This is a genomic window from Mycobacterium sp. IDUB_1 (assembly GCF_055419625.1).
Window position 1 is genome coordinate 711436 of the sequence record NZ_JBVAYA010000002.1, and the last position, 57671, is coordinate 769106.

The 57671-nt window shown below is 68.4% G+C and carries 50 protein-coding genes (2 of these 50 only partly in view); 18 read left to right on the forward strand and 32 right to left on the reverse strand.

Annotated elements, in window-relative coordinates:
• A protein-coding gene (locus ACZYYX_RS16475; protein ID WP_463815831.1) for a multifunctional oxoglutarate decarboxylase/oxoglutarate dehydrogenase thiamine pyrophosphate-binding subunit/dihydrolipoyllysine-residue succinyltransferase subunit crosses the window boundary here: on the reverse strand, positions 1-740 show its start. It extends 3040 nt beyond the left edge of the window; 740 of the gene's 3780 nt are visible here — the first part of the coding sequence; the start codon lies at positions 738-740; its stop codon lies beyond the left edge, outside the window.
• A 266-nt stretch (positions 741-1006) separates the two neighbouring features.
• Positions 1007-1750, reverse strand: a complete 744-nt coding sequence (locus ACZYYX_RS16480; RefSeq protein ID WP_463815607.1) for a hypothetical protein — start codon at positions 1748-1750, stop codon at positions 1007-1009.
• Between the two features lie 153 nt (positions 1751-1903).
• Here ACZYYX_RS16480 and ACZYYX_RS16485 point away from each other — a divergent pair, with 153 nt between their 5' ends.
• Together ACZYYX_RS16485 and ACZYYX_RS16490 are read left to right on the forward strand one after the other, a co-directional pair.
• The gene (locus ACZYYX_RS16485; protein WP_463815608.1) at positions 1904-3169 is read left to right on the forward strand and encodes a multidrug effflux MFS transporter; all 1266 of its coding nucleotides are present in this window, start codon (positions 1904-1906) and stop codon (positions 3167-3169) included.
• A 70-nt stretch (positions 3170-3239) separates the two neighbouring features.
• The gene (locus tag ACZYYX_RS16490) at positions 3240-4871 is read left to right on the forward strand and encodes a DHA2 family efflux MFS transporter permease subunit (protein ID WP_463815832.1); all 1632 of its coding nucleotides are present in this window, start codon (positions 3240-3242) and stop codon (positions 4869-4871) included.
• On the opposite strand, the gene ACZYYX_RS16495 is transcribed toward ACZYYX_RS16490, so the two are convergent.
• Genes ACZYYX_RS16495 through ACZYYX_RS16510 form a run of 4 tightly spaced genes read right to left on the reverse strand, consistent with a single transcriptional unit; the run spans position 4868 to position 11710 of the window.
• On the reverse strand, positions 4868-6259 hold the full coding sequence (locus tag ACZYYX_RS16495; protein ID WP_463815609.1) for an NAD(P)/FAD-dependent oxidoreductase: 1392 nt from the start codon (positions 6257-6259) through the stop codon (positions 4868-4870). The two genes, ACZYYX_RS16490 and ACZYYX_RS16495, sit on opposite strands and share 4 nt — an antisense overlap.
• A gap of 28 nt (positions 6260-6287) precedes the next feature.
• Positions 6288-7646 carry an FAD-binding oxidoreductase gene (locus ACZYYX_RS16500; RefSeq protein ID WP_463815610.1) on the reverse strand — a complete coding sequence of 453 codons (1359 nt, stop codon included), beginning with the start codon at positions 7644-7646 and terminating at the stop codon, positions 6288-6290.
• Positions 7643-11059 (reverse strand): TM0106 family RecB-like putative nuclease, encoded by a 3417-nt coding sequence (locus ACZYYX_RS16505; RefSeq protein ID WP_463815611.1) that lies wholly within the window; start codon positions 11057-11059, stop codon positions 7643-7645. Before ACZYYX_RS16505 ends, ACZYYX_RS16500 begins: the two co-directional genes overlap by 4 nt.
• Before the next feature lie 60 nt (positions 11060-11119).
• Positions 11120-11710, reverse strand: a complete 591-nt coding sequence (locus tag ACZYYX_RS16510; RefSeq protein ID WP_463815612.1) for an LppP/LprE family lipoprotein — start codon at positions 11708-11710, stop codon at positions 11120-11122.
• 49 nt (positions 11711-11759) lie between these two features.
• On the opposite strand from ACZYYX_RS16510, the gene ACZYYX_RS16515 reads away from it, so the two are divergent.
• Together ACZYYX_RS16515 and ACZYYX_RS16520 are read left to right on the forward strand one after the other, a co-directional pair.
• Positions 11760-13469 (forward strand): DEAD/DEAH box helicase, encoded by a 1710-nt coding sequence (locus ACZYYX_RS16515; RefSeq protein WP_463815613.1) that lies wholly within the window; start codon positions 11760-11762, stop codon positions 13467-13469.
• A gap of 25 nt (positions 13470-13494) precedes the next feature.
• Complete coding sequence (locus ACZYYX_RS16520) at positions 13495-14622, forward strand: acyltransferase family protein (RefSeq protein WP_463815833.1); 1128 nt, start codon at positions 13495-13497, stop codon at positions 14620-14622.
• On the opposite strand, the gene ACZYYX_RS16525 is transcribed toward ACZYYX_RS16520, so the two are convergent.
• The 9 genes from ACZYYX_RS16525 to ACZYYX_RS16565 all read right to left on the reverse strand — a co-directional run bounded on the left by ACZYYX_RS16525 (position 14609) and on the right by ACZYYX_RS16565 (position 24725).
• Complete coding sequence (locus ACZYYX_RS16525; RefSeq protein ID WP_463815615.1) at positions 14609-15187, reverse strand: TetR/AcrR family transcriptional regulator; 579 nt, start codon at positions 15185-15187, stop codon at positions 14609-14611. The two genes, ACZYYX_RS16520 and ACZYYX_RS16525, sit on opposite strands and share 14 nt — an antisense overlap.
• The gene (locus tag ACZYYX_RS16530; RefSeq protein WP_463815616.1) at positions 15184-16425 is read right to left on the reverse strand and encodes a cytochrome P450; all 1242 of its coding nucleotides are present in this window, start codon (positions 16423-16425) and stop codon (positions 15184-15186) included. Before ACZYYX_RS16530 ends, ACZYYX_RS16525 begins: the two co-directional genes overlap by 4 nt.
• Positions 16426-16589: 164 nt before the next feature.
• Positions 16590-17393, reverse strand: a complete 804-nt coding sequence (locus tag ACZYYX_RS16535) for a DUF1906 domain-containing protein (protein ID WP_463815617.1) — start codon at positions 17391-17393, stop codon at positions 16590-16592.
• 70 nt (positions 17394-17463) lie between these two features.
• Positions 17464-20364: an MMPL/RND family transporter gene (locus ACZYYX_RS16540; protein WP_463815619.1), complete on the reverse strand. Its 2901-nt coding sequence runs from the start codon at positions 20362-20364 to the stop codon at positions 17464-17466.
• Complete coding sequence (locus tag ACZYYX_RS16545; protein WP_463815620.1) at positions 20361-20795, reverse strand: MmpS family transport accessory protein; 435 nt, start codon at positions 20793-20795, stop codon at positions 20361-20363. Before ACZYYX_RS16545 ends, ACZYYX_RS16540 begins: the two co-directional genes overlap by 4 nt.
• Positions 20792-21280 (reverse strand): MarR family winged helix-turn-helix transcriptional regulator, encoded by a 489-nt coding sequence (locus tag ACZYYX_RS16550; protein WP_463815621.1) that lies wholly within the window; start codon positions 21278-21280, stop codon positions 20792-20794. Before ACZYYX_RS16550 ends, ACZYYX_RS16545 begins: the two co-directional genes overlap by 4 nt.
• A gap of 122 nt (positions 21281-21402) precedes the next feature.
• A complete protein-coding gene (locus ACZYYX_RS16555; RefSeq protein WP_463815622.1) occupies positions 21403-22770 on the reverse strand; it encodes an FAD-binding oxidoreductase in 1368 nt (455 codons plus the stop codon).
• Positions 22771-22780: 10 nt separating this feature from the next.
• Entirely contained in the window at positions 22781-24016 is a 1236-nt protein-coding gene (gene tap, locus ACZYYX_RS16560) for a multidrug efflux MFS transporter Tap (RefSeq protein ID WP_463815624.1), read from the reverse strand.
• A gap of 28 nt (positions 24017-24044) precedes the next feature.
• Positions 24045-24725, reverse strand: coding sequence for a sensor domain-containing protein (locus ACZYYX_RS16565; protein WP_463815625.1), 681 nt, complete (start codon positions 24723-24725; stop codon positions 24045-24047).
• A 128-nt stretch (positions 24726-24853) separates the two neighbouring features.
• Between ACZYYX_RS16565 and ACZYYX_RS16570 the strand changes: the two genes are divergently transcribed.
• Positions 24854-25684, forward strand: coding sequence for a uracil-DNA glycosylase (locus ACZYYX_RS16570; protein WP_463815626.1), 831 nt, complete (start codon positions 24854-24856; stop codon positions 25682-25684).
• A 79-nt stretch (positions 25685-25763) separates the two neighbouring features.
• Positions 25764-26813: an LLM class flavin-dependent oxidoreductase gene (locus ACZYYX_RS16575; protein ID WP_463815628.1), complete on the forward strand. Its 1050-nt coding sequence runs from the start codon at positions 25764-25766 to the stop codon at positions 26811-26813.
• Here the strand turns inward: ACZYYX_RS16575 and ACZYYX_RS16580 are convergent.
• From ACZYYX_RS16580 to ACZYYX_RS16590, 3 genes are read right to left on the reverse strand one after another with little or no spacing between them, the layout of a single operon-like run.
• Positions 26810-27268, reverse strand: a complete 459-nt coding sequence (locus ACZYYX_RS16580; protein WP_463815629.1) for a nitroreductase family deazaflavin-dependent oxidoreductase — start codon at positions 27266-27268, stop codon at positions 26810-26812. The two genes, ACZYYX_RS16575 and ACZYYX_RS16580, sit on opposite strands and share 4 nt — an antisense overlap.
• A gap of 4 nt (positions 27269-27272) precedes the next feature.
• Complete coding sequence (locus ACZYYX_RS16585) at positions 27273-27710, reverse strand: HIT family protein (RefSeq protein WP_463815630.1); 438 nt, start codon at positions 27708-27710, stop codon at positions 27273-27275.
• Positions 27711-27731: 21 nt separating this feature from the next.
• Complete coding sequence (locus ACZYYX_RS16590) at positions 27732-28205, reverse strand: VOC family protein (protein ID WP_463815631.1); 474 nt, start codon at positions 28203-28205, stop codon at positions 27732-27734.
• Positions 28206-28268: 63 nt separating this feature from the next.
• On the opposite strand from ACZYYX_RS16590, the gene ACZYYX_RS16595 reads away from it, so the two are divergent.
• Positions 28269-29072, forward strand: a complete 804-nt coding sequence (locus tag ACZYYX_RS16595; protein WP_463815834.1) for an AraC family transcriptional regulator — start codon at positions 28269-28271, stop codon at positions 29070-29072.
• Here the strand turns inward: ACZYYX_RS16595 and ACZYYX_RS16600 are convergent.
• The gene (locus ACZYYX_RS16600; RefSeq protein ID WP_463815632.1) at positions 29062-29553 is read right to left on the reverse strand and encodes a DNA-deoxyinosine glycosylase; all 492 of its coding nucleotides are present in this window, start codon (positions 29551-29553) and stop codon (positions 29062-29064) included. The genes ACZYYX_RS16595 and ACZYYX_RS16600 overlap by 11 nt on opposite strands.
• 32 nt (positions 29554-29585) lie before the next feature.
• On the opposite strand from ACZYYX_RS16600, the gene ACZYYX_RS16605 reads away from it, so the two are divergent.
• Positions 29586-30713, forward strand: a complete 1128-nt coding sequence (locus ACZYYX_RS16605; protein WP_463815633.1) for an adenylate cyclase regulatory domain-containing protein — start codon at positions 29586-29588, stop codon at positions 30711-30713.
• Positions 30714-30838: 125 nt separating this feature from the next.
• Here ACZYYX_RS16605 and ACZYYX_RS16610 read toward each other — a convergent pair whose 3' ends face one another.
• The 3 genes from ACZYYX_RS16610 to ACZYYX_RS16620 form a co-directional block, all read right to left on the reverse strand.
• Positions 30839-31171: a hypothetical protein gene (locus tag ACZYYX_RS16610; protein ID WP_463815634.1), complete on the reverse strand. Its 333-nt coding sequence runs from the start codon at positions 31169-31171 to the stop codon at positions 30839-30841.
• A gap of 180 nt (positions 31172-31351) precedes the next feature.
• A complete protein-coding gene (locus tag ACZYYX_RS16615; protein ID WP_463815835.1) occupies positions 31352-33562 on the reverse strand; it encodes a heavy metal translocating P-type ATPase in 2211 nt (736 codons plus the stop codon).
• 13 nt (positions 33563-33575) lie between these two features.
• Positions 33576-33782, reverse strand: a complete 207-nt coding sequence (locus tag ACZYYX_RS16620; RefSeq protein WP_463815635.1) for a heavy-metal-associated domain-containing protein — start codon at positions 33780-33782, stop codon at positions 33576-33578.
• A 92-nt stretch (positions 33783-33874) separates the two neighbouring features.
• Between ACZYYX_RS16620 and ACZYYX_RS16625 the strand changes: the two genes are divergently transcribed.
• Together ACZYYX_RS16625 and dtd are read left to right on the forward strand one after the other, a co-directional pair.
• Entirely contained in the window at positions 33875-34501 is a 627-nt protein-coding gene (locus tag ACZYYX_RS16625) for a DUF305 domain-containing protein (protein WP_463815636.1), read from the forward strand.
• Positions 34502-34933 carry a D-aminoacyl-tRNA deacylase gene (gene dtd / locus ACZYYX_RS16630; protein WP_463815638.1) on the forward strand — a complete coding sequence of 144 codons (432 nt, stop codon included), beginning with the start codon at positions 34502-34504 and terminating at the stop codon, positions 34931-34933.
• Between the two features lie 4 nt (positions 34934-34937).
• Here the strand turns inward: dtd and ACZYYX_RS16635 are convergent, their stop codons facing one another.
• A complete protein-coding gene (locus tag ACZYYX_RS16635; protein ID WP_463815640.1) occupies positions 34938-35831 on the reverse strand; it encodes an AIM24 family protein in 894 nt (297 codons plus the stop codon).
• A 71-nt stretch (positions 35832-35902) separates the two neighbouring features.
• On the opposite strand from ACZYYX_RS16635, the gene ACZYYX_RS16640 reads away from it, so the two are divergent.
• On the forward strand, positions 35903-36463 hold the full coding sequence (locus ACZYYX_RS16640) for a hypothetical protein (protein ID WP_463815836.1): 561 nt from the start codon (positions 35903-35905) through the stop codon (positions 36461-36463).
• Between the two features lie 2 nt (positions 36464-36465).
• On the opposite strand, the gene ACZYYX_RS16645 is transcribed toward ACZYYX_RS16640, so the two are convergent.
• Together ACZYYX_RS16645 and ACZYYX_RS16650 are read right to left on the reverse strand one after the other, a co-directional pair.
• Positions 36466-38367 carry an ABC transporter ATP-binding protein gene (locus tag ACZYYX_RS16645; RefSeq protein ID WP_463815641.1) on the reverse strand — a complete coding sequence of 634 codons (1902 nt, stop codon included), beginning with the start codon at positions 38365-38367 and terminating at the stop codon, positions 36466-36468.
• Entirely contained in the window at positions 38364-40091 is a 1728-nt protein-coding gene (locus tag ACZYYX_RS16650; RefSeq protein WP_463815642.1) for an ABC transporter ATP-binding protein, read from the reverse strand. The genes ACZYYX_RS16645 and ACZYYX_RS16650 overlap by 4 nt, the downstream gene beginning before the upstream one ends.
• A gap of 117 nt (positions 40092-40208) precedes the next feature.
• Here ACZYYX_RS16650 and ACZYYX_RS16655 point away from each other — a divergent pair, with 117 nt between their 5' ends.
• Both ACZYYX_RS16655 and ACZYYX_RS16660 read left to right on the forward strand, forming a co-directional pair.
• Positions 40209-40784, forward strand: coding sequence for a DUF3558 domain-containing protein (locus tag ACZYYX_RS16655; RefSeq protein WP_463815643.1), 576 nt, complete (start codon positions 40209-40211; stop codon positions 40782-40784).
• A gap of 17 nt (positions 40785-40801) precedes the next feature.
• Positions 40802-41326: a DUF3558 domain-containing protein gene (locus ACZYYX_RS16660; RefSeq protein ID WP_463815644.1), complete on the forward strand. Its 525-nt coding sequence runs from the start codon at positions 40802-40804 to the stop codon at positions 41324-41326.
• 95 nt (positions 41327-41421) lie between these two features.
• Here the strand turns inward: ACZYYX_RS16660 and ACZYYX_RS16665 are convergent, their stop codons facing one another.
• Positions 41422-41928, reverse strand: coding sequence for a SixA phosphatase family protein (locus ACZYYX_RS16665; protein ID WP_463815646.1), 507 nt, complete (start codon positions 41926-41928; stop codon positions 41422-41424).
• 116 nt (positions 41929-42044) lie between these two features.
• Between ACZYYX_RS16665 and ACZYYX_RS16670 the strand changes: the two genes are divergently transcribed.
• Both ACZYYX_RS16670 and ACZYYX_RS16675 read left to right on the forward strand, forming a co-directional pair.
• Positions 42045-43193: a metallophosphoesterase family protein gene (locus tag ACZYYX_RS16670; RefSeq protein ID WP_463815647.1), complete on the forward strand. Its 1149-nt coding sequence runs from the start codon at positions 42045-42047 to the stop codon at positions 43191-43193.
• A complete protein-coding gene (locus ACZYYX_RS16675) occupies positions 43190-45844 on the forward strand; it encodes an AAA family ATPase (protein WP_463815648.1) in 2655 nt (884 codons plus the stop codon). Before ACZYYX_RS16670 ends, ACZYYX_RS16675 begins: the two co-directional genes overlap by 4 nt.
• Positions 45845-45854: 10 nt before the next feature.
• Here the strand turns inward: ACZYYX_RS16675 and ACZYYX_RS16680 are convergent, their stop codons facing one another.
• Both ACZYYX_RS16680 and ACZYYX_RS16685 read right to left on the reverse strand, forming a co-directional pair.
• Positions 45855-47210: an LLM class flavin-dependent oxidoreductase gene (locus tag ACZYYX_RS16680; RefSeq protein ID WP_463815650.1), complete on the reverse strand. Its 1356-nt coding sequence runs from the start codon at positions 47208-47210 to the stop codon at positions 45855-45857.
• A gap of 23 nt (positions 47211-47233) precedes the next feature.
• Positions 47234-48448, reverse strand: a complete 1215-nt coding sequence (locus tag ACZYYX_RS16685; protein ID WP_463815651.1) for an acyl-CoA dehydrogenase family protein — start codon at positions 48446-48448, stop codon at positions 47234-47236.
• A 110-nt stretch (positions 48449-48558) separates the two neighbouring features.
• Here ACZYYX_RS16685 and ACZYYX_RS16690 point away from each other — a divergent pair, with 110 nt between their 5' ends.
• A complete protein-coding gene (locus ACZYYX_RS16690; protein WP_463815652.1) occupies positions 48559-49806 on the forward strand; it encodes an alpha/beta hydrolase in 1248 nt (415 codons plus the stop codon).
• A gap of 2 nt (positions 49807-49808) precedes the next feature.
• On the opposite strand, the gene ACZYYX_RS16695 is transcribed toward ACZYYX_RS16690, so the two are convergent.
• A complete protein-coding gene (locus tag ACZYYX_RS16695) occupies positions 49809-51473 on the reverse strand; it encodes an ABC transporter family substrate-binding protein (protein ID WP_463815653.1) in 1665 nt (554 codons plus the stop codon).
• A 1037-nt stretch (positions 51474-52510) separates the two neighbouring features.
• Between ACZYYX_RS16695 and ACZYYX_RS16700 the strand changes: the two genes are divergently transcribed.
• Both ACZYYX_RS16700 and ACZYYX_RS16705 read left to right on the forward strand, forming a co-directional pair.
• On the forward strand, positions 52511-53644 hold the full coding sequence (locus ACZYYX_RS16700) for a hypothetical protein (protein ID WP_463815655.1): 1134 nt from the start codon (positions 52511-52513) through the stop codon (positions 53642-53644).
• Between the two features lie 155 nt (positions 53645-53799).
• Complete coding sequence (locus ACZYYX_RS16705; RefSeq protein WP_463815657.1) at positions 53800-54114, forward strand: hypothetical protein; 315 nt, start codon at positions 53800-53802, stop codon at positions 54112-54114.
• Between the two features lie 27 nt (positions 54115-54141).
• Here ACZYYX_RS16705 and ACZYYX_RS16710 read toward each other — a convergent pair whose 3' ends face one another.
• The 3 genes in view from ACZYYX_RS16710 to ACZYYX_RS16720 are tightly spaced (each overlapping or abutting the next) and all read right to left on the reverse strand, a layout consistent with a single transcriptional unit that may run on beyond the window.
• Entirely contained in the window at positions 54142-55968 is a 1827-nt protein-coding gene (locus ACZYYX_RS16710; protein ID WP_463815659.1) for an ABC transporter ATP-binding protein, read from the reverse strand.
• Positions 55965-56861, reverse strand: a complete 897-nt coding sequence (locus ACZYYX_RS16715) for an ABC transporter permease (RefSeq protein WP_463815660.1) — start codon at positions 56859-56861, stop codon at positions 55965-55967. Before ACZYYX_RS16715 ends, ACZYYX_RS16710 begins: the two co-directional genes overlap by 4 nt.
• A protein-coding gene (locus ACZYYX_RS16720) for an ABC transporter permease (protein ID WP_463815662.1) crosses the window boundary here: on the reverse strand, positions 56858-57671 show its 3' portion. Its footprint extends 164 nt past the window's final position; the window shows 814 of its 978 coding nt (coding positions 165-978); its start codon lies off the right edge, out of view; its stop codon occupies positions 56858-56860. The genes ACZYYX_RS16715 and ACZYYX_RS16720 overlap by 4 nt, the downstream gene beginning before the upstream one ends.

Consider the following 57671-nt stretch of genomic DNA (forward strand, 5'->3'; position numbering starts at 1 on the left):
ATCGACGCGACGACCAGTTGCCGGCCCCCGTTCTTGCCCACCAGGTCGATCGCGAGGCCGAGGTTGGTGTGCGCGGGTGTGACCGAGGTGGGCTTCCCGTCGATCTCGGCGAAGTGCCGGTTCATGTTCGGGAACTTCTTGACCGCCTGCACGATCGCGTACCCCAGCAGATGGGTGAACGAGATCTTGCCGCCGCGAGTGCGCTTGAGGTGGTTGTTGATGACGATGCGGTTGTCGATCATCGCCTTGGCCGGGATGGCCCGCACGCTGGTGGCGGTCGGCACGACCAGCGACGCCGACATGTTCTTGACGACGGCCGCGGCGGCGCCGCGCAGCACCTGCGTTTCGTCGCCGCCATCGTCTGTGGCCCCTGAAGCGGCCCCTGAAGCGGCGGCCGCCGGTTCCTTCTTCTGCGGCGCCTTCTCGGGGGCTTTGGCCGCGGGTTCCTTCTTCTTTTCAGGTGCCTTTTCGGTCGCCTTCTCGGCGGGCTCGGCCTTGGGCGGGGCCGGCTTCGCCGGGGCCTTCGTGGCCGCGGCGCCGTTGCTGCTCGCGGCCTTCGGCGGCGGCGCCTTGGCGGGTTCGGGCGGGCTCATCGGACCTGACGAGCGCGCCGACGAACCGTTCGCGCGCGCCGGGGCACTGCTGGCGGCGTCGGTGGTGGGTTCGGGGGAGTAGTCGACGAGGAACTCGTGCCAACTCGGGTCCACCGACGAGGGATCCTCGCGGAACTTGCGGTACATCTCTTCGACCAACCACTCGTTCTGACCGAATGGTGAAGGTGAATTCACGGCTGCTGTTCGCCTCAATTCTTCGTTTCCGGCCAGTGCTCCGCGGCAGCCGGCCACCCCTTAATGAACCCGGTGTGCGGTCACCCGCAATTCCGCCGCATCAAGGCTAGCGCTTCCGCGACCGGGGGGACCAGGCAACGTCTGTATGGGTCGTTGTGGTCATAGAGAACACTCACGCGAACATCTGCGAACACTCACGCGAACACGCGAATGCCGTCTCAGGAGGGCGGGGCGGGGAGCAGATGCAGCTGCGACGGCCAGCGCGGCGGCGGAGCGCCGAAGGCGTCGCGGGCGTTCTGCACGATCTTCTTGGCCATCATTCGGTTACCGACCCCACCGACGACGGCGCCGATGCCGACGGGCAGCATCTTGCCGAACATCATCGCGCCCCGCTTGAGGGTGTAGCGCTTGACGAAGTACCTCAGCAGACGGTTGTTCAGTTGAGACACAGCGGGCAGCGGCAGCGAGGCTGCACCGTCGGACAGCCAACCGCCGCTGGTGCGGCCACGGCCGAGCAGGTCGGCGATCGCGCCCTTGCTGTCGTCGCCGACGAGCACGGCCAGCACGAGGGCGCGGCGCCGTTCGCGTTCTTCGGCGGGCACGCCGTGCACCTCGGCGACGGCCAGCACGAACACCGAGGTGGCCTCCAGGAACACCACGGTCTCTCCGGCAACCGCGGACAGTGCGACCAGGGTGCCGATGCCGGGGAAGGCCGCTGCGGAGCCGACCGCCGCACCACTGGCCATCACCGCCGCCATGTAGTGCTTCTCGAGCTTGGTGATGATCTCGGCCGGCGTCGCGCCCGGAGTGCTCTCCCGGAGTCGGCCGACGTAGGCGCGCACGGCGGGTGCCTGGACCCGGGCGCCGCGCTCGATGATCTGGCTGAGCGCCTTGGCGGCAGCGCTGGGATCGTCCTCGCGTACTGCGGGCTCCTTGCTCTTCGCCCGTGACCATGCACTCATCGATCGGCCTCTCATCGAGTGGATCTATTCCCAGGCTAATCCCTGTTGACACCCGGAAAACGAATGACGACCCGGTGAGGGTGCCCGAGGTGACGGCGGTCACTGTTCGCCGAGAGGGGAAGGATTTATTGGGAAGCGACGCTAACCATGTGCATGGCAGTATCCCCTGATGTGGACCTGACGCCGCTCGACACCACCCGTGGAGTGGCTCCCGAACCCCCGACCGCTTCCAGCCGCCTGCGCATGATCGTGGTGCTGGGCTTGCTGGTCGCCCTCGGTCCGCTGACGATCGACATGTACCTGCCGGCGCTACCGGGGATCGCCGACGAGTTGTCGGTGTCGTCGTCTGTGGCGCAGTTGACGCTGACGGGCACGCTGGCCGGCCTCGCGCTGGGGCAGCTGATCATCGGGCCGCTGTCGGACTCGCTCGGCCGTCGCAAGCCGTTGATCGGCGGCATCGTGCTGCACATGCTGGCGTCGGTGCTGTGTCTGTTCGCACCCAACATCGCGGTGCTGGGTGTTGCGCGCGGTCTGCAGGGTGTCGGGGCGGCCGCAGGCATGGTGGTCGCGCTCGCGGTGGTCGGTGATCTGTACAAGGACAACGTCGCCGCGACGGTGATGTCGCGGCTGATGCTGGTCCTCGGTGTGGCGCCGGTGCTGGCCCCGTCGCTGGGTGCGGCGGTGCTGCTCCACGCGTCCTGGCACTGGATCTTCGCTGCGCTGGTCGTCCTCGCCGCTGCGCTGCTGGTGATGGCTGTGCTGGCTCTCCCGGAGACGCTGCCGGTCGTGCATCGCCGGCCCTTGAAGGTGGTCGGTATCGCACGCACCTACGTCGAACTGCTGCGCGACACCCGCTTCGTGATCCTCGTCCTCGTCGCGGCGCTCGGCATGTCCGGTCTGTTCGCCTACATCGCGGGTGCCTCGTTCGTCCTGCAGGGCCGCTACGGCATCGACCAGACGGCGTTCGCGCTGGTGTTCGGCGCCGGCGCGATCGCGCTGATCGGCTCGACGCAGTTCAACGTCGTGCTGCTGCGCCGGTTCTCGCCGCAGCAGATCATGGTGTGGGCGTTGGCCGTGGCGTCGGTGTTCGGTGCTGTGTTCGTCGCGCTGGCGGCCGCTCACGTGGGCGGGCTGTTCGGATTCGTCGTCCCGGTGTGGGCGATCCTGGCGGCGATGGGCTTGGTGATCCCGAACGCACCGGCGGTCGCACTCACCCGGCATCCGGATGCCTCGGGCACAGCGGCGGCGCTGCTCGGTGCCTTCCAATTCGGCCTGGGCGCAGCCGTTGCGCCCCTGGTCGGCGTGCTGGGCAACGACGAGTTGGCGATGGCCGGGGTGATGGCCACCGGTGTGGTGGTCGCTCTGGTCGCGCTGTTGCTGACCGGCGCGCACCGGGCGCCCGCACCCGACTTGTCGTGACTCGTGCCGATCCGTAGCGTCGGCGCGGACCGTTTCCACACCTGACGTCGATGGCTGAATGTCTTCCACCATGCTCGATTTCGTGACGCCACGCTCCCGACCGGCCAATCCATGGCACGCGCTGTGGGCGCTTCTCGTGGGCTTCTTCATGATCCTGGTCGACGCGACGATCGTCGCCGTCGCGAATCCCGCGATCATGTCCGCACTCGGCGTCGGGTACGACGCCGTGATCTGGGTCACCAGCGCCTACCTGCTGGCCTACGCCGTACCGCTGCTCGTGTCCGGTCGCCTCGGTGATCGCTACGGGCCGCGCAACGTCTACCTGGTCGGCCTGTCGGTGTTCACGTTGGCCTCGCTGTGGTGCGGGCTGGCCGAGAGCATCGGCATGCTCGTCGCGGCTCGGGTCCTGCAAGGTGTCGGTGCTGCGCTGCTCACGCCGCAGACCCTGTCGGTGATCACCCGGACGTTCCCCGCCGAGCGGCGAGGTGTCGCGATGAGCGTCTGGGGCGCGACGGCGGGGGTGGCCACGCTCGTGGGCCCGCTGGCCGGTGGCGTGCTGGTCGACCACCTGGGCTGGCAGTGGATCTTCTTCGTCAACGTTCCCGTCGGCGTGCTGGGTCTGGTGCTGGCGCTGCGGCTGGTGCCCGCGCTGCCCACCCAGAGCACACGCGTCGACGTCTTGGGCGTGGCGTTGTCGGCGGTGGGCTTGTTCCTGATCGTGTTCGGTCTGCAAGAGGGGCAGGCCCACGACTGGGCGCCGTGGATCTGGGCGGCGATCGGGGTGGGGGTCGCGGTCATGGCCGTGTTCGTGATGTGGCAGTCGGTCACCCGCGGTGAGCCGCTCATCCCGCTGTCGATATTCGGTGACCGTGACTTCTCGATGTCGAACCTCGGCATCGCGACGATGGGGTTCGTCGCGACGTCGATGATCCTGCCCCTGATGTTCTATGCGCAGGCGGTGTGCGGTCTGACGCCGACGCGCGCGGCGCTGCTGACCGCGCCGATGGCAGTGGCGACGGGCGTGCTGGCGCCGATCGTCGGCAAGATCGTGGATCGCGCTCATCCCCGCCCGGTGATCGGGTTCGGGTTCTCGATGCTGGCCATCGCGCTGACCTGGTTGTCGTTCGACATGACGCCGACGACTCCGATCTGGCGGTTGGTGGTGCCGCTGACCCTGATGGGTGTGGGTATGGCGTTCATCTGGTCGCCGCTGGCCGCGACGGCCACCCGGAACCTTCCGCCGCATGTGGCCGGTGCCGGCTCCGGGGTGTACAACACCACCCGCCAGGTCGGCTCGGTGCTGGGCAGCGCGGGTATGGCCGCGTTCCTGGCGTCGCGGTTGTCAGCGGAGATGCCGGGCGCGCCCGGCGGTGCGGGAGCGTCGGAGAGCGGCGTCGGGCAGCTACCCGGCTTCCTCCACGCCCCGTTCTCGGCAGCCATGTCGCAGGCGATGCTGCTGCCGGCGTTCATCGCGCTCTTCGGGGTAGTCGCCGCGCTCTTCCTGACGGGCGGGGTGCACCGGCGCTGGGCGCCGCCGGCCGACACCGGGGCCGACGCAGACGCCGATGCCGACGACGACGGTGACTGGGTTGATGACGATGACTACGTGGAGTACGTCGTCGACTGGGAGCCCCACGAGCCCGACACCGACGTGTTGGAGCGGGTAACCGACAGCGGCGGCGGCCGGCACGCGCGGGGCTAGCCGCGTTCCATCAGCGCACTCAGTTGCGCATTGGTCTTGGTCAGCGCCGTGGTCAGGGCGCCGAACGCGCGGTCACGCACGCGGACCTTGTCGCCGAAGTCGGGGAACAGGTCGCGCAGCACGTTGAGTCGCGAGGCCTTGAGCCAGTCCATCAATTCGGGGTCCTGTAGCCATCTCACTTGAGCGGTGTTGTCGGACAGCAGGATTCGAAGCCAGTCCACCGGGGCATCGGGGTGGGTGATGGGTGCGCACAGATCGTTGCGGACGTCGTCGTCGCCGTAGGCGGCCTCCACGTGGGCGATGAACGCCGAGCTGAACACCTGCTGGCATCCCCGCACGCTCTGCAGTGTCATCCGGTCACCGTCGAACACCGGCACCGACGGCGGACGCGGCAGTCCCTGCGTCGTGCAGTCCACGTACAGCGACGGGGTGGCGGTCGCGATCTCGCCGTCGCGCAACACGATTCGGTCGTGCTCGGCGCGTTGGAGATGGCCGAGCCGCACCACGTCGTCGATCAGGCGCAGCTGCTCGAGCTCGCCGGAGGACACGATCGCGCAGTGGTACATCGTCGGGGTGACGTCGGGATCGAGCCGGAACAGGGTCGCGTCGGCCTCGAGCCGGGTCAGCAGATCGTCGACGGAGGTGGCCTCGGCGACCGCTGCCATCCGGGAGGCGATCGACTCCCGCATCGTCTTGACGAACTGCTCGCCCGGCTGGATGTTCGCCCGGTTCAGCAGCCACGAGTCGCGCGGCATGATCCACCGGAGGTTCTCGGGCAGGACGCCGGAGCGCATCAGCCACAGACAGCAGTCCATGCCGGTCTTGCCGCCGCCGACGATCGTGTAGTGCTCGCGGCCCGCTGCGCGGCGGGGCAGGTCGTTCGGGGTGACGACGTCGATGCCGTCGGCCACCGAGAACGGCGCCGAGCGCATCGACTGCACCACGGTCAGCAGGTAGGTCGCATCGACCACCCTCCGCCGCACGGTGACGTCGTGCTCGGTCCCGTCGAGGGTGCGAAACCTGTTGTCGCCCAGGTAGTGCGAGGACGGATAGTAGGACAGCCGGCCCGTGGGCAGCATCTGGTGGCGCATCACCTGGTCGTAGTAGGCGCACACCTCGTGACCGGTCGCCAGCTCGAAGAAACCCTCGTTGGGCCCCGACTCGTCGATCCAGTCCTCGTTGCCCAGCGCGCGGGAATTCACGCCGTAGTAGGCCGAGGGCTGGTGCAGCCGGACGAACGGATACACCCAGTTCCAATGCCCGCCGGGCTGGTGGTTCTCGTCGACGAGCACGATCGTGGCATCGGTTTCGGTGAGCATCGTGTCGACGAACGCCATCCCCATCGCGCCTGCGCCGATCACCAGGTAGTCGGCCTCGATGCTCGTCATCGCCGCCACGCTACGTGACGCCTGGCACTCAGCTGAACAGCACGGCGGGGTTCAGATACCCGGTGGGGTCGAACGCGGCCTTCACCGCCCGCATCGCCGCGATGTCGGCGTTGGTGCGCGACATCGCGACGTAGTCGCGTTTGCGGGTCCCGACGCCATGTTCGGAGCTGACGTTGCCGTCGTGGCGCGCGATCAGCGCCATCATCGCGGTGTAGAGGGCGTGCTCGGGCTCGCCGGTGAGCGCGCACCGCACGATGTTGAGGTGCAGGTTGCCTTCGCCGACATGTCCGAACAACACCGGGATCGCGTCGGGCGCATGGTCGGCGATCAGTGTCACCGCCTCGGCGGCGAACGGTGTGATCGACGAGAGTGGCAGTGAGACATCGAATTTCAGCGGTGGGCCGTAGACGCCGAGTACCTCGGCGACTGCCTCGCGGACCTGCCAGAGCCGCTGCTGGGCGCTTGCGTCGACACCGACGGCGGGCTCGCCGCACAGGTCGGCGTCGGCCAGCGCGTCGGCCAGCCGCTCGGTCAGGTCTGTGTCGCCGGCCAACTCGATGAGCAGCAACCAGTCACCACCGACCGGGGCGGCGACGCCGACGTGCTCGGCGGTCAGCGCGCTGGCCCGGGCGTCGATGAGCTCGAGTGCCGCGATGCCGTCGGTGTCCCGGAACACCCGGGCGGTCGCCAGCAGCGCGTCGAGGTCGGTGAACCCGCAGATCGCGGTCACGCGGTGGCGGGGCGTGGGGTGCAGTCGCAGATCCAGCCCGGTGATCACGCCCAGCGTGCCCTCGGCGCCGACGAACAGCGACGCCAGGTCGTAGCCGGTGTTGTCGCTGCGTACCTGGCTGTGCCGGTGCACGATCGACCCGTCGGGCAGTACCACGTCGAGGCCCAGCACCTGTTCGCCCATGTTGCCGTAGCTGACGGTGCGCAGCCCGCCGGCGTTGGTCGACGCCATCCCGCCGACGGTCGCCGAATCGCGGGCGGCCAGATCGACGCCGAAGACCAGGCCGGCGGCTGTCGCGGCCCGCTGCACCTCGGACAGCGTCACCCCGGCCCCGACGTGCACCCGCCGCTCCACGGCGTCGACCTCGCCGATCTCGCGCAGCCGCTCGGTGGACAGCAGCACGTCGTCGTGCTCGGGCACCGTGCCCGCCACCAACGACGTCCGGCCGCCCTGCACGGTCACGCTGACTCCCGCGTCGCGGCAGGCGGTGAGCACTGCGGCGACCTCGTCGGCGGAACCGGGGCGCACCAGGACCGCGGCCCGGCCGCGATAGCGCCCGGTGTGGTCGACGCTGCGGCCCTCGAGCACGTCTGGATCGGTGCTCACCTGCGAGGCGCCGACGATCGCCGCGAGGTGTTCGGTCAGCGCTTCGGTCATGGGCCCGGTGTATCACACGACGAGAGCGACAGGAACGCGCCCAATTCGACCAGGCGGTCAGGCGTGCTGGGCAGGTACTCGGTGAGCTGCGGTGAGCGCACGACCACCGCCAGGTACTTCGCGCGGCTGATCGCGACGTTGAGGCGATTCCTGTTGAGCAGGAACGCGATTCCGCGGGGAACCTCGTCGATCGAGGACGCCGTCATCGACACGAACACCACCGTGGCCTGCTGGCCCTGGAACTTGTCGACCGTGCCCACCCGGACGTCGGCGAACCCGGCGGCGTCGAGGTGGCCGCGCACCTGCACGACCTGCGCGTTGTACGGGGTGACCACGAGCACGTCGTCCTGCGTGAGCGGGCGGGTGCTGTCCTCGTCGGTCCAGTCCGCACCGAGCAGGTCGCGGATCGCGGCGACGATCGCCGCCGCCTCCTCCGGGCTGTCGGTGACGTTGCCGTGGTGCTCGACGGCCAGGGTGTGGATACCGGGTGCGACGCCGGCGAGCCGGCGCGCGGCGGTCACGGGTTCGTGGGACTGCAGCCGGTTGTCGTATGACAGGCGCGACACGCCGCGGCACACCTGCGGATGCATCCGGTAGGAGCAGTGCAGGAAGTAGCCGCGCTCGGGCGGCAGGGTGTGGTGGCCGTCGACCAGCCACGCCAGCGCCGAGCCGTCCACCGGTTCCGGATGGGTGCCCTGGCTGACCTGCGGCAGCTGCTGCGGGTCGCCGAGCAGCAGCAGGTTGTGCGACGCTCGGGCCACCGCGATCGTGTTGGCGAGGCTGAACTGGCCGGCTTCTTCCACGACGAGCAGGTCCAGCGATGCGGCAGGGACACGACGCTCGTTGGCGAAGTCCCACGCGGTGCCGCCGATCACGCAACCGTCGTGCTCGGCGACGAACGCCGGGTAGTCCTTCTCGTCGACCTCCTGCCACGGGGCGCCGACGGACTTCTTCTTGCCCACCCGTGCGCCGTCGACCCCGGCCGCGAGGATTCCGGCGAAGAGGTTCTCCACGACCGCGTGCGCCTGGGCGACGACCCCGACCCGCCAGCCGTGGTCGTTGACCAGCCGGGCGATGACCTGGGCGGCGGTGAACGTCTTGCCGGTGCCGGGCGGGCCGTGCACCGCGAGGTAGGACGCGTCGAGATCGAGCAGCGCGGCCGTGATGTCGTCGACGACGACGCCGGAGTCGGGCAGCGTGGCGCCGCTGCGGGTGCGTGGCGCCCGCCGCAGCAGCAGGTCGGTCATCGCGCCCGGGCGCAGCCGCGGCAGCGCATCGGCGACGTCGGCGGCGATCGCCGCGATCGAGTCGGCGAGCGGCCGGGTGCTGATCGGCGGGCCGGGTGTCAACGCGAACGGCACCTGGCTGAACACGTCGCCGTCCTTGGGTTGCCGCTCGATGACGGTCACCTCGGTGGGGGCGTCGATGTTGTCGCACTCGGCCACCGAGACGGTGGCGAAGCCGCGCCGGTCGGGGTCGTCGGCCAGGCCCGCCGGTGCGGGCGGGTCGTAGAGCGCGTACATGTCGCGGTCCAGATCACCGTTGGCAATCTCGCCGCGAAGAACCAAGCGGCGCTGTGGTTTCCGAGCCCGCGGCGGCTGGTGCCAATCCTCGGCGATGTCGTGGTCGTCGACCAGGAACACCCCGCTGCTATCCGCCCACTCCTCCACGGGGTTGTTCACCCGGTCGAAGTGTCCCCACCAGAACGGCTTGTCCTCGCGCTGGTGAAAGCCCTTGGCGGCAGCGATCATCGCGACAGCCGTCTGCTCGGGCGTGCGCGGCTCCACGCCGTCACCGGCGAACTTGAGTAACCGCCGTTCGACCGCATCCGGCTCGACCGCCGGTACCGTCGCGCCGTCGACCGGCACGGGCCCGCGGGGCGGCACCCCGGCTTCGATCGCGCGCGCCACCAGCCAGTCACGTAGGCGGCGCGTCGAGCGGCAGTCGTAGCGGTTGTACTCCTCGATCTCTTTGAGCACCGTCGCGGCGTCGTCGACGCGGCCGGCATCCCGCAGTTCGCAGTAGTGGGCGTACTCGGTGATCGACGCGGTGGCCGTGGTGACCTCACCGTCGCGCAACTCGTTGCCCATGTACAACGGTTCCAGGCTCTTGATGCTGTAGTTCTCGGTGCCGACCCGAATGCTCTTGCGCACCAACGGATACAGGTCGACCAGCACGCCCTCGCGGAGCAGCTCGTCCACGTCGCGTTCGCCGACGCCGTAGCGGCCGGCCAGCCGCAGCAGCGTGCTCTTCTCGTAGGCCGCGTAGTGGTAGATGTGCATGCGGGGGTAGCGGCGCCGCCGCTTGCGGACCAGGTCGAGAAACGCGACCAGCGCCGCGCGTTCGTCGGCGCGGGTGTGCGCCCACAGCGGGGAGAACTCGTCGGCGACGGTCAGCACACCCCACAGGTATTCGAGGCCCCACTCGCGGCCGTCGGCGGTCCACAGCGGATCACCCTCGAAGTCGAAGAAGAGGTCGCCCTTGTCGGCGTCGGGCAGCACCATCAGCGGTTGCGGGTCCACGACGCGGTAGGGCGGCTTGCCGTCGACCCGGTCGGCGATCTGCAGGCGTGCCTGTGAGGTCAGTGCGCCGACGGCGCGGGGGGACAGGTCGGGCACAGCGTTCTCGTGGGCGGCGAGCTCGCGCACGGTCGTGATGCCGGCGTCGAGCAGCCGGGCGCGCTGGCTGACCCGCATGCCCGCGACCAGTAGCAGATCGTCGTGGGCGCGGACCTGCTCCTCGCAGTCGGCGCACCGGAAACAAGCGCGCACGGACTCGTCCTCCCACGTCGCCGGAGTCCCTCCGGCTTCGTGCCGGTCGAGCAGATGCTGCAGCGCGGCGCGGCGAGGTCGGTACACCGGTAGCAGCTCGTCGACGGGGTAGCTGACGGTGGCCCCGTCGCCGAGAACGAGATCGACCTCGGGTGCGACGGGCACCCCGGCCGCGGCCAGCGTGTCGACGTAGGCGGCCAGCTGCAGCAGGGCCTCGACCTTCACCGAGCGGGCCAGCTTGGTGTCGCGCAGGCGGTAGCGGGGGCCCTTCTCGGACTGCTCGAGCAGCAGGAAGTCGGCGAACCCGACGAACCGGCCGTCGAACATCGCGGCTTGGTAGATCACCGGTGCGCGCCGCTCGATCGCCCGCAGCGTCTGCTCCGCCGCCGCGGTCAGCCCTGCGAGGGTGTAGTCGGGCCGACCGATGACGGTGATCTCGGCGTCGGCACGCAGCGCGTCGAGGTGCCTGCGCTCGTGCTCGTCGCCCAAGTGCGATGTGCGCGCGAGCATCTCGTCATCGCTGGCGATCGCCGCGCTACGGCCGAGCTTGACGTCGAACGAGCGCAGCAGCGCGTACTCGCAGCGGGCGGCCGCGGCGAGATCGGAGGCGCTGTAGACGACCCGGCCGTCGATGACGAACACGCCGCCACTGTAGGGCAGCCCACCGACGCCGCACCCCGCCGCAGACCGCGCCCGTACGCCTCAGCGCGGCGTGTTGCCGATCAGCTCGACTCCGCTGCCGTTCCAGCGGAACTTGACGATGCTGTCCAGCCCGGGCGTGCCGCCGGAGTACTTCAGCGCGACGGTGTCGCCGGTGGTGCCGGTGCTGTCGAGACCGTTGAAGCCGTAGGTGTCCGGCACCCCGGTGGGGATGAACTTGCCGCGGTGGAACAGCACGGCCCGGGTGTTGGCGTTCTGCGAGTTGGTGTTGGCCTTGACGATCACCGCGGACAGCTGCGCGCACTCGTTGTAGTTGCCGGCCACCGGTTCGGGGCTCCACGCCTGCTTGCTGCGCGGGTCGCGGGGGAGTTGGGACACCGCGTTCGCGATCTCGGGGGCGGCGAGGTCGGTGGCGCAGGGATCGGCGGCGGGCGCAGGTCCCGGCGGCGGCCCGACCGGCGCCACGGTCGGCGCAGGTGCTGCCGAGGGAGCCGCCGAGGCCGTCGGACCCGGCGTTTTCGATGCGGTCGAATCACCTGAGCCGCAGCCCGCGAGGACGAGGGCTGCGGCACCCATCACTGCTGCCCACTTCACAACAGGCGACCGTACCGGCACTGCGCCGACACCGGCCATCAGGCGCGCGGCAGGACGGAGCCGGAAAGGGCACTAGACTGCCACCACGATGACCTCCTCGGATGTGACCCCCGCCAGCACGGATCTGCCCGTCGCCCCAACCTTCGCCGACCTGCAGATCCACCCCTCCGTGCTGCAGGCGGTCAGCGACGTCGGCTACGAGTCGCCGTCGCCGATTCAGGCGGCGACGATCCCCGCGATGCTGGCCGGTTCCGACGTCGTCGGGCTGGCCCAGACCGGTACGGGCAAGACCGCCGCGTTCGCCATCCCCATCCTGAGCAAGATCGACACCTCGAGCCGCACCACCCAGGCGCTGGTGTTGGCCCCGACCCGTGAGCTGGCGCTGCAGGTCGCCGAGGCGTTCAGCCGGTACGGCGCCCATCTGAACGTCAACGTGCTGCCGGTGTACGGCGGCAGCTCCTACGGGCCCCAGCTGGCGGGCCTGAAGCGGGGCGCCCAGATCGTCGTCGGCACGCCCGGCCGTGTGATCGACCATCTGGAGAAGGGCACGCTCGACGTCAGCCACCTCGACTACATGGTGCTCGACGAGGCCGACGAGATGCTGCAGATGGGGTTCGCCGAGGACGTCGAGCGCATCCTCGCCGACACGCCCGAGTACAAGCAGGTCGCGCTGTTCTCGGCGACCATGCCGCCGGCGATCAAGAAGATCACCGCCAAGTACCTGCACGATCCGGTCGAGGTCACGGTCAAGTCGAAGACCCAGACTGCCGAGAACATCACCCAGCGCTACATCCAGGTCTCCTATCCGCGGAAGATGGACGCGCTGACCCGGCTGCTCGAGGTGGAGCAGGGCGACGCGATGATCGTGTTCGTCCGCACCAAGCAGGCCACCGAGGAGGTGGCCGAGAAGCTCAAGGCCCGCGGGTTCGCGGCGGCGGCGATCAACGGCGACATCCCGCAGGCGGTGCGTGAACGCACGATCAACGCGCTCAAGGACGGTTCGATCGACATCCTGGTCGCGACCGACGTCGCTGCACGCGGCTTGGACGTCGAGCGCATCTCCCACGTGGTTAACTTCGACATCCCACACGACCCGGAGTCCTACGTGCACCGGATCGGTCGCACGGGCCGGGCCGGACGCTCCGGGACGGCGCTGCTGTTCGTCACACCGCGCGAACGGCATCTGCTCGGTGCCATCGAGCGGGTGACGCGGCAGAAACTGGTCGAGATCGAGCTGCCGTCGGTCGAGGACGTCAACGAGCGCCGCGTGCAGAAGTTCCGCGATTCGATCACCGAGGCGCTCGCCGCGCCGGGCATCGAGTTGTTCCGCACGCTGATCGAGAACTACGAGCGTGACCACGACGTGCCGATGGCCGACATCGCCGCCGCGCTGGCGCTGCAGAGTCGCGACGGCGAAGCGTTCTTGATGACCGAGCCGCCGCCGGAGAAGCGCCGCGAGAAGAAGGACCGCGCGGATCGTCCCGACCGTGACGGCGGTGACGGTCGAGGCCCGCGTAAGCAGCGGGAGCGCCGCAGCGACCTGGCTACCTACCGCATCGCGGTCGGCAAGAAGCACAAGGCCATGCCGGGTGCGATCGTCGGCGCGATCGCCAACGAGGGCGGCCTGCATCGCAGCGACTTCGGCCACATCGCGATCAAGTTGGACTACTCGCTGGTGGAGCTGCCGGCCAACCTGTCGCGGGAGACGCTGAAGAAGCTGGAGAACACCAAGATCCAGGGCCAGCTGATCCATCTGGAACCCGATCGCGGGCCGAAGGCGCGCTACAAAGATCGATGATCGCGTCATGACCCTGTCCTCGGGGATGGCTTCGGGCACCGAGGCGCAGGGCGGGCTGGAATCCGTCACGGCGACCGGCCGGGTCGACTCACTGACCGGTATCCGGGCCGTGGCAGCACTTCTCGTGGTGCTGACGCACGCCGCCTACACCACCGGTCGCTACGGGCAGGGCTACGTCGGGCTCATGTTCTCCCGCATGGAGATCGGGGTGCCGATCTTCTTCGTGCTGTCCGGCTTCCTGCTGTTCAGCCCCTGGGTGACCGCGTGCGCCAGCGGTTCTCCCGCGCCCTCGGTGAAACGCTATGCGTGGCACCGGGTCCGGCGCATCATGCCGGCCTATGTGGTCACCGTCCTGGCGGCATATCTCGTCTACCACTTCCGCACGGCGGGTCCGAATCCCGGTCACACCTGGGAAGGGCTGGTGCGCAACCTGACGCTGACCCAGATCTACACCGACAACTATCTGTATTCCTTTCTGCACCAGGGTCTTACGCAGATGTGGAGCCTCGCCGTCGAAGCGGCCTTCTATGTGGCGTTACCGCTGATGGCCTACCTCCTGCTGGTCGTGCTGTGTCGCCGGCGCTGGCGGCCGTGGCTGCTGCTCGCCGGTCTGGTTGCGCTGGCGGCGCTGTCCCCGGCCTGGCTCACGTTGGTGCACAAGACGTCTTTTCTGCCCGACGGCGCCCGGCTGTGGTTGCCGGGTTATCTGTCATGGTTCGTCGGCGGCATGGTGCTCGCGGTACTGGCGGCAATGCGTGTTCGCGCGTACGCGCTGGCCTGCCTGCCCGTTGTGGTGATCTGCTACTTCATCGTGTCCACGCCGATCGGGGGAGAGCCGACGACGTCTCCGGCTCTGCTGTGGGAAGCGTTGGCCAAGAGCGCCTTCTACGCTGTGATCGCGACGTTGGTCGTGGCTCCGCTGGCGCTGGGTAACACCGGTCTGTACGCGAAGCTCATGGCGAGTAGACCGATGGTGTTCCTGGGTGAGATCTCCTACGAGATCTTCCTGATCCACCTCGTGACGATGGAACTGGTGATGGTCGAGGTGCTGCGGTACCCGATCTACAACGGTTCGGTGTGGCTGCTGTTCTTCGGCACGATGCTGGTGACCGTGCCGCTGGCGTGGCTACTGCACCGGTTCACCCGGGTGTGACCGCAACGATCTGCGGGACGACGAATTCGGCGAGCATGGCGGCCTCGTCGGCGTCGTCGCGACCGGGGAACATCAGCAGCGAGGTCAGGATCCGCACCAACCAGCGGGCCCGCTGTTCGACGTGGTCGGCGGCGCCGGCCTGCAGGCTCACGACGAACATCTCGGTCAGGGCGGCGATCACCGGTGACTGCTCGGCCATCTCACCGCCGATGGGTCGCGTTGACGCGGTGAACCAGGAGGCCAGCGCGGGGTTCTCGCGCACCATGCGCAGACATCCGAGCATGCCCTGCACGAGCCGCTCTCGCGGATCCTCGATCGGGACGAGCCGGTCGGTCAGCTCCCGGTAGAGCCGGTGGGTCTCCCGGTGGACGTAGGCGGTGTGCAGCGCGTCGCGGTTCTCGAAGTAGCGGTACAGCGTGGCTCTCGAACAGCCCGCCGCCGCGGCTATGTCGTTCATGCCGACGGTCGCGGCGGGCTTCTCGGCGAACAAGCCACCGGCTGCGTCCAGAATGCGTTCGGCGGCGACTTCGGTGCGGTGCGCGGCGAGCCAGTCCCTGCCGCTCACCGGGTCACCGTGATCGGCACCGTCAGCGGTCTGCGCACGTAACTGCCGCCGGCCCAGACGATTCCGGCTTCGTCGACGTCGAAGTCGGGAATGCGGGCCAGGAGTTCGGACAGTGCGACTCGGGACTGCATCCGTGCCGCGGCCGAGCCCAGGCAGAAGTGGGCGCCGTGGCTGAACGTGAGGATGTTGCGGGGGTTGCGGGTGACGTCGAGTTCGCCTGCGTCATCGCCGTATTCGCGCTCGTCGCGGTTGGCCGAACCGTAGAGGAACAGCACCTTGCGGCCGGCGGGGATCGTGCGGTCGCCGATCGTGACGTCGCGGGTCGTGGTGCGGGCCAGTCCCTGCACCGGGGAGGTGAGCCGCAGGAATTCGTCGACGGCGCCGGGGATGAGGCCGGGGTCGTCGACGAGGAGCCGGCGCTGATCGGGGCGTTGGTGCAGCAGCTGCACCGAGCCGCCGAGCATGCCGGTGGTGGTGTCGTTGCCGCCGGTGACCATCGTGAAGGTGAACGCGAGAACCGAGAGCACACCGGCGATGTCCCCGTCGGCGCCGACACCGGCGGCCACGAGATGGGAGACGGTGTCGTCACCGGGGTCGACGCGGCGGCGCTCGATCAGTGCGGTGAAGTAGGTCATCATCTCGCCGAGTGCGTCTCCGAGGGTGTCTAGCGCGCCGCCGATCCCACCGTCGGTGGTGTTGGCGGCGACGATCGCTTCGGTCCATCCGTCGAACTTGCCGCGGTCGGCCTCGGGCACGCCGAGGTAGTGCGCGACCACCATCGACGGTAGGGGTTTGAACAGTTCGCCGACGATGTCGCCGCCGCCGCGCGAACGCAACCCCTCGATGCGTTCGACGACGAACTGGCGCACCGTCGGCTCGATCGCCTCGACCTGGCGTGGTGTGAAACCCCGGGACACGAGCTTGCGGAACTCGGTGTGCGTCGGCGGATCCTGCATGACCATCGGCGGATTGTCGGCCAGGCCGATCATCTCGAGCTCGCCGTAGTTGACGGTCAGGCCCTGGGCGGAGGAGAACGTCTGGTGGTCGCGCGCCGCAGACCAGATGTCGGCGTGCCGGGACAGCACGTAGTAGTCGTGGTCGGGCCGGTCGGCAGGCACGACGTGGTGGACGTGGTCGCGGTCGCGTAGCGCGCGGTACATCGGCCACGGGTCCGGCCAGGTAGATGCGGTCGGTAGGCGAAACGCCACTGGGGAACCGTGAGACAAAACAGCCGACATGTCTCATGCATACGACATAAGCAGGCCGGTGTCAACGCACAACGCGTCAAACGACCGCTTGCTCGATGCTGCACGCGACATTGCGTGCAGGGTCGTTGCGGCAACCCTGGAGGCAATCTCGGCTACAGCATCCGGTACAGGTGCGGGTCAGAGCGCCGAGTCGCTCACTGATGCAGGTTCCACTGCCCGACGTCGCGCGCCATCACGTCGTTGACGTCCACCCGCATCCCGCCGACCAGCGGGCCCGGGTTCGACGCGGTGTCGACGATGCGCTGGTACAGCACGGCCTGCGGATGAATCTTGTTTCCCGACCACGCTTTGGTCTGCCACGCCCACCGGTAACCGGGCACGCTGGACGCGCCGACCACACCGTCGGCGATTGCCCACTGGCACGCGTCAATGCCGCCGTAGATGCCCGTGCGCTGCACGCCGATCACCGAGTTGATCCCCCGAAACCACGGCAGCGCCACGGTGTTCCAGGTGTCGCGGCTGATGTCCTCGTCGATGGTGAAGAAGATCGGTGCGCTGCGCCCACCGCCGGCGGCGGTGTGCAGACCCCAGCCGGTGCGCGCGTCGGCGACACCGCCGGCGAACCCGCGGGTGAAGTCGGACGGCGCTGTGCCGCCGGGCTTTCCGTATTGATAGTTGCTGACGATGACGAGGCCCTGGGCGTTCAGCGAGCGCGCGTACGGCAGCGTGATCGGCTTGGCGCCGAAGTTCGACCCGGGCCGCGACAGCGACACGTAGTTGACGACGCCGGAATGGCCGGCGGCGCGGATGGCCTCCGCCGGAATCTGCGCGGCCGCGAAATCGATCAGCGTGGGAGCGGCCGCCGATGCTGTGGGCGCTCCGGCGCCGAGAGCGGCAGCGCCGAGACCAGCGACGCCCGCGCCTGCGGCAGCGGCGAAGCGCAACGCGTCACGGCGGGATACCGCCCGGGTGCGCCGGGCGTCGGGCAGATCGGACACGGCGTGATGTTAACCGTGTGACTCCTGATCACGGTGGTGCCACGCGGGACGGGAGGGACTCAGCCCCTGTTCAGCCTCCGACCGGGACCGGGGCGGTGTCAGCATCCCGGGCCGGCGGCGCCGGCGGCAGGAAGTGGTTGTCCCCGCGCGGGTAGACCACCTGCGGCCACCAGAACCACCGACCGAGCAGGGTCGCGATGGACGGCATCAGGAACGACCGCACCACCAGGGTGTCGACCAGAAGGCCGATCGCGATCGTCGACCCCATCTGGGCCAGCACCGTCAGACTGCTGCCCAGCATCGCCGCCATCGTCGCGGCGAACACCAGGCCCGCCGACGTGACGACACCGCCGGTGCCGGCCATCGACCGGATGATGCCGGTCTTGAGCCCGGCGTGGATCTCCTCGCGGAAACGGTGTACCAGCAGCAGGTTGTAGTCCGCGCCGACGGCCAGCAGGATGATGACCGACATCAGCATGACCAGCCAGTGGATCTGGATGCCGAACAGATCCTGCCAGATCAGCACGGAGATGCCGAACGACGCGGCGATCGAACTGGCCGCGGTGCCGACGATCGTCGCCGCCGCCACCACGCTGCGGGTCAGGATCAGCATGATCATGAAGATCAGCGTGAGCGCTGAGACCACGGCGATCAGCAGGTCGTACTTCGCGCCGTCGGCCATGTCCTTGTAGGTGGCCGCGGTCCCGCCGATGAGGATCTTGGCATTCGACAGCGAGGTCATCTTGATCGCGTTCTGCGCGGCCTCCCGCTCGGCGTCGACGCGCGAGATGCCCTCCACCGTCGCGGGATCGCTCTGGTGGGTGACGAACATGCGCGCCGATTTCCCGTCGGGGGACATGAACATCTTCAGTCCGCGCTCGAAGTCGGGATTGCTGAACGCTTCTGGCGGCAGGAAGAACAGATCGTCGTTCTTGGCGGTGTCGAACGCCGCGCCCATGGCCAGTGCGGTGTCATTCATCGCACCCATCTGATCGAGCAGCGTCTTCTGGGAGTTGTACGACGCCCACGTCAGAGCCAGCGTCTGCTTCATCGTCGCGATGGTCTGGGGGAGCAGGGCGGTCAGTTGCGGAGCCAGGTCGGCGAGCTGATCGGTGTTGCCCTGCACCGCACCTTGGGCGTCGGTCAGCTCGTTGATACCGTCGAGCGAATCGAACAGCGACCTGATCGCCGCGCACATCGGGATGTCGTAGCAGTGCGGTTCCCAGTAGAAGTAGTTGCGCAGCGGCCGGAACTGGTCGTCGAAGTTGGCGATGTTGTCGCGGACCTGTTCGGTGATCTGCAACAGCTCCTTGGACTTCTGCGCCGAATCCTGCGTCAGCTGAGTCTGTTTGAGCGAGAGCTGATACTGCTTCTCCATGATGTCGATGTTCGCCTGGGTGGCCTCGGCCATCTTCTTCATGTCGTCGAGCTGAGCGCGCTGGAACGGCAGGTTCTGATTCTGTACCTGGCCGGACACGCTGGTCTGGAACGGAATCGAGCTGTGCTGGATGGGGATTCCCAGCGGACGGGTGATGCTCTGCACCATCGCGATGCCGCGCGCCTGCATCACGTTGCGGCCGATCGCGTTCAGCACCAACATGTCCCCGGGATTGCGCATGTCGTGGTCGGCTTCGACCATGATGATGTCCGGGTTCATCCGCGCCGGGGTGAAATGCCGGTCGGCGGCGGCGTATCCGATGTTGACAGGTGCGCTGTCGGGCAGGTAGTAGCGGTCGTTGTAGGCAGGCTTGTAGCCGGGGATCGCGACCAGCCCGATGAGCACGATGAATGCGCTCGCCACCAGGATCGGCCCCGGCCAGCGCACGACCGCAGTGCCCACGCGGCGCCAGAACCTGCTGCGCGCATCACGTTTCGACTCGAACAGGCCGATCTTGCTGCCGAGGAACAGAACGGCAGGCCCGAGTGTGACTGCGGAGGCGACGACGACGACCATGCCGATCGCCACGGGCTCTCCCATGGTCGAGAAGTAGGGCAGCCGCGCGAAGGACAGGCAGTAGGTGGCACCGGCGATCGTCAACCCGGAACCGATGATCACCGGGGTCACCGAGCGGAACGTGGTGTGGTACGCGGTTTCTCGGTCTTCACCCGCGCTGCGCGCTTCGCGATAGCGGCCGAAGATGAAGATGCCGTAGTCGGTGGCCGCGGCGATCGCGAGCATCGTGAGGATGTTGCCCGCGAAGGTCGTCAACCCGAAGGCGCCGTTGTCGGCGAGCACCGAGACCACGCCGCGGGCGGTCAGCAGCCCGATCGCGGTGAGGAAGAGCTGCACCAGCGTCGTCACGAACGACCGGTACACCACAAGCAGCATGAAGAAGATCGCGAGCAGGGTGTAGGCGGTGATCTGACCGAGGCTGGCGTTGCCGATGACGTGCATGTCGTCGGTCAGTGCCGCAGGGCCGGCGACATAGGCCTTTACCCCCGGGGGTGCGGGGGTGTTCGCGATCGCCTCCCGCACGTGCTCGACACCGGTGTTGGACAACGTCTGGCCCTGCTCGCCGGCCAGGTTGAGCATCACGTAGGCGGCTTTGCCGTCCGAGCTCTGCGCGCCGGCCGCGGTCAGCGTGTCGCCCCAGAAGTCCTGGATGTGCTGAATGTGTTCCGGATCGTCGCGCAGCTTCGTGATGATCTCGTCGTAGTACTTGTGCGCGTCCGGTCCGAGCGGCTCTTGGCCCTCGACGATCACCATGACGGTGCTGTTGGAGTCGAACTCCGTGAAGTTCGCTCCCATCTCCTTCATGGCCTGCACCGACGGCGCGTCGTTGGGCGTCATCGGAGCGGAGTGTTCTTCGCCGACGACCTCGAGTTGCGGGGCGACGACGTTCACCACCACGGCAATGGCGATCCACGCCAGGATGACCGGGACGGACAGGATCCGCAGAAGGTGGGCCACGGGGTGGCCCTTGGCGTGCTTTTCCGGGCGGTGCGCGAAGCGCTTTGTGTGGGTGCTCATGCGGACTTCACCAGGCAGTAGGTCTGGGCGTCGACGCCGTCGGCCTGACGTTCGTCGCGAACGGTGCCGTTGACCGTGACGCGGCAGCCGATCGAGTCGGCGTCAGCGCGGGCCATCAGGTTCGCGCTGACCGTCGGCAGCGTCGTCGACAGCGAGACGGTCCAGGGCAACGGCGCGGTCAGCGTGTGCACGTTGGCGTCGGGATCGAAGTAGCTGATCTCGGCGGTCGAGCCGGGTGCACCCCACACCTCGTAGACCATGACCTTCGGGTTGAACTGCACGATCTCGATGCCCGCCCCCGCATTCGCGTTGAGATCGGTGGACGCGAACTGGCGGTGCAGCCGCGAGACGACCAAGGCCGACACGGACAGCACCACGATCAGCACGAGCGGAATCCACACCTTCTTCAGTCCTCTCCGGACGACCCTCATGCCAGTCCCCGTTCATCGGTTGCGGCGCCCAGAGTGTCGTCGGCAGTGGTCGCCAGCGACTGCAGCACGGGCAACGCGACGCGGGCGGCCAAGGCCAGCGCATCGCGCTCGTCGTCGCCGAGTGTGTCGAGCAGCGTGCCGAGCCGTTCGCGGCGTGCGGCCGCCCGCTGTTCCATCAGCGCGAGCCCGTCGTCGGTGACACCGATCAGCGCGGCGCGGCCGTCGCCGGGATCGGCGACCTTGGCCACGAGACCGCGGCGTTCGAGGCGCTGGATCAGCTGTGTCATCGACGGTTGGCTGACGCCTTCCTTGGCGGCGAGCGTGGTCAGCCGAGTGGGACCTTCACGGTGCAGCCGGTTCATCACGAAGCCGGCGGACGCGGTCATGTCGGCACGGTCGCTGAGGTGGCGGACGAGAAGGTCGGCGGCATGGTCGACGAGAGAACCGATGCTGTCGACTGCGGCGGGAGCGGCGCGGTCAGGCACGGGCTATATATATCACTGCCGTTATGTAGTCGCGAGCCGTGGGTTGCCCAGCGGGATCTAATTTTCGTTGACGGTGATATCTACATAGCGGGTGTGATGTAACTGCAGTTATGCAAGCTGCGTCAGAAGGCGGCTCCGGGGTTGAGGATGCCGTCGGGATCGAGCGCGGACTTGATCCGCCGATTGAGTTCCATCACCTCAGGCCCGAGCTGACCCGCCAGCCACGGTCGCTTGAGTCGCCCCACCCCGTGCTCACCGGTGATCGTGCCGCCCAGCGAGACGGCGAGGTCCATGATCTCGCCGAACGCCTGCTGCGCACGCTGCTCCATCGCCGCGTCGGCGGGATCGAAGACGATCAGCGGGTGGGTGTTGCCGTCGCCGGCGTGGGCGATCACCGAGATCATCAGGTCGTGATTGGCGGCGATCTTCTCCACGCCGCCGACCAGATCGGCCAGGGCGGGCAGCGGCACGCCGACATCTTCGAGCAGCAGCGACCCCCGGGCCTCGACCGCGGGGATCGCGTACCGCCGGGCGGCGACGAAGGCTTCGCCCTCCTCGGGGTCGGAGGTCGAGAACACTTCTGTGGCACCGTGTTCGGTGAACACCTCGGCCATGTACTCGGCATCGCGCGCACCCGCGGGTCCGCGGTCGTCGCTGGCGGCGACCATCATGGCGGCAGCGTTGCGGTCCAGACCCATCCGGAGTTTGTCCTCGACGGCGTTGATCGCCACGGCGTCCATGAACTCGAGCATGGACGGCCGGATCTTGCCGGTGATCGTGACGACGGCGCGCGCGGCCGCCTCGACCGAATCGAAGGACGCCACCACCGTGCAGGCACCGTGCTGTGCCGGCAGCAGCTTCAGCGTCACCTCGGTGACCACTCCTAGGGTGCCCTCGCTGCCCACGAAGAGCTTCGTCAACGACAGTCCCGCAACGTCTTTCAAGCGGGGCCCGCCGAGACGCACGGCGGTGCCGTCGGCGAGCACCACCTGCATGCCGAGGACGTAGTCGGTGGTGACCCCGTACTTGATGCAGCACAGGCCGCCCGCGTTGGTGGCGATGTTGCCGCCGATGCTGCAGATCTCGAAGGACGACGGGTCGGGGGGATACCACAGTCCGTGCTCGGCGACGGCTTTCTTCACCTCGGCGTTGAGCAGGCCGGGTTGGACGACGGCCGTGCGCGTGACCGGGTCGACCGAGATGTCGCGCATCTTCTCGGTCGACAGCACGATGCCGCCGTCGAGAGCTGTTGCGCCGCCGGACAATCCGGTACCCATACCGCGCGGGACGACGGCGATCCGGTGGGAACTCGCCCAGCGCATCACCGTCTGCACCTCGTCGGTACGTCGGGGCCGCACCACGGCCATCGGTGTTCCTGCGCTCGGATCGGCGGCGCGGTCCTGCCGATACGACGCCACGACGTCGGGATCGGTGACAACGGTGCCCTCGGGCAGCGCGGCGGTCAGTTCGTCGAGCACATCGGAAGCCACACGATCGATGCTACGAGCTTTGTGCGGCCTGCGGCCCGCGATCGAGCTCGCGCAACGGCCGAAGGAACACCGTGGCCACCCCGAGCGCCAACATCGGCAGCGACAACGCCAGGAACGTCGCGTGCAGTCCAGCCGAATCGGCCAGCGGCCCGGCCACGATCAGACCGAGCGGGCCTGCCGCGTAGGCCAGCGATCCCATCACGCCCACCACACGGCCGCGAAGATGTGGCGGAGCCTGGGTCTGCATGACGTAGTTGTAAATCGGTGCGATCGGGCCGTAGACGAAACCCACGACCGCGCACAGCACGAGGATCAGCGGCAGCGGCGGCAGGAACGCGATGATCGTCATCGCCACCCCGAGCGTCAGCACCGCGGTCATCATCACGGTGCGGCGCCGGGTGACGCGGGACAGCACCGCATAGCCCAGGGCTCCGATGAGCCCGCCGATGCTGAGCGCCATCAAAACCCAACCCAGCTGCGCGGGCTCGTTGCGGTCGGTGAAGTACTTCGGGAACAGCACGCTTTCCATCGGCATGTAGAGCCCCGTCGCGGTGAGGTCGACGAACGCCAACGTGCGCAGCACCCGGTGGTGCCACACGAATCGCAAGCCCTCGACGATGCCGGCCCACACGCCGCCGGCGCGCGCCGACGGCTCCGGTGTCCCCGCGCCTTCGAGGCGCAGCACCGCGATCGCGACGATCGACAACACGAAGGCGCCCGCGGTCACCCACATCGTGTTGATCCCGCCCAGGGTGGCGATCAGCAGACCGCCGATTCCTGGCCCGACGATGTAGGCCAGGTTGAACACCGCCTCGTAGAACGAGTTGGCGTGATCGAGAGTCCAGCCGGCGCGCTGTGCTGCCTCGGGCAGCATGGTCTCGCGCGCCGTCATGCCGGCCGGGTCGAAAAGCGCTCCGAGAGCTGACAATCCGGCCAGCACCGCGACGTTGATCGCGTGCGCGCCGAAGAGCAGGGCGATCACCGGGACCGCCGCCACCGACAGTGCGGACAGCGCGTCGGAGATCATCGACACGCGTCGGCGGCCGAGGAAGTCGACGGCGGCGCCGGCGATCAGCGTCGCGGCCAGCAGCGGCAGTGTCCCGGCCATGGCGACCACCGAGGCGTCCAGCGCCGACCCGGTGCGCTGCAGCACCAGCCAGGGGAAGGCGACCATCGAGATGCCGTTCCCAGCGCCCGCCATCAACGCGGCGAACAGGATCAGCAGCAGGGGCCTGCGCCGGCTCATCGCCGCAGGTTAGCAAGCCTGTGGTCGGCTACCACGTCGCCGCGACGTTGGCGGCGATCTGCCGGGCGATCGTGGCTGCGGTGTCGGCCGGATTCGCACTGCAGGTGTTGACGTCGACGATCACGTTGTTGGCCTGGGCCAGCGCCCGTCCGCAGCCCCAACCCGGGGCTGCGGCCTCGTTGAGGGTCGACACCGTGCTCAGGACGTGGTCGGCGGCTGTGATCTCGCCGACCGTCCACTGCGTTCCGCTCTGTGTGTGCGTGTACTGGTGGCAGGCCGGCCACTGCTGAACTGAGGCGTCGAAGAACGCGGTGGCCTTCTCGAGGTACGGGAACAGCACCACGGCCTGTTTGGAGTAGTGCTTGAACGCATCGCCGTCGTTGAGGCTCTGGTCCCGTTCGGCGGTGAAACCGCTGGCCGAATAGACGGCCGCCTCGGCGGCACCGTCGAGGGCGAGGCATTCCGGGGGTGCCATGATCGCGCTGTTGTCGGACATCGCCGACTGCGATTCGGTCACGGTCATCGGCGGTGACCCCATGGCCTGCGCCACCTGTTCAGGGGTCAGCAGCAGCTTGGGGAGTTCCCGCTCGGTCAGCGGACGCGGGATCATCGTTCTGGTGGGTACGGGGGATTCAGCGTTGCTGACGGTCGCGCCGCACCCCGTCACCACAACGCACAGACCGATGACGGCAGCTTTCGCTCGTCGCATGATTCTCCCCACCTCGCTCGGGTTCCCAGGCGATCCATGGTGAGCCGTTCCGCCGGTCACACGGGTGAGGTACACGGTGTTTCGTGGTAACGATGAACCGTGCTTTCTGGTAACGAACTGGTCGACCGGTGAGTTTGCCTCACCCTCGCATCGGCGGCCGGTTCTCCTCGCCGGTACGCCCGGGGTCGGGATGGCCGGGAGACCCGGCGACGACGCGCACCCCGGTGGCCGGCTCACCGGCGGAAGTGGCTGCGCTCGCGTCTGCCGCCGCGACGGTGGAGCAGCTGGACGCCGAGGTGTCGGTGTGCCGGGCGTGCCCGCGTCTGGTCGCGTGGCGCGAAGAGGTGGCGGTGGTCAAGCGGAAGTCGTACGCCGACGAACCGTACTGGGGGAGGCCCGCACCCGGTTTCGGCTCACCGCGGCCGGCCATCCTGATCGTCGGCCTCGCCCCCGCTGCCAACGGCGCCAACCGCACAGGCCGGGTCTTCACCGGTGACCGGTCGGGTGACTTCCTGTTCGGGTCGCTGCACCGCGCCGGTCTGGCTAATCAGCCGGACGCCGTCGACAGCGGAGACGGACTGTCGCTCAAGGATGTTCGCGTCGCGGCTGCGGTGCGGTGCGCCCCGCCGGGCAACAAGCCCACGCCGGTCGAGCGCAGCGTGTGCGCGCCGTGGCTGGACGCCGAGTGGCGCCTGGTCGGCCCCCACGTCCGGGTGATCGTCGCGCTCGGTGGCTTCGCATGGCAGGCCGCGCTGGCCATGATCCGTCGCGCGGGTGGCGTCGTCGGCACGCCTGCCCCCACCTTCGGCCACGGTGTGACGGCGCGGCTGGACACCCCGCCGGGTGAGGTCGTGCTGATGGGCTGCTATCACCCCAGCCAGCAGAACACCTTCACCGGCCGGCTGATCCCGGCCATGATGGACGACATTTTCACCCGCGCCCGCGCGATTTCGGCGTGATTGCCGTCGCTGACCGACGATCATCACACCGAAATCGCACAAAGGGAACGTCCCGCGGCGCTGATGCGTTGCACGTTCAATGCGTCTCTCTGTCCTCGACCTCGTTCCCGTGCGCTCCGACCAGACGACCTCGGATGCGCTGGCCGCGACGACGCGCCTGGCCCAGACCGCCGACCGGCTCGGTTACACCCGGTACTGGGTGGCCGAGCACCACAACATGCCGTCGGTCGCGGCCACCAGCCCGCCGGTCCTGCTTGCCCACCTGGCGGCCCACACCTCGGCGCTGCGACTGGGCTCGGGCGGGGTGATGCTGCCCAACCACGCCCCGCTGGCGGTGGCCGAGCAGTTCGCGCTGCTCGAAGCCGCTCATCCCGGCCGCATCGATCTGGGTATCGGCCGCGCGCCCGGGTCCGACCCGGTCACCTCGATGGCGCTGCGGGGCGCGGCCGGCCGCGACGACCGCGACATCGAGGCGTTCCCCGAATACCTCGACGACGTCGTCGCACTGATGGGACGCAAGGGCGTGCGCGTCGCGCTGCCCCGCGACCTGATGCGGGACAACTACATCCTCAAGGCGACGCCGGCCGCCGCGTCCGAACCGAGGTTGTGGCTGCTCGGCTCGTCGATGTACTCGGCGCATCTGGCGGCAGCCAAGGGCCTGCCGTATGTGTTCGCCCACCACTTCTCCGGACAGGGCACGGCGGAGGCTCTGCAGACCTACCGCGACGAGTTCCGGCCCAGCGAGCTGACCCCCGAGCCCGTCACGTTCCTCACCGTCAACGCAGTGGTCGCCGAAACCCGCGACGAGGCACTGCGTTTGGTGCTGCCGAATCTGCAGATGATGGCGCGGCTGCGCACGGGAGCGCCGATGGCGGCCGTCGACCTGGTCGAGGATGCCGAAGCGTTGGACATGGGTCCGAGGGCCCAATCGGTCATCGACCACGGCCTGCGCCAGGCTGTGGTGGGCAGCCCGTCGGAAGCGGCCGAGCAGGTCCGCGAGCTGGCGGCCGAATTCGACGTCGACGAGGTGATGATCCACCCGGTCGCCTCCGCCCACCGCGGTGTGGTCCCGGCGACCTCCCCGGCGCGCGAAGCCACGCTGGAACTGCTGGCCAAAGAGCTGTTCTAAGCCTTCGGGGTGAGCCGGACGAGCGGGATCTTACGGCTCGTGCGGCGCTGATAGCCGTTGTATCGGTTGCTGTTGTCGCGGTTGACGAGTTCCCACAGCCGCGGGTAGTCGGGATCGTCGGCGAGCACCGGCGTCGCCGTGACCGCCACTCTGCGCGGCCCGATGTTGATCTCGATGTCCGGATTCGCCTTGAGGTTGTGATACCAGCCGGGTGCGCGTGGATCACCGCCTTTGGAGGCGACGACGTAGTAGTGCCCGCCGTCGGGGAAGTACGACAGCGTGTTGGTGCGCTGTGCGCCGGTTTTGGCGCCCACGGTGTGCAGAAGCAGGCTCGGCGGCACACCGGGCAACGGAATGCGATGGCCAACGCGACCATTCGTGCGCTTGTAGAGGGAATCGTGCAGCATCAGTAACCGGACACCGACGTTCTGCTCGACCCACTGGGCGATGTTCATCTGCTCAATCCAACTCGGCCGTGTCGATCTGCGCCAGTGCCTCGCGCAGCAGCCGTCCCGTCTGCTCCCGGTCGGCGTCCCGGCGCACCAGCATGCCCTTGGCGAACGACAGTTTGTCGCCGTCGCGGCGCGGCACCACATGCAGGTGGATGTGGAACACCGTCTGGAAGGCGGCCTTGCCGTCGTTGATCGCGATGTTGTTGCCGTCGGCGTGCAGGCCCGAGGCCCGCGCCGCCTTGGCGATGCGCTGGCCCAGCCGCATCATCGAGGCCACGGTGGCGGGCGGGGTGTCGGTCAGGTCGACGGTGTGGCGCTTGGGGATCACCAGCGTGTGACCGCGGGTGAACGGGCGGATGTCGAGAATCGCGAGGTGGTCGTCGTCGTCGTGGATCGTGATGGCCGGGGCCTCGCCCGCGACGATGGCGCAGAAAACGCAGGACATCTACGTCACGGTAGCCGCATCTCAGGTGGCGTTATTCGCCGCCCATTCACCCAGCCGGCGCTCGCGCTCCTCGGCGGAGACGTCCTCGACGCGCGTCATCACGGTCCACCGCACTCCGAACGGATCCCGTAGGGAGGCGAACCGGTCGCCGGTGGCGAAATCCTGGGGTTCCTCGCGTATCGTCGCGCCGGCCTGCCGGGCCCGCTCGACCACGTCGTCGACATCGGCGCAGTAGAGCGCCACCGAGTGGGTTGCGACGTCGTCGTCGGTGGACGGTGCTGTGATGCCGTACGCGTCGGCGGGGTCGCCGAGTTGCAGCCGGCCGCTACCGAAGTCGAGCTCGGCATGCGCGATCGTCCCGTCGGGTCCGTCCATCTTCTCGACCAGGGCTGCGCCGAAGACGGTGCCGTAGAACTCGATCGCTGCTGCTGCTCCGTCGACGCACAGGAACGGAGTCAGGGAGGTGTATCCGGGTGGGATGGGGGATGTGGACATGCGCCTCAGTTTCGTAGCCTCGACAGGGTGGGGGCTTGGAAAAAGGCGACAGTGGATGAGCCGATGCGCGGCATCGTGGGCCGGCCCGCGAGCTCGTCGGCGTTCGACCTGCAGCGACGGGCGCCGAGCCCGGCGACGGCTCGGTTCGTCGAACACTTCTGGTCGGTCACGTGGGACCTCCGCGACCAGCCGTCGTTCGACAGCACCGTCCTGACGTTCCCGTCGATGCACCTCACCCGCGAGTGGGGCACCGACCGGCAGCGCCACGGGATGGTGCTACCGAACACGCTCGTGCACGGGGTCGTCGAGCAGGTGTTCCGCACGACGCTGCGTGGACGCGGCGCGGTCGTCGGCGCCCGGTTCGTACCCGGCGGATTCGTCGCACGCTTCGGCGGTGACGCAGCCTCGCTGACAGGCCGGGTCGTCGTCGCCACCTCCGACATCATCGGCGACACAGTGGATTTCGACGACGACGTAGATACGGCGACCGCGCAGCTCGACCGGTTGATCAGCTACTGCCCGACAGTTGATCCGGTTCTGTCGCCCCTGACGCAGTTGCTGGACCGCATGCGTGACGATCCGGAACTGCAGCGCGTCGAACAGGTGATGGCGTACTCGCCGTGGAGCGTGCGGACCACGCAGCGGGTGTTCCGCCGTTACGTCGGTGTGCCGGTGAAGTGGGTGCTGTGCCGGTTCCGGTTGCAGAACGCCGCGTGGGAGATCGAGACCAACGGTGACGTCGACTTCGCCGACCTGGCGGTCCGATTGGGGTGGTACGACCAGGCGCACTTCGGCAACGACTTCCGCGCGATGCTCGGCACCACCCCCGGCGAGTATGCGGCGCAGTACGGTTCGCTCACTCGGTGATCTGGCGCCACGCCGCCAGTTTCACCGCGAACGGTGCGGTGTGGGCAGGACTGGTCGACGGAAGCAATACGGTGCGCACCGGATGCGGCGTGCGGACGAGACGCTGGTAGTTCTTCGCCGCGGCTGCGCCGTTGAAGTACACGCGCTCGATGCCCGGATGTGCGGTGAAGAACGCGTCGAAGTCGTTCGCAACCATGCTGGCCGGCTCGACTGCCGCATCGAGGCTGCCGGGGCGGCGGCACGCGGCCAGCACATCCCAGACGGCCACCCCGGCGTCGGTGAGCCGGCGGACACGCTCGTTATAAGGTGCCGCGGCATCGAATCCGAACAGTGTGGCCATGATTGGCCAGAAGGCGTTGCGCGGATGGGCGTAGTACCGGTGCTGGTTCAGCGACACGACCCCGGGCATGTTGCCGAGGATCACGATGTCGGCGCGATCGCCGATGAGCGGTGCGAAGCTGTGCACGAGCGGAGACGCCATGCTCCCTGTGTAGCGCACGGTAGGTTGAGCCCGTGGCCGATGACGTCGATGTGGAGGCATCCGGGCTGCTCGACGGGCTCGAGGGCGATGCGCGTGCCGAGCGCGCCGAGCTGATCCCGTGGCTGTTGGAGCGTGGGGTGAGTCTCGAGCAGATCCGCGCGAGCTCGTCGCCGTTGCTGCTCGCCTCGCGGCGGGTCATCGGCGACGACGGTGTCTACGTATCGGCGCGGGAAGCGGCCGAGAAGTACGACGTCGATCTGGCGCTGTTCGAGCGGATCCAGCGGGCGATGGGCTTGCCGCGCATCGAGGATCCGGATGCGGCGGTGCTGCTGCGCGCCGACGCGGAGGCGGCCAAGTTCACCCGCGACTTCCTGGCCGCGGGCATCGATCCCGATGAGCTGGTGCAGATCACACGGCTGCTCGGGGACGGGATCGCCCGGGCGGCCGAGGCGATGCGCTATGCCGCGCTGGCGGCCGTGTTGCGGCCGGCCGCAACGGAAGTGGAGATCGCAAAGGCGTCGGAGAAGCTCGTCGCCGGATTGGCGCCACTGCTGGGGCCGATGGTCCAGGACGTACTACTGCTGCAGTTGCGGCATGCGATCGAAACGCAGGCGGTGAATGCGACCGAACGTGCAGAGGGGCAACATCTCCCGGGTGCGCGAGAGGTGACGATCGCGTTCGCGGATCTGGTCGGGTTCACCAGACTCGGTGAGGCTCTGCCGCCGGAGGATCTCGAGCGATTGGCGCAGCGACTGGCAGACATGACACGTGAGGTCGCGGTCGCGCCGGTCCGCTTCATCAAGACCATCGGTGACGAGGTGATGCTCGTCAGTCCTGAACCGGTGCCGCTGCTGGAGGCGGTGCTTCGCCTCGTCGACGCGACCGATGACGACGAGGATTTCCCGCGGCTGCGCGTCGGGCTGGCCACCGGGATGGCCGTGAGTCGTGAAGGGGACTGGTTCGGGAGCTCGGTGAATCTCGCTGCCCGCGTGACCGGCGCAGCCCGGCCGGGTTCGGTGTTGGTTGCCGAGAGCGCTCGCGAGGCGATCGGCGACGACGAGAAGTTCACGTGGTCCTTTGCGGGGGCGAGGCGCCTCAAAGGCATCAAGTCAGACGTCAAGCTCTTCCGCGCGCGCCGGGCCGACCCGGACGGGGAGTGAACGCGGCGATGATCGACCAGGGCGGCCCCGGACAGAGCGTCCTTCGCGAGTGTCGAAATAGACGATTCGACTCGCTGCCGGGACGCCATTGGGGATAGGAGCGGGGCCCATCAGTGCACACCCGCTCAAAGGCGGGTGGTGGCTTGAGAGAGCGGTCCCCCAGGTTCGAAGAGGGGCTGAAGGGCCCGGACGACGGCCACCGTGGCGGCCACGTAGTACGTGATGCCGAAGCCGATTCCAAGGACCGCGGACAGGCGGCCTGTACGCCCGTTGTTCTTGATTCGGAAGAGCGCGACGAACCCCGACACCAGCGAGACCGTAGCAAGCGCGAACAGGGCCCACCCGCCGATCGACCACCACACGGCGCAGCCGAGGACAGCTGTCACCAGCGATACCACCGCCACGGGATCGAGCCCAGGCTGCGGGGGTGTCGGAATCGCCCCCTGCGAGATTGGCATGGCTGGAAGTCTGCCATTTCCGATGCATTGTCAACCTGTCAAGCAGCCTGAACGGCTCGGGGGTTCCGCCACGGTTGCCCTGCTTTCCCGCCCGGCCTCGACACCTGGCAGCGCGGGACCACACGGACAGCCGCCACCGGAGAGCGCCACCTCCTGCCCGAAGACGACCAGGGGCCGTGATCAGCGCGCTGGAGTGAATCCCCGCAGCCGCAGGCTGTTGGTCACCACGAACACCGAGCTGAAAGCCATTGCCGCCCCTGCGATCATCGGATTCAGCAGGCCGGCCGCCGCGAGCGGCAGGGCCGCGATGTTGTAGGCGAACGCCCAGAACAGGTTGCCCTTGATGATGCTCAGAGTGCGGCGGGACAGCCGAATCGCATCGGGCACGGCCCGCAGGTCGTCGCGCACCAGCGTCAGATCGCTCGCCTCGATCGCGACATCGGTGCCGCTGCCCATCGCGAGGCCGAGATCGGCCTGTGCCAGCGCAGCCGCGTCGTTGACGCCGTCGCCCACCATCGCAACGACCTTGCCCTCACGCTGCAGCCGGACCACGGTGTCGACCTTCTCCTGTGGCAGGACACCGGCGATCACCTGCTCGATGCCGACCGAACCTGCCACGGCGCGGGCAACAGCTTCGTTGTCGCCGGTCACCATGATCGGCGTCAGGCCGAGCTCCTTCAGCAGCGAAACTGCCTCAGCAGAGGTGTCTTTCACGGTGTCGGCGGCAGTCACCACGCCACGCGCCCGGCCGTCCCAGCCCACCATGACCGCGGTGTGGCCCTCGGTCTCCGCCTGGTGGACCCCGGCGCGAACATCGGCGGCAACCTCGAAGCCATGCTCGTCGAACAGTCGGGGCCGGCCGAGCAGCACGCTCCGACCGTCGACCGCGCCCCGCACGCCGAGGCCGCGCAGATTCTCGAAGGCCGTGACCGAGGGCAGGTCTGGAAGCTTGTCGCGGGCGCCCGCGGTGATCGCGCGTGCAATCGGATGCTCCGACGCTGCCTCGACGGCCCAGGCGATCCGCAGCACCTCGTCCGGCTGCTCGTCGTCCGCTGCGACGACGCCCGTCATCGTCATGGTCCCCGTCGTCACGGTCCCGGTCTTGTCGACGATCACGGTGTCCACCCGCCGCGTCGACTCCAGCACCTCCGGGCCCTTGATCAGGATGCCCAGCTGCGCACCGCGTCCGGTCCCCACCATCAGCGCCGTCGGCGTCGCCAGGCCCAGCGCGCACGGGCACGCGATGATCAGGACCGACACCGCGGCAGTGAACGCGGCGGCTGCCGACGCTCCGACTATCAGCCAGAAGCCCAGTGTCGCAACGGCCAATCCGATCACGACGGGTACGAAGATCGCCGAGATGCGGTCGGCCAACCGCTGCGCGGACGCCTTGCCGTTCTGCGCGTTCTCCACCAGGCGCGCCATCTGCGCCAGCTGCGTGTCGGCGCCCACCCGCCGCGCCCTCACCACCAGCAGCCCGTCGACGTTGACCGTCGCTCCGATCACGTCGTCACCGGGGTGAACGTCGACCGGGACCGATTCGCCGGTCAGCATCGACGCGTCGACCGCGGAATCGCCTTCCAGCACAACACCGTCCGCGGCGATCTTCTCCCCGGGCCGCGCCACGAACTCGTCGCCTGCCCTCAGGTGCTCGATCGGGATGCGCTGCTCGGTACCGCCTCTGCGTACCGACACGTCTTTGGCACCCATGTCGAGCAGAGCCCGCAGCGCCGCACCCGCCTGTCGTTTGGCCCTCGCTTCGAGGTAGCGCCCCGCGACCAGGAAGGTGGTCACACCCGCCGCGGCTTCGAGGTAGATGTTGCCGGTGCCGTCGGTGCGCCCGACCGTCAGCTCGAACGGATGAGTCATTCCCGGCATGCCTGCGTGACCCCAGAACAGCGCGTAGACCGACCACCCGAATGCCGACAGTGTGCCGATCGAGATCAGCGTGTCCATCGTCGCGGCGCGGTGCCGGAGGTTCGTCCACGCCGCGACGTGGAACGGCCAGCCGCCCCAGACCACCACGGGCGCCGCCAGCGTCAGCGACAGCCACTGCCAGTAGGTGAACTGCCAGGCCGGCACCATCGCCAGTGCGACCACCGGCACCGACAGCACCACGCAGATCAGCAGGCGGCGGCGCAGCGCGGCCGCGGGATCCTCCGTCTCCGGTTCGGTGGGCGTCTGCTGGGGGAGCGATGCGTGGTAACCCGCGGCTTCCACCGCTGCGAGGAGCTGGTCGGTGGTGACGTGTCCGTCGTACTCGACGCGCGCCTTCTCGGTCGCGAAGTTCACTGTCGCGGCGACGCCGTCGAGCTTGTTCAGCTTCTTCTCCACGCGCGCAGCGCACGACGCACAGGTCATGCCGTCGATCGACAGCTCCAGCGACGTCATGGTCGGCACGGGATCAGCTCGCCAACTGGTAGCCGGCCTCTTCGACGGCGGCGCGCACGGCGTCGGGGTCGACGGGCCCGGTGCTGGCGATGGTGACCGTGGCGCCGGCGAGGTCGATGCTGACCGCGTCCACCCCGGGCAGCTGTGACAGTTCAGCACGCACAGAGGAGGCGCAGCCGGCGCACGTCATACCCTCGACCGAGATCGTGGTGGTAGTCATGGGAATCCTCTCCGGGGCGGTGTGACACACCCACCCGCCATGTGTACCATACCCCCCTAGGGTATTAAAAGCTACAGACGGGAGCGACAACGGTGTCCACTTTCACGACGGCAATCGCGGCTACGGGAACCGCCCTGGTGGTGCTACTGAGCGGCTGTAGCAATTCGGCCCAGGACAGTGCAGGCACCACCAGCAGCGCGGCGGGGCATGGTGACGGTCATGACCACGGATCGATGTCGCAGAGCGCCGATCCGGCCGCCGGCCACAACGACGCCGACGTGTCGTTCGCCGCAGGCATGGTGCCCCACCACGAGCAGGCGATCGTGATGAGCGACATCATTTTGGGCAAGCAGGGCATCGATCCTCGCGTCGTCGAGCTCGCGAACCAGATCAAGGCTGCCCAGGGTCCCGAGATCGCGACGATGAAGCAGTGGCTCACCTCCTGGAATGCCGCGCCGGTCAATCACGAGGGCCACGACATGTCCAGCATGGGCATGATGAGCGACCAGCAGCTCGACCAGCTGCGGCAGGCGCAGGGCGTGGATGCGGCGCGCCAGTTCCTCACCGGCATGATCGCTCACCACGAAGGGGCGGTGAGAATGGCGCAGACCGAGCTGGATTCCGGTGAGGCGGCAGACGCCAAGCAGCTGGCGCAGACCATCATCGACACACAGCAGCGCGAGATCGCCACGATGAAGCAGATTCTCGGATCTCTCTAGATGCGGGTGCTGGTGCAGCGGGTCACCTCGGCGCGGGTCACCGTCGACGGGGACACCGTCGGCGAGATCCGGCCCGCTACGCAGGGATTGCTCGCACTGGTCGGCGTCACCCACGACGACGACGCGGCCACGGCCACCCGGATGGCCGAAAAGCTCTGGCGGCTGAGGATTCTCGACGACGAGAAAGCCGCAGCCGACATCGGTGCGCCGATCCTGGTGGTCAGTCAGTTCACGCTGTACGGCAACACCACCAAGGGGCGCCGGCCGACGTGGAATGCGGCGGCACCCGGTGCAGTCGCCGAGCCGCTGGTCGACGAGTTCTGCGCTACGTTGCGGACGCTGGGCGCGTCGGTACAGACCGGTGCGTTCGGCGCCGACATGGCCGTCGAACTCGTCAACGACGGCCCGGTGACAGTGATGCTGGAGCTCTGACGCTCTACTGCGCAGTGGTGATCTGCACGCCTTCGGACGGCTGCACGATCACGAATCCGTTGCCGTGGAACGACACCTGCACCGCTTCGCCCGAGCCTCGGCCGATCAGTGAGCCGGCTTTGAAGCTCGTTTTGAGCTGCGTCTGCAGGTTGGCCGACCAGGCGACGACGGCGTTGGTGTCGGCGAACGTGGGCGCTTCTGCCGCGTTGAGTACCACCGGCGGTCCGTCGGTGGTCAGGGCGACCCATCCGGTGCCGCGCAGCGTCGTGTTGAACAGGCCGCCGGTGGCGATGCTGCCGCCCTTGACGCGTTCGATGTTCCAGTCGAGGCTCGAGGAGAACGCCAGCACGTTCTTGCCGCTGATCGACAGGCCCGAGTTCGTCAGGTTCAGCAGGTGGACGTCGTAGGCGCGCTCGGCGAGGAACACGTCGCCCTGCCCGGCGCAGCGCATCAGGGGCAGACCTTCACCGGTCAGCGCCTTCTTGATGAACCTGGAGGCGCCGCCGCCCTCGAAGGAGAAGTCGACGTTGCCCTGGTAGGCGACCATCGCGCCCTGGCGTGCCATGAACGGTTCGCCCAGACGGACCCGCAGCAGCTTGGCGTTCTGGTTGCCGATCGCCTTGGCTTCCTTCTCGCTGAACCGTCCGTCGACGAGATCGCCGCTGATGCCGGCGAATCCGCCGTCTCCGAGGGGCTGCGCCTGCGCCTGCGCCTGGGCCTGCGCCTGCGGCGGTTGCTGCGCCACCGGCGGTGGGCCGACCGGCTGCTGGCCCAGCGGCGCACGCATCACCTGACCGCCGGCCGACACCTGGTCTGTCCACTGCTGCCCGTCGTGCCATCGGTAGTCGTAGCGACCCTCCGGGTCGGGCTGCCACGTGCCGTGTCCGGGTGCGCTCATGGGCCTCACCCTAGTGCCGTTCGCCGATGGTGAACCCCGTTCCCTCGAGGGTGCAACGGTGTAATCATGTAATCATGAGACACCATCCACATAAGAGAGCCGGCCGCTCCGGCGGTTGGCAGCAGGCCGATCAACCCGATGCCCGCGACGCCGCCGACTGGTTCGCCGGTCGGCTGCCCGAGGAGTGGTTCGCCGGTGACCCGGAGGTCATCGTCGACCGCGAAGAGATCACCGTCATCGGAGCACTTCCCGACGCCGACGGCGACGAACCCGAGAGCGAAGCCCGCGCGTCCGGGCGGGCCGCCCGATTCCGCGAGCAGACCCGCGCCGAACGCATGCACATCGCCGACGAAGCCGAAGCGCGCTACGCACGCAAGGTCTCGTGGGGTGTGACGGTCGGTGACGAACGAATCCTGTTCACCCACATGGCGGTTCCGGTGATGACCCGGCTACGGCAGGCGGAACGTCAGGTGCTCGACACCCTCGTCGACGCCGGGGTGGCGCGGTCGCGCTCCGACGCGTTGGCGTGGTCGGTGCGTCTGGTCGGCGAGCACGCCGACGAGTGGCTAGGCAAGCTGCGCGACGCGATGCGTGAGGTCGACGACCTGCGCGCGCAAGGCCCGCAGGTCTGACCTCACGCCTGGATCATCGTCCAGTAGGCCCCACGGCGAGCCATCAGCTCGTCGTGGGTGCCCTGCTCGACGATGCGGCCCGCGTCCATCACCAGGATCAGGTCGGCGTCGCGGATCGTCGACAGGCGATGTGCGATCAGGAAACTGGTGCGTCCACGACGCAGTGAGGTCATGGCATGCTGGATCAGCACCTCGGTGCGGGTGTCCACCGAGCTGGTCGCCTCGTCCAGGACGAGCAGCTGGGGGCGCGCGAGGACTGCTCGAGCGATCGTGATCAGTTGGCGCTCACCGGCACTGATGTTCGTGCCGCCATCGGCGATGCGGGTCTCGTAGCCGTCGGGCAGCGTGTGCACGAAGCGGTCCACATAGGCCGCGGTGGCGGCCTCGATCACCTCGTCGCGGTCGGCATCGGGTCGCCCGTAGGCGATGTTCTCGTAGACGGTGCCGGCGAACAGCCAGGTGTCCTGCAGCACCATGCCGATCCGGGAGCGCAACGCCGACCGGCTCACCGTGGTGATGTCGACGCCGTCGAGCAGGATCTGACCGGCATCGACGTCGTAGAACCGCATCAGCAGGTTCACCAGCGTCGTCTTGCCGGCGCCGGTCGGGCCGACGATCGCCACCGTGGTGCCCGGCTCGACGACCAGGCTGAGCTCCTCGATCACCGGTGCTTCGGGGCGGTAACCGAAACGGACGTCGCGGAACTCGACACGGCCGTTGGGTGATCCCACGGGCGGGAAATCCCGATCCGGCGCCCGTGGTTCCTCCTCGGCGTCCAGCAGCTCGAAAACCCTTTCGGCGCTTGCGATTCCCGACTGCAGGGTGTTGTACATGCCGGCGATCTGGGTCAGCGGCTGGTTGAACTGCCGTACGTACTGGATGAACGCCTGGATGCCACCGAGGGTGATCTGCCCGGTGGCGACCTGAATTCCGCCCACCACCGCGACGGCCACGTAGCTGAGGTTACCGACGAAGATCGTGGCGGGGGAGACCAGGCCGGAGAGGAACTGCGCCCCGAAGCTCGCGTGGTAGACGTCGTCGTTGAGCTCGGCGAACTGCCGCTGCGCCGCAGCCCGGTGTCCGTAGGTGCTGACGACCGTGAAGCCGCTGTAGGTCTCCTCGATGTGCGCGTTGAGCTTTCCGGTGTTGGTCCACTGCGCGACGAACAGACGGCGGGAGCGGCGCGCGATCGAGCGGGTGACCCACAGCGAGAGCGGCACCGTCACCACCGTGAACAGCGTCAGCAGCGGCGAGATCGTCAGCATCATCACCAGCACGGCGATCACGGTCAGCACCGAGGTGAGCAGCTGGGTGATCGACATCGACAGCGACTGGGCGAGATTGTCGACGTCGTTGGTCACTCGGCTGAGCACCTCGCCGCGCTGCCGGGTGTCGAAGTAGCGCAACGGTAGCCGGTGGATCTTGTCCTCCACGTCGGCGCGCAGCGCCACCATGGTCCTCTGCACGACCACGTTGAGAAGCCGTGCCTGCAGCCAGACCATCAGTGCCGCAACCAGATACAGGCCCAGCGCCAGGGCCAGCGTGCGCGCCACCGCGGCGAAGTCGACGCCTTGACCCGGGACCACGTTCATCCCGGACAGCAGGTCGGCGAACGTGGTGTCACCCCGCGCCCGTGCCGCGTCGACCGCCTGTTCCTTGGTCAACCCGGCCGGGAGTTCCCGCCCCACGACACCGTTGAACAGCAGATCGGTGGCGTGGCCGAGGATGCGCGGACCGACGACGCCGATCGCGATGCCCCCGATGCCGAGAAGCATCACCGCCACCGTCATACCCCGTTGCGGCGTCAGCCTTCTGAACAGCCGCAGGGCCGAAGCCCGAAAGTCTCGCGAGCGGGCCTGCGGGGGTTCGTTCATCCGCATCGAGCGGCCCAGCGGCCCGCTCACGGCGTCCCCACCGACTGCGAGTCCGCGAACTCGCGGTAGGCCGTACACCCGGCGATCAAGTCGTCGTGGGTGCCGGCGCCGACCACCCGGCCGTCGTCGACGACGACGATGTGGTCGGCCTCGGCGATCGTGGAGATGCGTTGGGCGACCACGATCACCGTGGCGTCGGCGGCCACCTCGCGCAGCCGCGCGCGCACCGTGGCGTCGGTGTGCACGTCGAGCGCGGAGAACGCGTCGTCGAACAGGTAGATCGCGGGATTGCGGATGACGGCTCGCGCGATCGCCAGCCGCTGACGCTGACCGCCGGAGAAGTTCATGCCGCCCTGGGCGACGCGCTGCTCCAGCCCGTCGGGGTGCGCGGCGACGAAGTCGTCGGCGGCCGCGACCCGCAGCGCGGCCCACATCTCGTCGTCGGTCGCGTCGGATTTCCCGAAGCGCAGATTGTCGGCGATCGTGCCGGCGAACAGGTAGCCGCGCTGGGGTACCAATCCGACCGCCGCCCAGAGCGTTTCGATGTCCATGTCGCGGACGTCGACACCGTCGACCAGGACCGCCCCGTCCGTCAGGTCGTAGAGCCGACAGACCAACGAGACCAGCGTCGACTTCCCCGATCCCGTCGAGCCGACGATCGCGGTCGTCGCCCGCGGACGCGCGATCAGCGAGATGTCCTGCAGCACCGGGCGGTCGGCGCCGTCGTAGGAGAACGTCGCGCCGGCGAACCGAACCTCCCCGACGATGTGCTCCGGCACGACCGGCTCGGCGGGGCTGACGATCGTCGGTTCGGTCGAGAGCACCTCGGTGATGCGTTCGGCGCACGCGGACGCACGGGGGATGATCACGAGGATGAACGTCGCCATCAACACGGCGACGAGGATCTGCATGAAGTACGACAGGAACGCGATCAGCGACCCGACCTGCATCTGACCCGCGTCGATCCGGTGGCCACCGAACCAGATCAACGCCACGCTCGAGACATTGATGACCAGCGTGGTGACCGGCAGCATCACCGCCTGCCACCGGCCGGCCTCCAGCGCGGCGTCAGCCAGCGCCGTGTTGGCCGCGGCGAACCTGGTGCGCTCGTAGGGTTCCCGCGCGAACGCGCGCACGACCCGCAGCCCCGTCAGCTGCTCCCGCATGACCCGGTTGACGCCGTCGATCAGGCGTTGCAGGCGGCGGAAGACCGGCAGCAGGTGCGAGACGATCCAGTAGTTGGCCAGTGCCAGCACCGGCACGCTGATCAGCAGCAGCCACGACAAGCCCGCGTCCTGGTGGACGGCCATCGCGATGCCGCCGATGCACATGATCGGTGCGGTGATGAGCATGGTCGCTGTCAACTGCACCAGCAGCTGGATTTGCTGGACGTCGTTGGTGGTGCGGGTCAGTAGCGACGGCGCCCCGAACCGGGCGGTCTGCTCGGCCGAGAACCCGGTGACGTGGCCGAAGATCACCGACCGCAGATCGCGGCCCACGCCCATGCTCGCGCGGGAGCCGAAGTACACGGCGCCGACGGCACACGCCACCTGCAGCGCGGTCACCGCGAGCATCACCACGCCGAGCTCGACGATGCGGCGCAGATTTCCCTGGGCGACGCCGTCGTCGATGATCGCGGCGTTGACCGTCGGCAGATACAGCGTGGCCAGGGTACTGACGAGCTGAAGGGCGGCGACCACCGCGAGGAGCGGCCGGTAGGGCCGGGTGTGCCGGCGGAGCAGGCCCCAGAGCATCCCGCTACTGTCGCACACCCTCCGACGAATGCCCGGCTGCGGCCGGGTACCTGAGAATACTGTGAATTCGCAGGTCAGTCGGCCTGTCGGTGGTTGACCCGATGGGCTGCCGCTACAGTGCATGGCGTGACCCGCAGCCCCCGCAGAATTCGACGGCCCGCGAAAGCGCTCGCCGTTGCTGCCGCGGCCGTGCTTCCGGTGCTGGCCGGGTGTTCCAACGACCAGCCGACCTCGCCGACGGTGCCGTCGACCGACGCGCCGGCCGCGGCCGCCAAACACGGCCCGTTCTTCCCGCAGTGCGCCGGCATCAGTGATCAGGAGATCGAGAAGCAGACGCAGGTCCCGGGCCTGGTCAACACCGCGGCGAACTCCGCCGGGTGTCAGTGGCTGACGAACGGCAGCATCGTCGGTCCGCACTTCTCGTTCACCTGGTTCCGGGGCAGCCCGATCGGGCGGGAGCGCAAGACGGAGGAGCTCTCGCGCACCAGCGTCGAGGACATCAACATCGAGGGCCACGACGGCTTCATCGCCTCCAACGAGGATCCGATTCTGGGCGTCAACCTGTGCGAGATCGGCATCGGCTTCGACGATGACTTCATCGAGTGGTCGATCAGCTACGCGGCCAAGCCGTTCCCGGATCCGTGCGATGTCGCCAAGGAACTCACCCGCCAATCGATTGTGAACTCCAAATGAGCGTGCGACGGAGAGCGATGGCCGCGGCCGGTGTGGCAGCGCTGATGCTGCTGACCGGATGCACGCAGACGGTCGAGGGCACGGCGGCCAAGTCGGGCTCCGGCGATGTGCCTCGCAACAACAACTCCGAGCGTCAGTACCCCAACCTGCTCAAAGAGTGCGACGTGTTGACCCAAGACATCCTGGCTCAGACGGTCGGCGCTGATCCGCTCGACATCCAGAGCACGTTCGTCGGTGCGGTGTGCCGCTGGCAGGCGGCCAATCCCGCAGGGCTGGTGGACATCACGCGCTTCTGGTACGAGCAGGGCGATCTGGAGAACGAGCGCAAGACCGCTCAGCAGCTGAACTATCAGATCGAGAGCCGGTCGATCGCCGGCATTCAGTCGTTCGTGATGCGGCCCAACGACCCCAACGGTGCGTGCGGTGTGGCCAGCGATGCCGCCGGTGTCGTGGGCTGGTGGATCAATCCGCAGTCCCCGGGTATCGACGCGTGCGGCATGGCGATCAAGCTGATGGAGCTCACCCTCGCCACCCGCGCCTGATACGCCCAAACCGACGTTTGGGCGCGAAAGTGCGAGTAGATCGCGCCTTTTCGTCGATCTCGGCGCGCCCGAAGTGGGCTCGGCGAGCCTCAGGCCTAGCGTGGGATGTGGAAGTCGACCAGCTCCGCGCCGCCCAGCTGCAGCTGAGCCCACGACCCGCCGGTGCGTAACACCGCGATCGCCGACGTCGGATACTTCGCCGAGATCCTCTGCGCCGCATCGCCGTTGGCGGTGGACTCGGTCGCCAAGCCGAGAGCCAGCGACGACATCACCGGCTCGTGGCCGACCACCAGCAGCGTGGCGAAGTCGTCCTCGACGCCGTTGATCTCTTCGATGACGATGCCCGGGCTGGCCTCGTAGAGCCGGTCGGAGTACGTCGCCGGCGCGGTGATGCCTGTGCGCTCCAGGGTCTGGCGGGTTCGCGTCGCCGATGAGCACAACACCGCGTCGACCGCTCCGACGTTACTGCGGATCCACTCTCCGGCCAGCACTGCCTCGCGCTCTCCGCGCGGCGCCAACGGCCGCCGGTGATCCGACACCCCGTCGGGATAGTCCGATTTGGCATGCCGCATCAGCACCAGCGTGCGCGTTCCGTCGCTCATGGGAGATAACCGTAGGCCATGTCGGTGCGCATCCCCGGACTTGTCGGCGGCCCGACCTAGACTTCCGATGCACTCGCCACGAGCCCGCCGAACACGAGGAAAGGACGGTCATCCGCATGCGATTCCTGCACACCGCCGACTGGCAGCTCGGCATGACCCGGCACTTCCTCAGCGGTGAGGCGCAGCCCCGCTACTCGGCGGCCCGCCGGGCGGCCGTCACCGCGCTCGGGCCGTTGGCGGCCGAGGCCGGTGCCGAGTTCGTCGTGGTCGCGGGCGACGTGTTCGAACACAACCAGTTGGCGCCGCGGGAGGTCAGCCAGTCGCTGGAAGCCATGCGCGGCATCGGCGTGCCGGTCTATCTGCTGCCCGGCAACCACGATCCGCTCGACGCGGCATCGGTCTACACCAGCGCGCTGTTCACCGCCGAATGCCCCGACAACGTGATCGTGCTCGACCGCCCCGGCGTGCACCAGGTGCAGCCGGGTCTGGAGCTGGTCGCCGCGCCGTGGTCGTCGAAGTTCCCCACCACCGATCTCGTCGCCCAGGTGCTCGACGGACTACCCGCCGACGGGGTGACACGCATCGTCGTCGGCCACGGTGCGGTCGACATCCTGGTGCCGGACAAAGACCGGCCGTCACTGATCGCACTGGCCGCCCTGGAGAGCGCGATCGCGCGCGGCGCGGTGCACTATGTGGCGTTGGGGGACAAGCACTCTGTGCTCGACGTCGGGTCCTCGGGCCGCATCTGGTATTCGGGATCCCCGGAGGTCACCAACTTCGACGATGTCGAACCGAAACCGGGTCATGTGCTGGTCGTCGACATCGACGAGGTGACGGCGCACCGGCCGGTGCGGGTCGAGCCGCGGCTCGTCGGTACGTGGCGTTTCCTGTCGCTGCGGCGCGGCGTCGACGACAGCCGCGACATCGCCGATCTCGACATCAACCTCGATCTGATGGTCGACAAGGACCGCACGGTGATCCGGCACGGTCTGACCGGTTCGCTGACCGTGACCGACAAGGCCGCGCTCGACCTGTGCCTGGACCGCTACGCCCGCCTGTTCGCCGCACTGATCCCCTGGGATCGGCACACCGACATCGCGGTGATGCCCGCCGACGGTGAGTTCGACGATCTGGGCATCGGCGGGTTCGCCGCCTCCGCGGTGGCTGAGCTGGTGTCCACCGCGCGCTCGTCCGGGGACGACGCCGAGGACGCCCGTGCAGCGCTGGCTCTGCTGCTTCGCCTGACCGAGGGAGGGGCGGCGTGAAGCTGCACCGGCTGACGCTGACCAACTACCGCGGGATCACCCACCGCGACATCACGTTTCCCGACAGTGGTGTCATCGTGATCAGCGGCGCCAACGAGATCGGCAAGTCGTCGATGCTCGAGGCGCTCGACCTGCTGCTCGAAGCCAAGGACCGCTCCACGAAGAGGGACGTCAAGCAGGTCAAGCCCACCCACGCCGACGTCGGCGCCGAGGTGACGGCCGAGATGTCGACCGGCGCTTACCGATTCGTCTATCGCAAGCGGTTCCACAAGAAGCCCGAGACCGAGCTGACCATCCTCGCACCGCGGCGTGAGCAGCTCACCGGCGACGAGGCGCACGAGCGGGTGCGTGCCATTCTCGCCGAGACGGTCGACCTCGATCTGTGGCAGGCGCAGCGGGTCATCCAGGCGGCGTCCACATCGGCCACGGAGCTCTCGGGATGCGACGCGCTGTCGCGCGCCCTCGATGTCGTCGCCGGCGAGGTCGACGACACAGCCGCCGCAGCCGGGCCCGCCGACGCCCTGCTCGTCGACCGCATCGACGAGGAGTACCGCCGCTACTTCACCGCCACCGGGCGGCCCAGCGGGGAGTGGTTGGCCGCCATCACGCGGCTCAAGGCCGCCGACGGGGAGGTGGCCCGCTGTGCGGCGGCCATCGCCGAAGTCGACGAGGCGGTCCGTCGGCACGCCACGCTCACCGCCGACCTGGAGACGGTGACGCGCGAAAAGGACGTCACCGCACGGGAATTGGCAGCAGCACAGCAAGACGCCGAGGCGATCAATGTGCTGACGGCCCAGCTCGAGCAGGCGCGGGCCCGCTCGGAGGCCGCAGCATCGACCCACGCGGCGTCGCTGGCGACGCTCACCGAGCGGCGGCGCATCCGCGCCGAGGTCGACGACCGCGTCGCCGCCGTGGCGCGTCTGCGCACCGACGCCCAGTCGGCCGCCGAGGAGGCGGACACCGCGCGGGAGATGCGGGCAGCCGCTGATGTCACCGCTGCGGCCGCCAAAGCAGACCTTCACCGGTGCAAGGAACGCGTCGACGTGGCTCATGCCGCGGTCGCGCTACTGGCCGATCGAGAAGAGGCCGACAAGCTCGCCGCCCGGATCGCCAATTATGAGCGGCACCAGCGCGAACTCGATGCCGTTCGCCGCGACCTCGCCGGCATCCGCGTGACCGCGGAATCGATGACGGTCCTGGAGAAGGCCGCGGTCGCGGTCGAGCGGGCTGCGGCGGCCTTCGAGCAGACCTCGGCCCGTATCGAGGTCGCTGCGGCGGTCGACGTCGATGTCGCGATCGACGGGACCTCGGTGCCGCTGACCGCAGGCCAGACGTGGACGATGTCGGTGTCGGGTGCGACGGGCATCGACGTGCCCGGAGTGCTCTCGCTGCGCGTGGTCGCGGGCGCGACGGCCGCCGGTACCCAGGCCACGCTCGACCGTGCGCACGAGACGCTGGCCGCGGCACTGCGTGAGGTGGGGGCACCCGATCTCGAGACGGCGCGGGCGCTCGGCACCCGTCGGCAGGAGCTGCTGGCGAGCAGTAAGCAGATCACCGCGGTGCTGGAGGCGCTCGCCGCCGACGACTCGGTGGAGATCCTGCGTTCCCGACTCGCCGCGGTGCAGGCGCGGGTGCCCGCCGACGTGGGCCTCTTCGACGCCGGCGTGGCCGAGACCCCTCTCGACCCGAAGGCTCAGCGGCTCGAGTTGGTTGAAGCGACGGCGGCGCATCAGCAGGCGCTTCGCGACTGCGATACTCACGCCAAGGTCGCCGAGGCCGCCGCGACGCTCCTCGCCGAGCGGGAGATGCGTGCCGCGCGGTTGTCGGAGAAGCTCGCGGTCGTGACCGAGGAGCTTGCCGCCGCCCAGCTGCGTCTCGCGCAGGCACGCGCCACGGTGACTGACGACGAGCTGGCCCTTACCGTGCAGTCGCATGCCGAGGCGGCGGCCGCGGCGCAGGCTGGGGTCGACCGGCTCGGCGAGCAACTGGCGGCCCAGCATCCCGACGAGGTGAGCGCACGCCTCGCCTGGGCGCGCAGCGCCGCCGACGGTGCGGTCGCGCGGTGCGGCGAGGTCGTCGAGGCGCTGCGCGACGTCGCCGCCCAGCTGAAGGTCTTCGGTACCGAGGGCCGAAAGGGCCGGCTCGACGCCGCGGAGACCGAGCGCGAACACGCGGCGACCGAGCACGAGCGGGTGCAGCGCCGGGCGCGCGCGGCGGAGCTGCTGCGCACCGTGATGGGCAGGCACCGCGCCGCGATGCGGTCGCGCTACGTCGACCCGTTCCGCGGCGAGGTGGAACGGTTGGGCCGCATCGTCTTCGGCGACACCTTCGAGGTCGACGTCGACAGCGACCTGCGCATCGGGCACCGTACCCTGTCGGGGCGCACGGTGCCCTACGACTCGTTGTCCGGCGGTGCCAAAGAGCAGCTGGGCATCGTCGCCCGGCTGGCCGGCGCGGCCCTGGTCGCGCAGGACGACACCGTGCCGGTCGTGATCGATGATGCGCTGGGCTTCACCGATCCCGACCGGCTGACCCGGATGGCCGAGGTGTTCGACGCCGTGGCCGGTGACGGGCAGGTGATCATCCTGACGTGCAGTCCGCAGCGCTACGCCGGAGTGCAGACGGCGCGCCACATCGAACTGGCGTCCTGAGAAAGAGAGGTCAGCTCGCCGACTGCAGCCGGTGCGGGGCGTCGAAGCTCGCAGGCCCCAGACCGAGATGATCCCGCAGCGTGGTCCCGGTGTACTCGGTGCGGAACAATCCGCGCCGCTGCAACTCGGGCACGACCGCATCGACGAAATCGTTGAAGGTGCCTGGAGTCTGGGCCGCCGACACCATGAAACCGTCGGCTTCGCCGGCCCGGAACGACTCTTCGATCTGATCGGCCACCTGGGCGGCGGTGCCGACGAACTGCGGGAGCAGCACCCCCTGGGCGTACCACTTGCCGATGTCACGCAGCGTGAGGTTGTCCCGGTCGGCCACCCGGCGAGCCGTGTCGAACAGGCCCTGCGTGCCGGTGACGGCAATGTCCTCGACCGGAGCGTCGAGGTCGTAGCGGGAGAAGTCGTGATCGGTGTGGACCGACAACGTGATCAACCCTGATATCGGGTCGGCCAGTTCGTTGTGGAAGGCCTGCTTCTCCCTGGCGATCGATTCGGTCTCCCCGATGAACGGCAGGAACGCCGGGAAGATCAGCACCTTGTCCGGGTCGCGTCCCACGTCCGACGCACGGGACTTGATGTCGTCGTAGTACGCGCGCCGGCCCTCCGGCGTCGGATCGATCTCGAAGATCGCCTCCGCCCACCGGGCGGCGAAATCCCGCCCCGTCGGCGACGACCCCGCCTGGATCAGCACCGGCCGGCCCTGCGGGGAGTACGGCACGTTGAGGGGCCCACGGGTGCGGAAGTACTCGCCGACATGGTCGATGCGGCGCACCCGGTCCGGGTCGGCGAACACCCCGGACTCCTTGTCGAGGACCAGCGCGTCGGGATCCCAACTCGACCACAACTCCAACGCGGTGCGGACGAACTCGTCGGCCCGTAGGTAGCGGTCGTCGTGACCCAGATGACTTTCGTGCCCGAAGTTCTGGGCCTCGCTCTGGGTGAGCGAAGTGACGATGTTCCACGCCACCCGACCCGCCGTGATGTGGTCGAGGCTGGCGAAGATGCGCGCCAACTCGTAGGGGTGAAAGTAGGTGGCGGACTTGGTGATCGCGACCCCGAGCTTGGAGGTGACGGCCCCGATGCTCGCCGCCACGATCGACGGGTCCAGCGTCGCGGTGGCCTGCGTGCCGCGGCGCAGCGGTTCGCTGATGTCGTCGCCGTAACGCACCGGCGCGGCCAGCAGGTCGGCGAAGAACACGAAGTCGAACTTCCCGCGTTCCAGGATGCGTCCGATGCGGTGGTAGTAGTCCGGCGTGGTGAACCGGGTGTCACTGGCGGGGTGACGCCACGCCGCGTGCGAATGGGTGACCTGGGACGCGATCTGAAAACCGCCCAGGTGCAGCTGACGAGTCATGGGTGCTCCGATGAAGTAGGCGATCAGAAGTAGGCGTTGGCCGGAAGTGCCGTGCCGTGCAACAGGTTCTGGCCGATCGCGCGTGCCTTCAGCCCGACCGGGTTGTGCAGCGTGATCGTGCGGATGTTGCGCCAGTGCCGGTCGAGGTTGCGGCTGCGGCTGGCCGCGCTGGCCCCGCCGAGCTCGAGCAGGCGCGTCGCGGCCTCGGGTGCCACCGCGTCGAGGTGGACCTTGACCTTGGCGACCTTGAGCTGCGCCTCGGTCGCCAACGCGGCGTCGGGCACGCGGTCCTCGCCGTAGGAGTCCGTGGCCGCACCGATCGCGGCGGCCGCATCGAGGACGGCCGCGCGGGCGATGGCCGCGGTGCTGGCGATCTCGCCGAGCTGACGCTGCAGCAGCGGGTCGTCGGTGGGCCGCTCCGTCACCGCGTGGCTGAAGCTGCGCTCGCGCGAGCGCAGCAGCGTGACTCCGTCGTCGACCACCGACTCCAGGATCCCTGCCACCACCGCGTGGATGAACAGCTGCAGCGAGGCGTACTGCACCGTCGGCTGCGGCTCGGCGTCATAGGGGGTGTCGCTGAGCACCTCGTCTTCGGACACCTCGACCCCGGTGAACACCGTGGTGCCGGTGCCGGTGCGGCGCTGACCGAAGCCGTCCCAGTCGTCGATGATCTGCACACCGGGCCGGTCGGCGGGCACCACCACGGTGGCCACCGAGTCGTGATCGGTCGTGGCCGTGACGGTCAGGTAGTCGGAGAACAGCGTGCCGGTGCTGTAGAACTTCTCGCCGTCGAGCCGGTAGCCCTGCTCGGCGGGCAGCAGGCGGGTGTTGAACACCAGGCTGCCGACCGCGTGGGCGCCCTTTTCGCTGAATGCGTTACCGAACGTCTTTCCCTGAGCGACTTTCGAGAGCCACTCCGCCGAGAGCGGATCGTGGACGGTGCGCAGTCTCTCCTCCACGAACCAGAAGTGCGTCCGGAAGATGTGCGCCACGATGGGATCGGCGCGCGAGACGTCGATGACCGCCGAGAACAGTTGCGGCACCGTGAGTCCGGGGCCGCCGAACGATGCGGGCAGCCGCAGCGTGCCGAAGCCGGCCCGCTTGAGCGCGGCCACCTGCTCCGTGGGGTTCTCGTCGTTGCGGTCGCGGTCGGCGGCGCCCGCGGCGATGTCGCGCAGCAACGCGGCGAAGTCGTCGGAGTCGGGCAGCAGGGCGGTGAGATGGTCCACAGAGGTCATGACGGTGATGTCTACCGGCCGGCGACACAGGCGCCACTGCTTTCGCTCAGCTCGAACCGAACCGTGGGCGGAATGGCCGGCACCGCGGCCCGGGGGCACAATGGGGCGCGATGACGATGAACGCCAAGCGTCGGCGGGTGCACGCGAAGCTGGCCGCCCTTCCGGGCGTGCGGCCGGTGCGGCGGCCGCTCGGCACGGGCGAGTTCGACGTCTACTACGTGCGCACCGGGCGTAAGTCCGCGCATCCGCTGCTGATCATCCCGGGCGGTCCGGGGGCCGCGTCGGTGTCCCTGTACCGGGCGTTTCGCCGGCGTGCCGCGCTGGCCGGGCTAGACGTGATCATGGTCGAGCATCGCGGTGTCGGGCTCTCCCGGCACGACGGCGACGGCAACGATCTTCCGCCGGAGGCGATGACGGTCCGCGCCGTCGTCGACGACCTGGCAGCGGTCCTCGACGACGCCCACGTCGACAAGGCGATTGTCTACGGCGCCTCCTACGGCACCTACCTGGCCGCCGGACTGGGGGTCTCTTATCCGGAGCGCGTCCAGGCGATGGTGCTCGACTCGCCGCTGCTGTCGGCCGGCGACATCGCCGAGGTTCGGGCCCAGACCCGCCGCGTGCTGTGGGACGGGACCGAGCCGGGGACCGCGGAGCTCGCGGCCAAAGTGCGCCGGCTGGTGCAGGCCGGGGTGGTGACGAGCAAGGACGTGCAGCTGATCGGCGACATGTACGGCGTCGCCGGCCCGGAAGTGCTGTGCCGGCAGCTCGACCTGCTGCTCGCCGGCCACGACTGGCTGTGGGCGGCCGTGGGCTTCGGCGAGAGGAACCTGCTCGAGCGCAAGACGCCGTATCAGCACGAGCCCGACCTCGTCGAGCGCATCGCCTACCGCGAGCTGAACTACGGCGCCGAGCCCGATGGCCTGCCGCTCGATCCGGCCGTCGCGCTGCGCGAGATGGCGCTGGGGAACGTCGAATTCGAGGCCGAGCCCTACGATCTCGTCTCCGCCATGCCGGGATTTCACTGGCCCACCGCGGTGCTCTCCGGCGGCCGCGACCTCACTACGCCTCCCGGGATCGCCCAGCGGGTCGCGGATCTCGTACCCGACGCGGTGCTCGTCGATCTACCCACCGCGGGGCACAGCATGCTCGACACGCGCGAGCACGCCGCGCTGCAGGTGTGCCGCGCGGCCGCGGCCGGTCAGATCGCCGAACTGGGTTCGCGCGGAAACGAACTGGACAAGCTGCCGGCGAACCTCACGGTGCGGTTGATGGTCGCGGCGATCCGGGTAGCGGCCCGGGCCGAGAGCACGGTGCCCGACGTGGTGCCGCGGGCGGTCCGGCAGGTCACCGCTTCATAAGATCACTGCTTCATGAAGCCGATCGCGCTGTAGTTCAGATCGCCGATCCCGGCAGGGCCGTAGTTGGCCAGCGTGGCGCGAACCGCGACGTTGCCGGGGGCCTGGAACAGCGGCAGGCTGTGCACCTCCTGCCAGATCATCGTGTCCAGCTCGTTGGCCAGTGTGCGGGCCTTGGCCGGGTCCAGTTCGGAGAGCGTCTGCTCGATCTTCGCGTCGACCTCCGGGCTGCCGATCTTTCCGTAATTGCTCTCGCCGGCCGACGCATACGATTGGGTGAGGCTGGACAATGCGAAAGCGTCACCACCCCAGGCGAATTGCACGATGTCGAAGTTGCCGGGGGTGACGAAATCGGTGAACAGCTTGCCGCCGGCGGCCGGCACCAGTTGCAGGTCGACGCCGATCTGCGCGAGGTTGTTCTGTGCGATCTGCCCGATCTGACTCGTGCTCTGCGCGTCGTAGAACACGTCGCGGATCGTCAGCCGCCGCCCGTCCTTCTCCCGGAACTGGCCGTTCTGCCGCCAGCCCAGCGCGTCGAGTTCGCGTTTGGCCGCTTCGGGATCGAAGGGAATGCTGTTGTCCTGGTAGCCCTCCTGGCCGGCCACGTAGATGTGGTTGTTCAACGGGACAGGTTTGTCGACGAGGCCGTTCTGGGCGACGGTGACGATCGCCTGCCGGTCGATGCCTTTGGCGATGGCCATGCGTAGCGCCGGGTCGGCGAGGACCGATCCGGGCGCCCCGTTCAACGTCATGTGATACCACTGCGCCGATGGTGCGCGCCGCATCGCGATGCCAGGGGCGGATCGGGTGGTCTTCAGCTCGTCTTGCGTGGCGACACCGCTGACGTCGATCGAGTTGTTCAGCAGTGCCGGAATGCGGGCGGCGTCGTCGAGCACGGTGTAGCTGATGGAATCCAGTAGCGGGGGAGTGCCCCACCATTTCGGGTTGCGGCCCAACGTGATCCGCTGCGCACCGCGGTCGATGTTGGTGACGATGAACGGGCCCGCGGTGGGTGGCGGCCCGTCCCGGAAGCCGGTGTTGAACGCCTCCGGCGTACCGGTCATCTCCTTCGGGAACAGCATGCCGTTGCCCGCGAACAGGCCCTTCCAGTCGGCGTAGTGCTTGGCGAAGGTGATGACGGCCTGCCGGTCGTCGACGCCCTTGGTGACGGAGCCGACACGGTCGGCGCCATTGGGGGAGGCGAACAGGTAGCGCTTGTCCTTGCCGCTCGTCGCGTTCACCTCGGCCGCGAGATCCTCCCACGTGATCGGTCGGCCGTTGCTCCACACCGCCTTCGGGTTGATCGTGTAGGTGACCACCTGCGGATCGGTGCTGGTCAGCTCCACGTTGGTGAAGTAGTCGCTGTTGACCGTCATCTCACCGTTGGGCTTGATGAAGAACGCGCGCGGCAGCATCGTCTTGTACATCGCGCCGATCTCACCGAGATTGCCGTCGATGTGCAGGTTGTTGAAGGTGGCCGGGAAACCGGTCAGCGCCAACCGCAGCGTGCCGCCCTGCTGGAGCGAGGTGGGGTCCTGCGGGTTGATGTCGGCAGTGCCACCCAGCTCGGCGCTGCCGCCGGCCGGCGGGGCCGGGTCTTGCGAACCCGAGCATCCGGTGAGCACCAGGGCCGCCGTCAGGAGCAGAGCCGGGAGCCTTGTGAATGTCATGCCGAAACTGTAATCAGCGGCTGGGGTGTCGCTGGGTGTGACACCACAAGAGTGGCTGACAAGCAGCCCGCTCGCTGCCGGCCGGCGGCGTCGCGACGCCACGAACGGGTCTGCTATCGACGCACCGCAGTATCCGGCCGGCCAGCTTCCAAGAACTCTCCAAGACCCGCGGGTGAGGCTCTCGGTCGTGAGCATCGCAACGCGTCAGGCTCTCCGGTCTCGACTCATCATGCCGTCGTCGCCACGGCAGAATTACTTGCAAACGCAGAGACAAGCAAAGTCCGGGACTCTTGCCATACGGTCGCATTGGCGAGTCGTGCGCACCTTAGAGCTCCGGAAAAGCATGGCCCTGGGCAGCTCGGGCAGGCGTCGGAGATTCGCCAAAAATGTCACAGTTATTCCGCAACGCTTCGAAGTGCTCAGTGCCATACTCCTGCTGACGGGTGCCGGGGGCGTCCAGGCAGCGGGGGACATTGTGAACAGCGCTAGTGCACTTCCGCGCGGAGCCCAGGTGCGCGCGATCGCCTTGTCGAGTGCGCGGGAGGCGACCTCAGCACACGCCTGACATCGAATGTCGACAACACGTCGCATCACCAAATTGCTGGACATACACCTGACGATCTTCGGGGGAACTAGAAATGAGCGAATACTCTTCACAGCACACCTCACACCGACGTGCCGGTAACCACCGCCGTCGGAAGCCGACGCCGGCGGTGGTGTCTTGGCTCGGAGCGGGCGCATTCAGCGTGGGTCTCGGCGCGGCAGTCCTGGTGGGTGCCGGGTCGGCCAACGCCGACGAGGGGCCGAGCGACAACCGCCCTACAGCGAGCTCCGGTGCCGGGTCGACCGCCGCAACCACTCCGCGACAGTCGAATCGACGCCAAGAGCTCACAGCGCGCGTCGCGGATCGACAACGGTCAGAAGGGAAGATCGTCCGCGTTCACGCTGATCGCCCGGGCTCACAGGAGAAACTGTCGGTTGGTTCCGCTCAACGAGAAACACCCCGGCACCGGCAGACCCGTTTCGTCCGTACGACCGTGCCCGACGAGGCATCTCCAGGGGTGAGCGTCGACGGCGCCAAGGACGGCGGCGCCTCCGAATCGCCCATGCCGCCGCGCAGCGGACCATTCGCGCCGCTGCGTCATCGCGTCGTCGTGGGCGCAGACCGATCGCGTCCGGATAACGTCTCCCCGGCGGCACCCGAAGACGCCTCGCCGACAGAGCCATTCGCGTCGATCCGACCGTTCGGCGGGATGTTCGAAAATATCAAGGCGGCCCGCGAGGCGAAGAATCGGCAAGCGGCATCGGCGAGTTCGGCTCTTGCGGTAGCTCCGTCCGGGCCCTCGATCAACCAGGTGCTGTTCGGCGCGGCCTCTTACGACTTCTTCCAGCCAGCTGTCGATGTCGAGGCCGGCGAAGGCGAATGGACACCCATTCGCGTCGATTCCCTGGGTCTTCCGTACGCGTGGAGATTGACACAAGCTCCGGATCCGCGTTCGGCGCTCGGGGACGTCGGGGCCGTCGAACTGGCGAAGTATCAGTACTACATTGTCGCGTTCGCCGCTGACCCCGCCGATCTGGAGGCGGGCGTGCCGATATTCGACGCCTACCACGCGGTCGCTGCCAAGAAGCTCGTACTCGGCGACGAAAGCTATCTCGTCGAGGACGACCAGACAACGCATCTCAACTACTTGAGCCTTGTCTTCCTCTACAAGAAGACCGAGGCCCCCAATGTGGTCACGGACCTACCCGGCATTCTTCCCAAACCGACCCCGACGGTGAAGGACGACGGTGACGGTGACGGTGACGGTGACGGCGGTGACGGCGACGGTGACGGCGGTGACGGTGACGGCGGTGACGGTGACGGCGGTGGGAACGGCGGCGGCGGCGATCGCAATCCGCCCTGGGAGGAGAACTTCGAGATCGCGACGGCACTCATCGGCGAAATCCCTGTTGTCGGCGAGTTGACGAACGTCCTCGCGATCGGCGTCGACACGTTCCAACTCTTCGGCGCGATCATCAGACATGATCCGGCGGATGTGAGCGACGAATTGGGCGACCTGGCAGGCAATTTCACGAGTCTCCTGATTCCTATACCCGGTATCGGTGGCGCCATCGGAGCCCAGGTCGGCGACAAGGTGACCTCATTCTTCGACGGTCTTCTCGACTGAGTGAATGACGCACGCATTCCCACGAACCTTTGCCGTCACTCCGACTGGGCCGACGCCATCGCAATTCTGCCCGAGATGTTTTCGCATCAGAGGCGCACACCGAAGAGGAGAATTTCATGAAACTGATCGTTGCAATCGGATCTGCCTGTGCTGGCGTGAGCGCGGTAATCGCACTGGCGGCGCCGGCCGCTGCCGATCCCGTGCCCGGAAGCTACACCGCGACGATGCTCGATCCCGGAGCCTCGGGGAAGCGCCCAGGCAGCACCACGACGTGGAACCTGGCTCCCTGCGGCACTGATTGTCTTCACCTGGCGACTTCGGGTCCCGGTTGGGATCTGCAGCGCCAAGGTGACGTATGGGTGAGCCAGCGCCCGGACGGAACGTCGGCAACGTTGAACAACTCCACGCTCGTCCTCACCTTGGTGTACCCCGGCCAGCCGAACGTGCTGGTGGGCTTGACGAATCTGTGAGCATTGCCGAGCCGTCGGCGTTCTCGGCTAACCGGGCGGCCGCGGAACCGCGGCCAGCAACCGCCGCGTGTACTCGTCGCGGGGGTTTCCGAACACCTCGGCGCTGGTGCCCTGCTCGACGATCCGGCCCCGGTGCATCACCGCGACATCGTGGGCCAGGTGTTTGACCACCGACAGATCGTGCGAGACGAACAGGTACGCCAGCCCGAAGCGGTCCTGCAGGTCGAGCAGCAGGTTGATGATGCCGGCCTGGATCGACACGTCGAGCGCTGAGACGGGCTCGTCGAGCGCCAGGATCTTCGGTTGGAGCGCCAGCGCGCGGGCGATACCGATGCGCTGCTTCTGTCCGCCGGAGAACTCGGCCGGATAGCGGGCGGCGTCCTCGCGGCGCAAGCCCACCAGCGTCAGCAGCTCGGCCACCCGGTCGGTGATGTGCTTCTTGTCGGAACCGTTGGCCTGCAACGGTTCTGCGAGGACATCGGACACCGGCAGCCGCGGATCCAGCGAGGCGACGGGGTCCTGGAACACCACCTGCAGGTCGCCCCGCAACGTTCGGCGTGCTCGGCGGTCGAGGGTGGCGACGTCGGTGCCGAGCACCTCGATGCTGCCCTGCTGCGGCGCGGTCAGTCCCAGGATCTGGTGCAGCGTGGTCGATTTGCCGGAGCCGGACTCACCGACGATGCCCAGCGTGCGGCCCTGCCGCACCGTGAGATCGACGCCGTCGACGGCGCGGACCTCGCCGACCCGGCGCCGCAGCACCACACCTTTGGTCAGCGGGAACGTCTTGACCAGATCGCGCACGGAGACGACGACGGGCGTCTCGACGTCGGTCGCGGGTCGCGCGGGCTCGGTGCTGACGCCGTAGATGTCGGCTGCGCTGCGGCCGGCGACCTCCTCGTGGCGGATGCACGCGACCCGGTGATCCGGCCCGACCGCCGTCAGCTCCGGCTCGGCGTTGCTGCACTCGGCCACGACGAGGGGGCAGCGCGGCGAGAACGGGCATCCGTCGGGGAGCGCGGACAACGACGGGGGAGCGCCCGGGATCGGCACCAATCGCGCGCCCTGGGTGGCGTCCAGTCGTGGTACGGACCCCAAAAGACCTGCGGTGTAGGGCATTCGGCGCCGGGTGTACAGGTCGGTGACCGGCGCGGTCTCGACGGCGCGGCCTGCGTACATGACCAGTGCTCGGTCGGCGAACTCGGCGACGACCCCGAGGTCGTGGGTGATGATCAGCACGCCCGCGCCGGTGACGTCGCGCGCGGTGCGCAGCACGTCGAGGATCTGCGCCTGGACCGTCACGTCGAGCGCGGTCGTCGGCTCGTCGCAGATGAGGAGGTCGGGGTCGTTGGCGATCGCGATGGCGATCACCACGCGCTGGCGTTCCCCGCCCGAGAGTTCGTGGGGGAACGCCGCCGCGCGCTCGGCGGGTCGGGCGATCCCGACCAGTTCCAGGAGTTCGACGGCGCGGGCGCGGGCGGCCTGGCGGCTGACATCGCGGCGATGGATGCGGATCGCCTCGGCGATCTGGTCGCCGACGGTGTAGACGGGCGTCAGCGATGACATCGGGTCCTGGAAAACGGTGCCGATCTTAGCGCCGCGCACCCGCGACATCTCGGCGTCGGAGGCCGTCAACAACTCGGTGCCGTGCAGCCGCACCGAGCCGGACACCTCGGCGTACTCGGGGAGAAGACCGACCACCGCCATCGCGCCCGCCGACTTGCCCGCCCCCGACTCGCCGACCAGCGCGACGACCTCACCGGAGGCGACGTCGTAGTCCAGCCCGCGGACCGCGGCCACCCGTTCGGTGTCGGTGGGGAACGTGACGGTCAGACCACGCACCTGCAGTAGCGTCATCGGCGCGCCCTCGAACGGGCCGGACGCACCCCGGGGTCGAGCGCGTCGCGTAAACCGTCGCCGATCAGGTTGGCGCACAACACGATCGTCACCAACACCCCGGCGGGGAACAGGAACACCCACGGGAACGTCGTCACCGACCCGGTGCCTGCGGCGATCAGCGTGCCCAGGGACACGTCGGGGGGCTGCACGCCGAAGCCGAGGAAGCTCAAGCCGGTCTCGGCGAGGATTGCGACGCCGACGTTGAGCGTGGTGTCGATGATCAGGATCGACGCCACGTTGGGCACGATGTGCCGGGCGATGATCCGGGTGTTGCTGACTCCCATATAGCGTGCGGCGGCGACGAATTCGCGATCGCGCAGGCTCATCGTCAGCCCACGCACCATGCGGGAGCTGATCATCCAGCTGAACGCGGCGAGCAGCACGATCAGCCACACCACCGTGCCCGCGCCCCGAGTACTGGGGGTGACGATCGCGATCAGGATGAACCCCGGAACCACGAGCAGTAGGTCGACGAACCACATCAGCGCGGTGTCGCGCCAGCCACCGAAATATCCGGCGACCGCGCCGACCGTGGCGGCCACGAGCGTCGAGATGACCGCCACGCAGACGCCGATCACCATCGATTTCTGCATGCCGCGCAGCGTCTGTGCCAGGAGGTCCTGGCCGAGCGCGTTGGTGCCGAACCAGTGCTGTGGCGATGGCGGCTGCTGCAACGCGTAGTAGTCCAGGTCGGTGTACGAGTACGGCAGTAGCGGCGGCAGCGCCCAGCAGCTCACGAACAGCAGCACCAGCACCACGACCGACACCATCGCGGGCCGGTTGCGGCGGAACCGGCGCCACACCAGCGCTCGTCGCGACACGAAGTGCTGGCTCGAATCCTGAACGGTCACGAGGCACGCACCCGCGGGTCGAGGGCGGCGTAGAGGACGTCGGACAGTAGGCCACCCAGCAGGATCGTCGTCCCGGAGAACACGGTGAACGCGACCACGATGTTGGTGTCCTGGGCGGCGATGCCCTGCACGAACCATTCACCCATGCCGTGCCAGCCGAAGATCTTCTCGACGAACACCGCGCCCGTCACCAGACCGCTGATGCCGTAGGCGAACAGCGTCGCCATCGGGATCAGCGCGGTGCGCAAGCCGTGCCGGAACAACGCCTGGCGCCGCGTCAGCCCCTTGGCCCTTGCGGTCCGGATGAAGTCCTGACCCAGCACGTCGAGCATCGCATTGCGTTGGTAGCGGCTGAAACCCGCGATCGAGCCGAGCGCCAGCGTCGCGGTCGGCAACACCAGATGCTGCAGCCGGTCCACGAACTGGTTCCAGCCGCCGCCGACCGCGTCGGTCGACGTCTCCCCGGTGTATTCGAACAGTCGCAGGCCGAGCACCGAGTTGACCTTCAGCGCAGCGAGGATCAGCAGGTTGGCGATCACGAACGTGGGGGCGCTGATGATCAGCAGGGACACCACGGTGATCACGCGGTCGGACAGCCGGTACTGCCGGACCGCGCCCCAGGCGCCCACCACGACGCCGATGATCGTGCCGAGCACCGAACCGATGATCACCAGCCGCAGGCTCACCCCGACGCGGCGCCACAGCTCGTCGGTCACCGGCTGGCCCGTCACCGTCGTGCCGAAATCGCCGCGCACCGCCGCCGACACCCAGTGCGCATACCGGAGCGGGATCGGTTGATCGAGGCCCAGC

Coding starts and splice junctions, on each gene's coding strand:
- ACZYYX_RS16480 (WP_463815607.1), bottom strand. CDS start 1,750: ATGAGTGCATGGTCACGGGCGAAGAGCAAGGAGCCCGCAGTACGCGAG.
- ACZYYX_RS16485 (WP_463815608.1), top strand. CDS start 1,904: ATGGCAGTATCCCCTGATGTGGACCTGACGCCGCTCGACACCACCCGT.
- ACZYYX_RS16490 (WP_463815832.1), top strand. CDS start 3,240: ATGCTCGATTTCGTGACGCCACGCTCCCGACCGGCCAATCCATGGCAC.
- ACZYYX_RS16495 (WP_463815609.1), bottom strand. CDS start 6,259: ATGACGAGCATCGAGGCCGACTACCTGGTGATCGGCGCAGGCGCGATG.
- ACZYYX_RS16500 (WP_463815610.1), bottom strand. CDS start 7,646: ATGACCGAAGCGCTGACCGAACACCTCGCGGCGATCGTCGGCGCCTCG.
- ACZYYX_RS16510 (WP_463815612.1), bottom strand. CDS start 11,710: ATGGCCGGTGTCGGCGCAGTGCCGGTACGGTCGCCTGTTGTGAAGTGG.
- ACZYYX_RS16515 (WP_463815613.1), top strand. CDS start 11,760: ATGACCTCCTCGGATGTGACCCCCGCCAGCACGGATCTGCCCGTCGCC.
- ACZYYX_RS16520 (WP_463815833.1), top strand. CDS start 13,495: ATGGCTTCGGGCACCGAGGCGCAGGGCGGGCTGGAATCCGTCACGGCG.
- ACZYYX_RS16530 (WP_463815616.1), bottom strand. CDS start 16,425: ATGTCGGCTGTTTTGTCTCACGGTTCCCCAGTGGCGTTTCGCCTACCG.
- ACZYYX_RS16540 (WP_463815619.1), bottom strand. CDS start 20,364: ATGAGCACCCACACAAAGCGCTTCGCGCACCGCCCGGAAAAGCACGCC.
- ACZYYX_RS16545 (WP_463815620.1), bottom strand. CDS start 20,795: ATGAGGGTCGTCCGGAGAGGACTGAAGAAGGTGTGGATTCCGCTCGTG.
- tap (WP_463815624.1), bottom strand. CDS start 24,016: ATGAGCCGGCGCAGGCCCCTGCTGCTGATCCTGTTCGCCGCGTTGATG.
- ACZYYX_RS16565 (WP_463815625.1), bottom strand. CDS start 24,725: ATGCGACGAGCGAAAGCTGCCGTCATCGGTCTGTGCGTTGTGGTGACG.
- ACZYYX_RS16575 (WP_463815628.1), top strand. CDS start 25,764: ATGCGTCTCTCTGTCCTCGACCTCGTTCCCGTGCGCTCCGACCAGACG.
- ACZYYX_RS16580 (WP_463815629.1), bottom strand. CDS start 27,268: ATGAACATCGCCCAGTGGGTCGAGCAGAACGTCGGTGTCCGGTTACTG.
- ACZYYX_RS16585 (WP_463815630.1), bottom strand. CDS start 27,710: ATGTCCTGCGTTTTCTGCGCCATCGTCGCGGGCGAGGCCCCGGCCATC.
- ACZYYX_RS16590 (WP_463815631.1), bottom strand. CDS start 28,205: ATGTCCACATCCCCCATCCCACCCGGATACACCTCCCTGACTCCGTTC.
- ACZYYX_RS16595 (WP_463815834.1), top strand. CDS start 28,269: ATGCGCGGCATCGTGGGCCGGCCCGCGAGCTCGTCGGCGTTCGACCTG.
- ACZYYX_RS16600 (WP_463815632.1), bottom strand. CDS start 29,553: ATGGCGTCTCCGCTCGTGCACAGCTTCGCACCGCTCATCGGCGATCGC.
- ACZYYX_RS16610 (WP_463815634.1), bottom strand. CDS start 31,171: ATGCCAATCTCGCAGGGGGCGATTCCGACACCCCCGCAGCCTGGGCTC.
- ACZYYX_RS16615 (WP_463815835.1), bottom strand. CDS start 33,562: ATGACGTCGCTGGAGCTGTCGATCGACGGCATGACCTGTGCGTCGTGC.
- ACZYYX_RS16620 (WP_463815635.1), bottom strand. CDS start 33,782: ATGACTACCACCACGATCTCGGTCGAGGGTATGACGTGCGCCGGCTGC.
- dtd (WP_463815638.1), top strand. CDS start 34,502: ATGCGGGTGCTGGTGCAGCGGGTCACCTCGGCGCGGGTCACCGTCGAC.
- ACZYYX_RS16635 (WP_463815640.1), bottom strand. CDS start 35,831: ATGAGCGCACCCGGACACGGCACGTGGCAGCCCGACCCGGAGGGTCGC.
- ACZYYX_RS16650 (WP_463815642.1), bottom strand. CDS start 40,091: ATGCTCTGGGGCCTGCTCCGCCGGCACACCCGGCCCTACCGGCCGCTC.
- ACZYYX_RS16660 (WP_463815644.1), top strand. CDS start 40,802: ATGGCCGCGGCCGGTGTGGCAGCGCTGATGCTGCTGACCGGATGCACG.
- ACZYYX_RS16665 (WP_463815646.1), bottom strand. CDS start 41,928: ATGAGCGACGGAACGCGCACGCTGGTGCTGATGCGGCATGCCAAATCG.
- ACZYYX_RS16670 (WP_463815647.1), top strand. CDS start 42,045: ATGCGATTCCTGCACACCGCCGACTGGCAGCTCGGCATGACCCGGCAC.
- ACZYYX_RS16680 (WP_463815650.1), bottom strand. CDS start 47,210: ATGACTCGTCAGCTGCACCTGGGCGGTTTTCAGATCGCGTCCCAGGTC.
- ACZYYX_RS16685 (WP_463815651.1), bottom strand. CDS start 48,448: ATGACCTCTGTGGACCATCTCACCGCCCTGCTGCCCGACTCCGACGAC.
- ACZYYX_RS16690 (WP_463815652.1), top strand. CDS start 48,559: ATGACGATGAACGCCAAGCGTCGGCGGGTGCACGCGAAGCTGGCCGCC.
- ACZYYX_RS16695 (WP_463815653.1), bottom strand. CDS start 51,473: ATGACATTCACAAGGCTCCCGGCTCTGCTCCTGACGGCGGCCCTGGTG.
- ACZYYX_RS16710 (WP_463815659.1), bottom strand. CDS start 55,968: ATGACGCTACTGCAGGTGCGTGGTCTGACCGTCACGTTCCCCACCGAC.